Source organism: uncultured Bradyrhizobium sp., from assembly GCF_964252615.1.
Classification (GTDB): Bacteria; Pseudomonadota; Alphaproteobacteria; order Rhizobiales; family Xanthobacteraceae; genus Bradyrhizobium.
In genome coordinates, this window is sequence record NZ_CAXUNQ010000033.1 from 1 (window position 1) to 51,937 (window position 51,937).

A 51,937-nucleotide genomic window follows, 5' to 3' on the forward strand; every position below is an offset into this window, starting at 1 on the left:
GCCATACGCAAGCTTGCGCATCGCCCGTATCGTAAAACCGTCAGCTGGTTGTTGCTTCAGCAATTCCAGCCCCTCCTCCATGTGGCTAATGCCTTTTTTCAAATTCCGGTTCAGCGTCTCCGCGAAGCCAAGCTCGCTTAAGGCTCCCCCGTATGCCGCGCCGCCCTCTTCCCTCTTGCTCTCGGCGACGAAGTTATAATCGGCTATGGCGGCGGTGAGATGCCCCATCCGCCGATAGATGCTGCCCCGGATCGTGATTGCATTGGCGGGGTTGGGACCGGCTAAGACGATCGCCTCCTCCACATGCCGCAACGATACTGCGAGCATCTCCTGCGAGCGCATGAGACCCGCGATCGAATAATACTCGCTTGCCAGCGCGCCATGCGGCAACGGCTCCTTACCGGTGTTCTTGCGGATTTCGCAGACGGATCCCAAGGCAGCAAGACATCCAAGCTCGATATGGGCATGCAGCCCGTACCAGGCTCCAGCCGACCGCCACGCGCTCAGCGCACGGTCCCACAGAGGGGTGAACGCTGAGAAACGCGGGTCCGTGAACGGCGCGCCCGTGAGCTCACGGATAGCAAACCAAAGGATGGTTAAGCGTGCCTGCTGGGCGGTGGTGGTATCGGCCCGCTCAAGAAGAAGCTCGACCTTGTACGGATCCGGCGGGGGCAGATTTGGATCGTGCGGGTGCTTGAGAAATCGCAGCGACGGCATTCCAGCTTGCACGTCGTAAGGACGATGGCGCAGGGCCGCCAGCGCGCGAACCGTTTGGCGAAGCTTGGGCGGCATCTGAAAGGGCCGAAGCCACTTTGGACGGTCGTAGTAGCGCACAAGACTCTCGATCTGGCGCACGATCTCGCCTTCGGAAACCGGCCGTCGGTTGATATCCGGGAAAAACGGTTCGAGAACCTTTAGGAGACTGTCGAGCCTCGGCTCCGGCTCATGGCCCTCAAGAACGAATACGAAAGCAGGCTTGCCGAGCACTGCGGCTTCGAATAGCTCGGCCTCCAGATACGTCGTCGGAACGTCGCCGACCCCGTCAACCGAAACCTCCGAGCCATGGCGACCGGTGATCACCGCGACGAAGCATTCGGCCTCACGGACGCCGTCGAGGCAAAGCTGCACTTTTTCCAGCGCTGGCAGCGATGAGGCCGGCTCAAACGCCGGGAAATCCTCGGCCATCCAGACAGGCCGATAGGCATCCGCGCCGGCGCCCCTGATCTTGACGGCCTCTCCCACCAGCTCCCGAATGCGAAGCCGCGCGTCCCCCGAATCTTTGAGGGCGGATGAAAGGAAGATGTGACGTTTCATCTAAGCTTCCTAATCAAACCTGCCGGGTGAGGCACTCCTTCGGATGCTGCTTGGCACGTTGCCGCAGGTTCCAATCTTGGAACACGCCCGCCGAGCGATTTTTATTTACGCAAATTGGGATTGCGATACTATCCGCCGATAATTCGACCGCGACGCTGTAGATTTTCAGAACATTTTTTAAGACAGGAGATTTGCAATGACCACATTCACACACCGAGAAATCGACCTTCAGGTAGCCGAAAGCCGCGCCAAGGCGCTCGATCCAGCGGCGGAAGAATCGACACTCGGTTCGCAGCTGTCCGAATTGACGATGCACGGCGGACTGTATTCGCTCGGCGACCGGGTGATGATGGAAAAACGCCTTTCCGTAATGAAAAGCCTGGAAGTCGCCAAATCAGGGGCGTCGTCCGGCGTCCTGTCTGCCGCCCTTCTTGCAAAAGCAGCCGCCATTCCGACCTTCTATTTTTTCCATATCAAGTACCGGCCCTATAAACTTCACGCCGGCCTTGTCTCCTACCTTACCTATCCGAACATTCACCTGAAAAGTCCACTGCCACTGCCCGCGAACGATTACCGGCCACGCGGGAAGACATTTTCACAGGTCAATACGCCGAGCCCGGAAATTCCCGCAGCATTCACATTCGTCGGCCAATTCATCGATCATGACCTGACCTTAAACGCTGTTAATCTCTTCGACGACCAAGGCAAAACTGTTCCTGATGACGCCTCACCGCTTATCGACCTCGATAGCGTTTACGGCCCTCGCATCGATGATTTAAGCCCGACGCATGGCAACCGCGAAATCCCGATGGACAACGGGTATTTCAGGCTGCGCGCGATTGCGGGCGGCGGCTATGACGTTTGCCGCGAGGATGCCCACAAACCCAACCAGCACTTTCGCGCCTTGATCGGCGATAAGCGGAACGATGAAAACCAGATCATCTTGCAGATTCACATTCTGCTCATGCGGCTGCACAATGCTTTTCGTAGCCAGGGCCTGTCGATGCAGCAGGCGCAGGAGCAAACCATCCTTCACTGGCAGTCGGTCGTTGCTACCGAGTACCTTCCGTTGGTAGCCGATCCGGCAGCGATCGCGTCCGTGCTGCAAAAGCTGAAGACGGCGCCCGACACCCTCTTGCAGCGGCCCGGCCTCACCCCTGCCGGTCCAACCGTGCTGGGCATGCCGCATGAATTTGCGATCGGCTTCCGCTTCGGCCATAGCCAATTGCGGAGCCGTTATCATCTCAATCCTCAGCACGAGTTTCGGCTGTTCGACAATCTCTCGGACAACAAAAACGACCTGCTGGGCGGCAAATGCCTCACGCATGACCGGATCATCGACTGGCCTTATTTTCTCCAAGTGACGAATGGCAAGGCAGCGTTTCCTTCGAATCTGATCGATACGCAGGTTAATCAGGTTGTATTCGATCTTCCCGAGGGCACGATCCCGGATCAGGTCAACCTGGTCACTAACCTGCCCTTCCGCAATCTTCAGCGGAGCGACAGCGTGGAGCTATGCGCCGGCGAGGATCTCGCTGCGGAGTATAAGACGCAGTATCCCGCTGTCACTGCCCTGACCGATTCGCAAGTAGAGCCGGATGCAACCTACCGGCGGCTTTTCATGTTCGAGTCAAACGAGTTTCGCACGCCGCTGTGGTACTATTTGCTTCGTGAGGCCGAGGTTAACCGGACGGCCAACCCATCGGCGAAGGGGCACCTCGGCGCGCTCGGAAGCCACCTTGTCTCCGAAGTCATTCTGAGCGGAATTTGGTACGCCACCCCGTCGTACCTGCAAAACACCGCCTGGACGTCACGCATTCCAACCACTACAGGGGATAATCGCAAAGTGAAGCTGATCGACATTGCGAATTTCGTTGCGGCAACAAACGTTTCGCCACCCGCCTGCGCTGCCGGAAACGTCTGCTGAACTCCGGCAGGTGCCGAGATAGGAAGAACGCATGAGTCCAGCTTCAGGCAGTGTCTCTGCCGCGCAGCTCCCGGAAAACGATTCTGCGGCTGCGTTGCCAAGAGGCGCGGAGATTGTCCGCATCGGCCATCCCGCGCTTCGAAACGGCACCCGCAACGTGCCGCTCGATAAAATCGCGACGCCCGTCATTGATGAATTGATCGAACTGCTGCGCGCAACGCTCGAAGGGAAAGGGGTCGGACTCGCGGCGCCGCAAATCGCGGTTCCCTTGCGCCTTTTTGTCATCGAGGACACAGAAGAGCGCATTCAGAAAATAAGTAAAAAAGATCGCGAGAAGCGCGAACGGGTGCCGTTTCCGTTTGAGGCGGTCATCAATCCGATCTGGCGCGCGACATCCACTGAAATCACCATTTGGCCCGAGGGATGCCTGAGCATCCCGGGGTTCGTGGCCGAGGTGCCGCGTTACCGTGCCATCGAGGTCGAAGGATTCACGCGCGATGGAAAAGCCAAGACATGGAAGTTGACGGGTTGGCCAGCGCGAATTTTTCAGCACGAGATCGATCACCTCGACGGCCGTCTCTACATCGACTGTATGCAGCCACGGACACTTGTCTCCACCGAAGAATTCGGCCGGGGCGCACCCGGCGAATGGTTGCAACGCTTGGGTCTCGATTAGCCTAGCCCCCAAGCTGGAAAAGGCGTGTACCGGTAACGGCGGGGCGCCGGCAGAAGATCAGCGTGGCGACCGGGCAATCCGCCCTCGTGCCACCTTCACAAACCAACACCCTGAAACATCAACGCAATCGGTATGCGCAACACGCTGCAAACCTCCCAAAGGCGGCTCGCCGATATCCGGTTTTTCGCCAGCTCATATTTCTGAAGTTGTTGAAACGTGATCCCGACCGCCTTTGCCAACCTCTCCTGTGTGTAGCCCCTCACATTGCGATACAATCGGATACGGGCGCCGATCTGGCGGTCGATGTCTGTCGGAGATCTTAGGCGCATGGCATGGATTGCGTTGTAGGTGGTGGCTGATAAGCGTCGAGCGGCTCTTGGCACCAGAGCCGCTCGGCGAAGACGCGTTCCTCGGCCGATGATAGGCCCATATAAATCGCGGTGGTCGAGAGACGCGCGTGGCCCATCCAGCCTTGAATGACATGCAACGGCGTACGTATACGGCAATGTGCATGCCCGAAGGCATGGCGGAATCCTTTCGGGGAAGCTTGCGGCCCGACGATCCTGGCCGCGCGCATCACGGTTTTGACGCTTCGCCATGCGGTCATGCGGCAGATTGGCCAGAGCGGCTGCGCTCCCGCGTTCTCGTCGCACTGTAAGGACGCAAGCCCAAAGAAGCGCTCTAGCGCCGTCAGAAGATCGTCGGGAATTGGCACCTCGCGCACGAAGAACTTTCGACGTTTGAGCGTTACAATCGTAACGAAGCCATTTTCGATCTGAAAAGAGCGCGGCGTAAGCGCTAACACTTCCGAGACGCGTGCGCCGGTCCAAGCCAACACCTGTACGAATAGGGCGCGGTCGTTTGGCAGCGCGGCGGTGGCGGCAATGGCTCGCCTGCGTTCGCCGTCATTGAGAAACTTTCGCTGCGTGTCGCGCGCGTACAGCGAGCTCTTTCCCGCGCTCCAGTCGCTGTGCTGTGGTCGAGTGACGCTTTTCCTCATTGTGTAACACGTCAAGGGCCTTGGGATTTCAGTAACTTGGCAACTGCGTTGGGTCGTCATTAAGCCATCTGACGCTAGGGACAGCTTGCCAATCAAGGCAAAAAAGAGGGGCTGTTACACAATGAGGAATAATGTCACCCGCGAAAGTAAAACAAGTAAATCGCGCGGGCTGCGGCCATGCTACAATCACTGCTGCGACTTGGATCGCAAAACAGCGACTTGGACTCTTGGAACTTTCGAACTACCGCGCTTGGCGTGACTGCCGGCGGCGCCATGCTAGCCTTGGCAGCCTTTCCTGCCGCCGCGCAACAGGCCGCATTGCCTCAGGCGCTGACCGGCCCTCAGTGCAAGACCGCTATCGGCGTCACAATCGCGACGATGCAAAAGTTTAAGGGCAAACTGAGCGTGCCGCTCTTGACCAGTTTCAGGGAGTTTATGAAGGACTGTGATCTCAAGACGAAATTTGATCGCGTGCCCGGTACGGCGGATGACGAGGCTTGGGGAGAATTTCGTGTGATGCTTACCGCAATCCGGACCGCTGATCGCGGTAAGCCAGGTACTCTGGCCGCAAATTAGCACGGACTGAACCAAATCAGAGAGTAGCGCTTACCGTAGGAGCGGCGGGTTTCTTTGATCCCGCATTTTTCTGCTTCTTTTGCGCCGCGGCGATCGCCGTGTCCGCTTCGCTCGTCCCCTTCGTCTTAGATTGATCCAGCGATGCGTTACCGAGTGTCGCCTGTTCCTTTGATGCAGCTTCGCGTTTTACCGCGTTGAGTTTTTCCGGGTGGTCGTCCAAGTATTTCTTCACGGTTTTGGAATCACCTTTTACCGGATCGACCCCCTCTTCGCGCATCTGCTTGATCACCTTCTTGACCGAATCCGGGACCTTCGGGTCGTCCTCCTTGATCTTGCCGGAGCGGATCGCGCCGATGACCATGCTGACATCGCGCATGTCCTTGATCTTGTCGTCGCTGATCGCTTTGTCGCTCCTGATCGCATCGCGGATGGCGTTGCGCATTTCGGATGACCCGCCTTCGAAGAACGCCGCATGCGCGGGACTGATCCCGAGTTCCTTCGCAAAGCCGACCGCTCCGGCCACCGTGAGGGGCGTTTCGCGCGCATAGGCGGCCGACGACACCGTACCGCGCGAAGCGCCGCTGTCGCGCTCGTCACTGCCGGCATGGATCGCCGCATAGTGCCGCAAGCCCTGCTGACCGAGGCGGCCGGCGGCGCCAGCAAAGCTTGCATCCGTGCGGTTCGACGTCCGAAGCGTCTCAAGATCGCGCTGGGTTTGGGAAACGCCAAGGCCGAGCTCTTTGGCGAGGCCCTCGTATTTTGCCATGACGCCGAGGAAAGCCGAGTGCCAGCCTGCCGGATCGCCGGACGATGCCAGTTTTACTTCGGGAAATATCTTGGCAAGGAGCTGGGTGATGCGGGGATCGCTGCCCATGACGCCGAAATAGCCGCCAATCTTTCCGGCGACGTCGGTTTCATTGATGGGAGTATCCTTGTTCTTCATGACAAAATAGCTCTGGTCATCGAGACGACAACGGAAGCGCTCTTGGGAAGCGCGAATTGCGGCATAGCAATGGTTACGTGCGAAACGCCCGCTTCACAGGAGCGCGCCAAGGCGGCAAGATCCGGCCAGATGAAAATGCCCTGCGTTCGGTCGTTGGCGCTGCGGCTCTTTCGGATTTCTTGATCGACCGCTTCTTCGGCGCCCGCGATCAGCACCAGCGGATCGATATCCCGTTCGCCCCTTGCAAAGCGAAGGACGCGCATCCAGTTCATCGCTCCGACAATATCGAGCGAACGGTTGATCGCGCGAAGGACCGGGTCGTAATTTCCATTCATGACGGCACGCAAACTTTTGCGGGAAACATTGCGCATGGCATGGCGCAAGACGCCTGCATGATTGGTGGATGCAAGGACGACGTTTTTCCGTTCGGCGAGCGGGCCGACCGTGGGCAATGCCAGCGCAAACACCGCATCATAAAGCGCGCCCGCTGGATGCCGCGCAATCCGGGCGGAATCCATGGGCTTGGTATCAGAGTTGAGATCAGGAAATTCAATCGTCATAAAATGCAATCGCTTAAAATGGCCGGGCCTCGCAAAACGCGAGAGAAATATGAGCAACTTTACTGCTGCGAAGATGAAAAACTCTTAATCTGCAGCTAGTGCTTTGATTCTCCTAGATAACGCTCCGGCGCGATTGAGGTTGTACGGCCGGCAGAATCGCAAGCCGCCTTGTAGAAGGTAGTTCATAGTGCTATAGTACATAGAACGAACGGATTCTGCCTGCGCATCTTCAAGACTAAACCTTTCTCACGCTTTGCACGGCGAATGAAGATTTCGGACGCGATTCTGCGCGAGGCTGTCCGGCGCGCCGAGCGCGGTTTGGTGGATGCGGATTTAGGCGGCGGCGTCATCAAGCAACGGGTGGCGCGACCAGGACAAGGGAGGTCGGCCGGCTTTCGTGTGCTGCTTGCCTACCGCCCAAAGAGCCGCTCAGTGTTCCTGTTCGGCTTTGCCAAGAGCGCACGCGGTAATGTCGAGGACGACGAACTGGAGACCGCGCAAGAGATCGCCGGGCACTGGCTCGATGGGAACGGCAAGATGCTGGCGAAGGCGCTTGCCGAGGGTGTTCTTGAGGAGGTGGATGATGGCGAAGAAGAAAAAGACTAGCTCACTGACCAAGGCGCTGCTGGAAACGGCGGGTGATATGCGCAAGGCCGGGCTCATAGACCGCACCACGCATGAGAAGATCACGCTGCGGCATTTGGGGGTGGCGGGTAAATCCAAGCCGGCCCCGATTACAGCCGCACAGATCCGCGCGATGCGCGATCGCGCGAAGCTGAGCCAGGCGGTGTTTGCCAGCTACCTTAATCTCACGGTGGGTTATGTATCCCAGCTTGAACGCGGCACAAAGCAGCCGACGGGCGCGGCGCTCGCCCTCCTCAACGTCATCAAGCGCAAGGGCATCGAAGCCATTCTTTAACTCCACGGCGCGGCTACGGCTTGCGAAGCTTCCGCGGCCGAAACCGCGGCACGATAAAAGGCGAGCGGTTGGCGCGCCTGCGCCCGCCTTTTCGACGCGTTGTGGTGCGATTGCTGAGTTTCAGATGTTCGAGCGCCGCTTCACGCTCCGAAAGAAGCTTGGAAATGGCGCTGTCGATTTCATTTGGGGGAAGGCGGCGCAGGGCTATGGCGATCTTGCTGGCGTATTCTGCAACGAGCGCCGCACGTTGCGAGCGGTAATTCGAATGCGGCTGCGCTGTATCGCGCAGGATCAAACCGGGACGGCCCATCCATCCCGCTTTGGGCACCACGGCCATGATCGGCGGCGTGACCATCGCGCGAAGATTGACGGCGGATTGGCGCACCGTGCGATGCAGTGGTGTGCGGTCCTCGGCCGTCCGGCGCGATACTTCCCCTGCAGCCGGCGCGAAGCGGCATGACACAGAGCCCCTTGACGAGGGCGGCGCCATGGCAGGCCGCGCTTCGGCCACGGACGGCAGATCGTTGATCGACACGCCCTGCATTTTTTTGCGGATGGCCGCCGTGTCGGCCCCTTCGATGCGGCGCGCCAAGGAATGCACCTGGCCGGCGCGGTCGATGACGACGAATACCCGGAGGTCACCGCGCGCCAGGGTATATCCTGCCTTTGTTAACTCACGACGAAACGTGGCCGCATCATCAGCGCCGTTCCAGATCGCGGTCAGTTCGGCCGTTACAGCGTCAACCGCCCTGCCCGAGCGCTTGGCTTGGCGCTGTTCATAGTCTTTAGCCGAGCGGCGAGTTGGTCGCGGTTTTCCCGCTACCGTAAACGAACTTTCGATAGGGCGATGCCCGAATGCCCGCTCCAACTCGCGTGACGCCTGTTCATGCAGCCTGTAGTTCCACGACAGGTGAACCGCCGTGCCTGTCTCGGCATCAATGCGGCACCACACGACATGCACATGTTCGCGCTCTTTCTTGCGGTGCAGAACCACGATACGCGGCAAACCGTGGAGGCCCAACTTCTCCTCGAGCAAGTCCACGGCCTGCCGGATTTGCGTGTCGTTAAGCGGCGTTGCGACCTCCGGGCTGATCGAGGCGTGATAAAGCGGCTTTTGGGTGCGGGCGGCCATGCCGCGCGCCTCCATTTCGATCAAGGCGCCCTCGATATCCTGCGCCAGTGTCCTGCGGCACTCATACAAGCGTATGCGTTCGTTCTCATCACGTTTCAGGAGATGGGCTGCAAGCTGTCTGGCGCGGCCCCTTGCCTGCCCCTTGATGATCATCGAACCCGTCGCTTTCCGAGCGCGGCAAGCAACTGGGGCCGCAGGGCCCGCAGCGCGATGAGGCTTCGTGACAGATCCCGCTCAAGGACCGGCATCGTCTCGCCGGTCCTTGCATTCAGCATGCAGGCAAGGGCCCGCATCGTGCTGGCGATGCCACCCAGCCGGTCGAGGAGGCCGACCATAAGTGCGGCTTCGACCGAAGGCCGGCGTGCAGCGCGGAGCGGCTTGGCGCCGAGAAGAGCATGCCGCGCATAGGCCGAAAGCGTGATGCCAGCGCGTCTGGCCGCCTCGTCTAGCCCAAGGCGTTCGGACGCAGAGACGCGGATGGTGATGCGGTAGCGGCGCTGCCGCCCGCTGGTGGTGTCCATGCGATTCCGATTCCGCATCCGCACCAGCAAAAAACCGGGGATGCAACGGGGCTTCGCCCCTTGCCAAGCGCGCTGCGGCATTCACCTCGAATGTCCGACAGCGCATGGCTTGCCTGCAGTCATTCAAAATATCCGCGCCGGGCCACAAACGCTATCCTTGGGTTTGTCCTAAACAATTTTGGCGTTGGTAGGAAGGAAGGAACAACCCGAGCCGATAAACGCTAACGAGTTCCATTTATCCCGGCAAAAATCCGTTTGACTCGAAAAACCCGCCATGGCTTCTTACCCAAGTTGCAGCTGCTAATTTGCTCGCGCTGGGGATTTTCAAGATGAGATCTCTTTTCCTTGCAGTATTCTTTTCGTGCCTTGTCGCCACCGCAGCCTTTGCCCAAAGTGATCTAAGCTTTAGGCCGTTGGCCCCGGATACCGGGCTCGCGCAACGGCCTCCAAAAAAGCCCCCGCCTTCCGGTCCGATCGGGCCAAGCGATCCCAAATGCTGCACGCAATTCCAGCTGAACCAAGCTCTGGAAACACTGAAAGAACAGCAACGACAGGTAGATCAGACGAAAGAGACGATACGCCAACTAAACATTAAAATGAAAAAAGAGGGCCAATCCATTATATAGTTTGTCGCGACCATTTGCGGAGAGCTTTGCATGCAAAGACGCAAACTCGTTCCTTTGATTTTTTTGTTGCTGTCCTCCTGCGCCGCCGTTGATCAGTTTGGCGAAAGAATCTACGACGGAAACAAAAATTCTCAGCTCGCTCAAAATCAGGAAACGCTTGTCAATATTGTTCGAGCCAGTCGGCTCCAACCTTTGAATTTTGTCGCCATTTCGCAGGTCGCGGGGGGACAAACCGAGCAACTCAATACCGGTCTTCCAACTATTACTTTTGGCCCGTTGCAGACAGTCGCCCAGCACCAGTTTCAGGTTACAAACTCGCTTCAAAGCGGTGTTTCGGGCAGCTATCAGTCAAGCCCCCTTGTGTCGACGGCGTTCTCAACCGGCATGCTCTCACCAATCGACCTTCGAACGCTGGCGTTTCTCGTTGCGGCTTATCCTCGCGAACCAGTCTTCTTTTCAACAATTGATAGCATCTACGTCACGCGCGTAGGGACAGGCGAGACGATTCGCCTGGTAAACGACCCTTCAAGCGACAAGGAAAGCTGCAGGAGCTTAGTAAATCACTCGCAAGGCCGGTTGTTCTCTTCGGCGCAGGAGTGCAATTTTGCTCTGTTCGTGAATTTGCTCGGCAGGCTGTCCAACCTTGGGCTCTCAGCTGAGCTGGTGAAGGCAGCAAAGGCCGAGAAGCCTGCCCAGGCGGACAAGGGAGGCTCGCCGTCGAAGGGCGCCAAAAGCGCCGACAGTTCGGATAAATCGGCCGGAACCGAGGGACGGTTCTGTTTCGATTCTACGCGCTCGTTTGGCGTTACCTTTCAGCCACGTTGCGGCGACACAAAGAAACCTGCCAAGCTCACTACCGCGTTTGCAGACGTGGGCGCGGTGGAATTATCGGTAATCCTTCGATCGCCTATCAGTGTTTTCAATTATTACGGCGGACTCCTTACAACTCAGCCGGCTCTGTGGAGAGATTTCTACTTCACCAATCAGGCTCGGAACCTTATCGGCGAGGAACCTTTTTTGAACATCGCCCGTGATGCTTCCGTACCCTGCTTCGCGAAAATCGATTATTCAGGAGAGATTTTTTGCGCGCCGGTGGCGTCAAAGCACACGGCGTTGCTTTTGACGCTTCTGCTTCACCTTAGAAACCTCAACATCCAGCCGAGCGATCTGAATAGCGCGTTCACGGTGCGGTTGTCAGGCTGAGCAATTAGCGGTTATCGTCCCCGATCAATATGCCGCTCGCGATCGCGCTGCTGCAGGAAGGCCTCCAGCTCAATGCACCGATAGGCCTCCGCTTCGGCTTCTCTGCGCCGTTGCTCGATTTCCGCATCTACCACTTTGCGGTCTTGGTCTCCGCTCATTTCTAGCCCCCGTTCCTGCTCGTCGGTTTTCTTTGGTCCGTCTAGGATGGATTCCGCCATATCCGCCAGCTTGCCGATGGCGGCGAGCAAGCCACCGCCAACGGCATCGGCGACGTCGCGGCGTGGCCCGCGGGTCCGAGGGCCATCGCCACTTTCGCCGCCCTCCAGCGCGTCCAAGTCCTCCCGGTCGCGTTCGGAGGCCTCGAAAAACCGTTCGGCGCCTGGCCCATCGGGATACGGCCCGCGCCGCGGCCCTGGCCGGTCGAAGTCATTTGAATCGAAAAGGTAGGAGGGCCGGTCGCGCATGGCGTGAAATGGCGGAGGTCCGTCCCGTTCGGCGTTTCGTCTGATTTGCTCGACGAGGTCGGCGATCATGTGGTCGCGGATGGTGGCATTGATGTAGTCGCCGTCGTCCTCGGGATAGTCGTTAGCGGTCACGGCTTGGTTGAAGCGGCTGTGAAAGCGCTGCGCCGATGCATGTACGCCCGCCATCGCCGGATGCTCGGGAAATTCCGGCCGCTCGGGACCTTCAAGCTCGCGGTTGCGCGCCCTGCGTTCCTCGTTTTCCTCAAAGCGGCTTTTGCCTTGATCAATGACCGGGTAGTTGACGGTGATTTCGACGTTCTCGCCCTCGATCCGTCGCGTCGTCTGCTTTTCGGCGCTGGCGAAATCATGTCCGCGGCGGGTCAGCTCCATAGCGGCGGCGCCGACATGGATCTGGGGCTCCCGGTCGATGCCCTGGTCCTGCAAACTGCGGCTATCGACCCGCTCTTCGCGCCCCGCACGCTCCAGCGCGCTATTGGTTTCCTGCTCCCAAGCTTCGCGGAAGCGGCCTGTGCTGCCCGCCTCGCTCGTCATCATCACGCGCCTGCGAGTCTCGACGTCGCGGTCGCGGAAGATCATATGCGCGTGCGGATTGTCGGCATCGCCGGGGCCATCATGGATCGCAGCCATCCAGGACGCCCGCCCCTTTGTCATGCGCTCGCCGAAGGCTTCGAGCAGTTCCATATTTTGTTCGTGGGAAAGCTCTTTGGGTAAGGCGACGACAATTTGGTCGATCACGCGCGCGTTGCGCCGGTCCGCCTTTTCCTCGGCGCTTAGCCAAGCGATCAGTTCAGTCTGATAGATTGGCATGCGTCGGCCGAGGGTTTCGGTACAGCGGTCCTGCCCGGTGATGTAGCGCGCGAACCCGCCGGCGGCCCCCGGTGCGTCCACACTCCGTCCGATGAACTTGTGGTTCAGGCTATAAATCGCCATCCCATACCATCCGGCCATCTCCGCCACCTTGGGGGAGTAAAATACCGCCTCGGCAACTTCCCGTCGAGGCCATTTCATGGCAATTTCCGACTCTGCAAATCTGCGAGGGGGAAGGAAGGGTGTCGGTACACGGAACGGCGAGCTTTGCAACGCGGCATGAGTTGATTGGAAATGATCTCATCGTCCCGGGCGTCGATGACGAAGATTCCGGCAAGGGCATTTTTATCGGCTGGTGGCGCGAGCATTCGCGCGATTACCGGCGTATCGAATATGCCGGCGACCTGCATCAGCTCATCGTGGGCGGCACGGGCGGCGGCAAATTCACGACGGCGCTCGCGCCGATGCTGCTGGGCAGCTTCCTTGAAGACCAAACCGTCGTCGTGGTGGATCCCAAGGGCGAGATCGCACGGCTTGTTGGAACGGTCTTTCAGCAGCCCTTTGCCGCGGAAAAGAAAGTTATCCTCCTTGATCCATGGGATGACTGCGCCACTGCGCAGACAGCGGCGCTGAACGTGCTGGATGAAATCGGTGTAGATAACCCCCGCTGCGTCGATGACGCCCGCGCTCTGGCCGACGCCATGGTAATCCCTTCGGGCAATGAAAACACGCATTGGGACAATGCGGCGCGCAATTTCCTGACCGCGCTTATCCTCCTGGTCGGGCTCGATCCATCGGAGAAGGAACGACGCGACCTTACGCGCGTGCGCGATCTCATCACGATGCCATGGGAGATGCCCAAGACGTACAAGGGCCCTGCCCGCGCTACGCTTTCGTCGCTCATCTTCAAGCACCTTGAAAACAAGCTCGCTGGCGGCGCAATCAAGCGCGGGTTTTCAAGCATCCTCAACCGCGAGGATAAGGAGCGCTCCGGAATCATCAGCAGCATTGAGCGCGACACCGCCTGGATCGACAGCCCGCAGATGCACGCCTGTCTGACAAAATCGAGTTTCGATCTGAAAGACATCGCGCGCGGTTTCCACAAATACTTCATCGTCATCCCATTCGAATATATGGAGACCCATCGCGGTTGGTTGCGCTTAATGATTGTCGCTTTCGCCAAGGCGTTGCGTAATTATCCGGCGGCGGAATCCCATAACGACCATCGCCGGTGGCGTCACATCATCATCGATGAATTCGCGACCTTGGGCGAAATGTCCTTTGTGCGCAACGATGTCGCGATCGCCCGTGCTTTTAACGTGAAATATCATCTCGTCGTGCAGGATTTCGCGCAGTTGAAAGGCCTTTACGGCGATCGCTGGCACAGCTTCGTCAACAATTCATTCCAGCGCGTCTTTGCGGTGGGCGACCTCTTCACGGCCGAGCAGGTTTCAAAAATCGCAGGCAGCGCGACAGTTCACAGCGAAAGCCGCAGTTCGTCCGAGACAGAAAGTAGAAACGAAGGCGTCAGCCAAAGCAAAAGCAAGGGCGAAGGCCTGACCGCGCCTCCGCAGCCGGGCAGCTCCTTCAATCATGGCGAGAGCCTTTCGCTCACCCAAGGCGGCTCGACCGGCTGGTCGAAAAGCGTTTCATTCAATCCGGTGCAGCGGGCCCTCATTACGCCCGATGAGGTGCGGCGTCTGCCCGAGAATGAACAATTGCTGCTGTTTCGCGGCATGCAACCGATCCGCTGCCTGCGGCTTCCGTACTTTGATAGCTTTTTCGATGTGAGCTACGACGCCCAAAAGGGTTGGGCCCTTCCCTATTCGCTCAAGGAAACGCTCGATACGGCCGGAAACTCCCCAGCAGATGTGGATGCCGCGAAATTCGGCGATGGGATTGCAATCTTTCGTATTCATCCGAGTTGGTTCCCTCTGTATCCCGAACCCGCCCCGCCACTTGCCGCGCCTGTCGAGGAGGGGTTCGTCATAACGCGGGAGGACATTGCGCTGGCTGCAGGGTTCAGCGCAGTGGTCTTCGTCGCTCTTTTTATGGCCCTCGACGTGGCGGCATCTTTCTGGCCCAACCCGGCCTGGATGGGGAAGCCGATTCTTTTTCAACGGTCGGCGCAGAATGCGGACAGTCCCCCAAAAATCGGGCTGCCGAAACGTAGTTCCGTTGCCGAGTTCGCGGCATCTTCGGAGTTCGAAGCGACCGCCGTCGATGCGGCCCCGGTGCCCGAATCGGCGGACACACCTCCCAAATTTTCAGTTTTCCGCAATTGTTCCCCCCAAAGGCTCCATACTGTTCTCCCAAACGGCCGTATCACGTGAGAAGCCGGCTTCAGTCGCAAAGCGGTCGGTGAGCCTGAACGCGGACTTCTCGGAGGTGCTGCGCAAGCTCGATCTTCCCGCGCTTGCCAGCACTGAGGCTCCCGACCTTGCCGGTCCAGCGCCCGCCATGGACATGCAACCGAAAACCGCTGAGGCCACAGAAACCGCGGCAAACCGTGTAGCTCCGGCCGCCTCCGAACCAGATGCTGAATCGGCAAGCGCGACTGCGCTCCTAACTCCCCGATATGGTTTTGGCCGATCGCCGCTCTCCGGTCTTTTGCCCTTGCCGAAAGCAAAACCTTTTCCGGCTATACGGGCGTCAGACAACGATCGCGCCTCATCGCAGTGACGACACGATTAGGTAAAGCAAGGGCGCTTAGAAATACCGACAACGCGACGCACCGTCTGGTCTCGGAGGAATGTTTGAATACCAGAGTACTCAAAATCAAATAACCGCCCCATGAGTTCCTATAATTTGTTTGTTTGAAACAAACATCGCGGGTTGAAGCGCCCGCCGTGTGTTTGGCTATATCCCGCCCTCAAAAATAACCAAGGGAGGGATCATGAAACGGAATAATGAAGCGGGCGGTGCATGTCCGCCGGGCAGATGGGCGACCAGCCGAACCGTTAAACGCTACGCCGACACCCTTAGTCAGCGGGGCGCGCTCGGACTGGCCAAGCGGCTCGAACACTACTGGCACCAGCGGGGCTTTCCGGCGGCGCGCTTCTGGACCGAACCGGTCAACGAGCGCTTTTCTAAAGTCGGCACCTATGAAATCTACCGTGTCGTCTGTAACCTGGTAAATGGATGGCCGCCTCGTTATGCGCGGTGAACACGTGGCGAATGGATTGGCCGGCCTGCCCGTCAACTACCGGGGTAGGGCCTTGGACAGGCTGGCCTCGTAATAAGCGTGCGCTCCGCATCACCCATTCATGCGGCGGCCTCCACCTCGACCTGCTTCTGCAGGCCGGTAACGAAATCCGCCGCGCGCTGAGCGTGGCTGGCTGCGGTGAAGATCGCGCGATTGTCGTTTTTTAGGACCTGCAGCCAGTTTGCGATGTAGCTGGCATGATCCTCGCGTATCTCAGGCGTTAGCTGAAGTTCGGTACAGAGGAAGGCCGCGCCGAGTTCTGCGACCAATTCTTCCATAGCGTAGCCTTCATCGCCCCAGCGCTTTCGCTCAAAGCTGCGGTTGAGGCGTGTGGGATGCATGGTCCAATGCGTACACTCATGGGCAAGCGTGGCGTAATAGCTTTCCGCGTCGCGGAAGGTGTCGAGGCATGGCATATGCACCGTGTCGGTGCGCTGCACATAGCAGGCGCGATTCCCGCCGTGAACAATGGTCGCCCCGGTGGCGCGGAAGAATGATTCCGCATGGACAATGGCTTCCACCGTTTCGCGGGGGGCTTCAGGGCGGTCATAGTAGCCTGCTGCTAGGCCGTCGATCTGCTCGACATTGAAGACGATGTAGCCCTTGAGGAAGTGGATTTCGGTCGGCTCCTCCTTCCCTTCTTCCATGCGTCGGATGCTGTCGGCGTAGACGGTAAGGCTGCCGTGTTCGCCCTTGCGGACGCAGCTGCCGAGGTCAAGCGCCTGCTTGAACGTCATCCAACATGGCGCGCTGTAGCCTTTGGCCAGCGCTTCCATCCACAGCGCAATGACGTTGACACCGCGATATGGCACGCCGTTATAGCGGCGCGGCAGCGAAATGCGCCCTTGCAAATGGTCGGCATTCCACGGCTGGTGCCACGGGCGGACCCCCTCCTCCAGTTGCCGGACGATTTTGTCGGTGATGGTTTGATAGATGTCCCTGCGCATAACTTCCCCTTACGCGCTGATGTAGCCAAGGCGCTGCGCTTCGGCGGCGTAGCGGCGCAGCGTGTCGGTGGCGTAGAAAAAACGGTCGCGCTCGACGCGAAGGCCGCCGGGGCCAGTGACGCTCTCGATTTCAGAGATGCGAACGCTGCCGACCTCGGGGAATCCCAAGCCGAGATCGCAGAGACCAAAGGCGAGATCGGGGTCGTCCGGATCGAGTTCGCTCAGAAGCCAGGTGGCTCCACCCCACGGCGCAAACAATTTGACGACCGGTTTAACGTCCTCGGTGTTTCCGTCCGCCCTGATGTGCGCGGCGTTGGTCTTGCCATTGGCGAGCAGTTGCTCGATATCTTTGGCGGTTAGTAACGGCATTTTTTCCTCCCGGTTCGGGTGCAGCTGCTGCTGCACCCCTGCCCGTCGGCGAGACCGGGGAGGCAAGCGCATAGGAGGCTCCGCGCGAGAGCGCCGAGGGTCCGCACGAGGGGCCCCGTTCATCTAAAAAATATAAATTCGGGGATGCGTGCGGAGGCGGCGGCCGAAGCGTGGATGCCTTGCGCGCGCCAGGGGCGGAGCCCCTTAGCCGTTTCACTCGTCTTCTACGCGCGTTCCGGAGCTTTTGGTTTGGAAATGCGCGCGAGAAGCCTCAGAACGGCATAACGCGCAATCCACGGAACGGTCGGGCCGAGGTCGGTCGTTGAAACTGGAAAGCGCTTAGGCGGCCACATCGCCCGAGGCCTTGGTCCCACGTTCAGCAGCCGCTTTATCGTTTTGCGCAAGAGACAATCGCGCGGCGATGGCTCCAACCGATGCGCCCAAAAGGATTTGCAGTTCGCGCACGTCGCCAAGCCAACTCGCCACCGCCATGGCGGTGTCGGCATCCAGCCCACCGCTTTCAATTCTCGCGACGAGCGCCTTTTTGTCGCTGACCTTTATCAAGAGCTGCTGCGCTTGCGACCCGAGCTGAGCGATGATGGCATCGCAGTCCGAGCCGGCATATGCGGCAAGTTCGGCCAGAAGAGTTTCCATCTCCACCCGGTAACGCTGCTCTTGACGGAAGCGTCGTGCCGCCTGTACGGCCTCCGCCAGCATTGCTTTGCTGACCTTATCCGGCGGGAAGGCGAAGAGATAGAAGGTCGCATACAATTCATCGACCAGCGCGGAAACGCTGTTCAGGATGGCGCGTGCACAGTTCCGTACACGTTCCCGATCCGCCTCGCGCTCGGCCCGGTCCATCGCTCGGGTATCGGCGTCAATTTTCCGGGTTTCGGCGACGAGCTTCCGGATCGCGGCGCGATCCCTCAAGATCTTGACGATCGCCACGATGAGCGTGAGGACCAAGGTCGTGACTGCCAAGCCGCCGACATCCTTTTCAAGAAGCCAAGTCCACCACGCGGATGCAATAGTCACAGGGCCCCTCTCCTCTTCACGCGGGCGTGGCAACGTTTCAGAAATAATGGCGGAGCATCGGGCGCAGTTCTAGCGACCGGGACGTGTATTCCGAGATGATTGAACCGACGAGAGGAACTGGAACCCTCAATCGAAACGGCTTTTTTGCTTCCCAGACCAAACCGGAATTCGATGTGGAATTGACTTAGTTCTACGGCCTCCGGAATGCGGCCGGCCAAGCTTAAAATATTTTATCTTCGCTTGGCGCGTGCGCTTGACATCAAGGTACAACCTGAGAGATAAGTTTGACGGTAGTACATTTGATTTCTACTCGCATAAGATGTGGATTACGGGTCATGGGTCTGCGGTCAGCACTGCGGACGCGGGTTTCCGTCTCGGTTTCCGACCGTGAATTATCGGAATTCACCCGCGCCATAACCGAGCTACAAATCGCCGAATCTGCGCTGGGCCGTCCCGACAATCAGGCTCTGTTGCGCAGCCTTGTATCGGGGATTTTTCGCGAAATCGGACCCGCGATCGATGCGAACAAAAATCTCGGGACGCCGAATGGCTTTTCAAAAACAGCCGACTATTGCGTCATCACGGGCATGCGGTTTCACGAACTGCCGTATGCGCCCGCACAGGATGTAAGGGGCGCGTTCATTGTCGGCCTTTCCTCGTACTGGGGAAATCCGTCGCTCGGCAATTACCACCAGCCCAACGCCAGCTTTGCGTACCGGCATATCAAAGCCAGGCCGATCGAAGCCGGCGAGCCGGAATCGCTGCTCAACAGCACGCGCGACGGCTTCCCGCATACGGACTCGGCGTTCAAGCCAACGCCCGAACCGCTGTTCGCCCTGTTTACCGTTCGCGCCGCGCAAGACGGCGGGGATACGCTGGTCTGGGACGTGCGTCAGCTGGTCCGCTGGATTGCGGCGCAGCCGAACGGAGCGACCGCGCTCGCTATCATGCGGGAGCGAAGGCTTCCCTTTGTGGGCTCGATCCTAACGGCCGACCAGGTCCTTCACGAGACCATCATGCTGGATGGGAGCGGTGAAAAGCTACGGTACAAGCGGGACGCCATCGAGGACGGCGCGAAAGCGCTGGGACGCGGCATGTCTTCCGATGAACGCCTTGTGATGGACATGATCGATGCGGCGGCGGAGTGCCCGGATTTGACGGTGCGTTTTGCGCTCGGCGACGGCGACGCGGTGATACTGGATAATCAGCGAACCCTTCATTCCCGAACGCCCTTCACCGACGAAAACCGCCACTTGCTCAAAACAACAATGGTGCATTGAGACCAAACGCGGCTCGTACCTGCGCAGCCGTGGCATGCGGACATCATAGATTGCGAGTGGCTTGAATGACGACGTTCTTCGGGCTGATCGAAGTCACGCCCGCGGCCTATGCAGGCTGTTTTGCCGCCATCTTCATATCGTCAGCCACGCACCGCGTGACGGGGCAGGCGTTTGGATTAATTTGTGCGCCGCTCATCGCCTTGGCGGCTCCCTCTCATATCCCGGCCCTCATACTGCTCTGCGGCCTGCCGGTGATGATCTACAGCTTCAAAGGCGATTGGAGCGAGATCCGTTGGGGCGAGATCTCCTATGCATTCATGGGCCGGGTGATCGGCGCATTGCTCGCCGCTACGCTTATCGCCGTGATCGCGGACAAGAAATTCATTAGCGTTTGCGTTGGCATCGCCGTCTTGCTGGGCGTGGCAATCAGCCTGACACGCTTCACGGTCGCCATCAATAAAGCCTCGCTGTTCACCGCGGGGTTTCTGTCGGGCGCCATGGCGACGCTGACATCGGTCGGCGCTCCGCCGATGGGTCTCCTCTACCAGCGTGAATCCTTCGGACATGTTCGAGCCACACTGAACGCCTTTTTTCTGTTCGGTGCGCTGGCTTCGGTCGGAGCACTTTTGCTCTACGGCCTTATCAAGGCTTCGGATGTCGGCCTCACCTTGGCGCTGGTGCCCGCCATCTGGCTGGGCACCCGCGTTGGTGACCGGGCCCTCAAGCGGATGACGATCCAGTCGCTGCGGCCGTTTACCTTGAGCATTTCGACCTTTGCCGCCATCGTGCTCCTTAAAAGAACGTTGTGGTGAAAGGTGCATGCACGGGCAGGCGCTCCTGTGGCATGAACATGGAGTCGCGGTTGTAGCCCTTTCAACAAGGGCGCAAGCTATGGAACGACGCAATAACCCGCGGCAAGCTTCCCAAAATCATTTGGCGGCCTACGCCGGTTTTCTCAGATATTCGGTGGAGATGAGGTTGATTGTCGCTTAAATGCCGGGGATTTCGTCGACTTCGGAGACGCCGCCAACCTCGATAATGAAAAACAGCACACGCAGTTCTCCCTGGGTCAGCTGGAATTCCTGTTCCAAACGATCTGTGCGCGATGGATCGAAGCCGACCCGTACTAGCCTCACTCCACGCAGCGGACAGGTCGTAAGGCCTCGCTACCGTGTGACTTTTTCGGCTGAAGGATGCACGTTTGGCGTGGGTGTGTTTAGCGCTGTTTCCACTGACGCCGCAACGGAACGAGAATATCTTCGGCCAGACGTTTGCGGTCAAGACGGACGGCCGCGCGCGGCTTGCAGACGTGGATGGGCGGGTGGTTTTCGTTACCCCAACCCATCGTGCCGGAATTTGGGCTGGCATCCTGCTCACCCTGCGTCCGCCAAGCCATATAGTCGGAAGCGTCAATCCGCGCGGCAATGGCTAAATGCGTCAGACGCTGAGTTTGATCGATATGGTCCAAGAGCCATGACGCATACGCAAGGCCAGCCATAAGGCGAGCCAGCACTTTTTCCTCGATAAGCGCAGGAAATCCCATGCCATTCCGCCGGTCATGATCCGTATCGTTCAGCGCCAGCCGCAGCAAAATTCTGCCCTGCTCGTCAAGCTGGATGCGGTTGCTGTTATTCTGGGACAGGATTAGTGCAGCGTGATCGAGGCCGGTGTCGACGCCATCGCGGCGATCAAAGATGCGGGTATCGCCGAACAATGCCGCTTGATGCAATACATCCGCCAGTTCTGAGGCCTCGATTTCGGCGGGACGCAGCAAGGCTTGGAAGGGGCCGCCAGCTAATGCAAGGTTGAGCATGGGCGCACGGGAAACGTTGCGCTCTAGTCGTGGCAGCAACGCGAGCGCGGTCTCGACGAGCGCTTTCGGATCGACTGGTCCCGCCATGTTGGTGATAGCATAATCATGTAGCGCGCGGATCACGCCGTCGCGCAAATCATCGCTCGTCGCGAAGCTGCCACGAAACAAGCCCCCTTCCCAGCTTTGCACCTCATCAATGAACGCTGCTTGTTCGGGTTCAGGCGTAACACCCGTCTGTACAAACGCGATAACTGGCTTGCGCCCCTTAGCGTCGCGGTACTCTTCATGCGTGGCGGAGAGGCCCGAAGCCTGGGCCGGTCCATAGCGTTCACCCAAGACCAGCAGCATAAGGTCGGACTCACGAAGGCCCTGCAGGCAGGCAACTTGGGCGGAGTGCGACCGCGCACCAAAGCTCTCAGCCATGACGGGTTCGTGGCGTAAAGTGGCAACCGCTGCCTTGCAGGCAGCGCGAAGTGACTCGAATCCGGAAATCAAAGAGCTGATAAAAACCTTCATGGAAGTCACTTAAGGCGCCGCGCGCTGGACTCAAGGCCCTGAGATTTGATTCGTTAGAGGAGCACAGGAACTGTGTCCGGCGCTGAAATTCGACGCGAACCAATAGATTTAAGCGGCTGCCGTTTCGACAGTTGGACGCTCCTGACCGCGTTTGCCATTTATTAGGTTGAGAAGCTGGGCCGCTGCCCGCGCGTCGCATAGCGCGCGATGATGGTCTTCAAGGCTGATCTCATAGGCTTGGCAAAGGTTACCCAGGCTGTAGGACTTGTGACCTGGATGGCTGCGCCTCATTCCGGCGCAGGTACAGAGCTTGGGGTAGCGAAAGCGGCGTCCAAGCCGATCAAATTCCGCAGCGATGAAACCGTAATCAAAGTTGACGCTGTGCGCAACAAAAATGGCATCCTCGCCCATAAACGCACGGAACGAGTCGGCGATTTCCGCGAACAGCGGCGCGTCCCGTACCATGGCATTGGTGATGCCGGTCAACTGCGTGATGCGGTGCGGGATGAGACGCTGCGGGTTGATAAGGGAATGCCATTCGTCGATGACGCGGTGATTGCGCATTTTAACGGCGCCGATCTCGGTGATGCGGTCGCCATTGCCCCAGCTGCCCGTGGTTTCGATGTCCACGACGACATATTCCTGTTCGGGATCGAAGCGATAGGCAACGCGCGCAATCTCGGCGTTGATGCCGGCGTTTTTCAATTGGCGTAGGCGAGTCAGCTGGTTGCGGCGCACCGCATCGCCCTCGGCCTTCACTTCAAGAAACAACAGTTCCGAATGACGCACGAGCATGAGGTCGGGAAAGCCGTCATGCATTCCGACGTAATCCTGGCACATTGCTGCCGTCACGGTAGCGATGGCGTTGGGATTTGCGGTCTGGAGCAGCGCGCGCAGTGCTTCAGCGTTCACGCGATCCCAGCCAAAAACGCCATTTGGTGTCCCCCACTTTGCCGCGATGGTACGAAGGATCAGCGGCAGCCCCGCGCCGGTACGCAACGCGTTAAGCTTCGATGCGATTTGCGCGTCGAAGCGCCGTTTGAAGCTGCGGTCTTTGAGGCATTGCGGCACCCAGTCAAACCCGCTGTGCAACTGGCCCGATTCAAACAGCTCGTCCCAGAACAGCAACCCAAATAAACTGCGCCACAGGCAATTTTCCGAGTAAAATACGCGCCAGCCGTCGCGGCGCATGACGCCCGCGACACCGGCCTCGGGGTTAGCGCGACGGATATCATCAACCGTGAGGGTGCGTCCCGACCGCAGCAATTCCGTACATGCGCCGGTGCGCTGACCGCCGAATTTGCGGGCATGGAAATCGGTAGCGAACAGATATTCATCGTCGCTCGCGGGATCGTCGATCATGTGGCGCAAAAGTTCTTCCGCGCTCGCCTTGTCGCCTCCAGTGTAGAGCAGTCGCACGAGCCGTTCGTTGCATTCCGCCGAGGAGCCGGCGCGGTACAACCTGTCGGCCGTAGCTTTGTCACCCCGCTTTTCGAAGAACTGTCCAACCAAGTAGGCGGCGCGGTCGCGAAGGTCGCCGACGTGCTCGCTGGCGGCGCGTGGGCCGTCGAGCACGTCATCAACGGCGCGGGTAAAGACGGCAGCCGATTTCGTTTCGAGACGGTTTAGGATCTGACTGTAATGAAAACAGGCGTAGGCTTCCTCGCCATCGCTGAAGCGGGCGCTGAAGGAAGTCAGCTTGTTAGTGCGGATAATCCCGAGGTCGCGAAGCGTGAAATTTTTGAGATCGCGCTCGGTTTTGCCGAAATAGAGGTAAAGGAGAAAATGAATAGGGGCGAGATTGTCGAGCGCGACATAGTCGGTGCCGCCGCAACGATCAAGCGCGGCCGCGAACGGTATCGTATCGACGAAGTGATCGACCAGCCTCGGCTTGGACCAAGTGCTTCTGACCGCGACCGCGTCAATCGCTTTGCCGGCTTGTAGCAGCGAGTTCTTCGACAGGGTCGAAAGGAAAGCGGCGTAATCGTCGTCGCGCAAGGCGCGCGCCAAACCCGATACCCTCAACTCGTCCAAGGCTGACGCTACGTTGCCGATTTCACCATACTTAAACGCCGAGGGCCGAAAGACGTAGCCGCGGCGATTGATCATGCGTATCAGGAGACACTGGGCGTCCCTCGAAAACCCGCGAAACAGGGCAATAAATGCGTGATGCTGGGGGCCAAGAACCGGCTCGTAGGTGCGCTCGACGAAGCCGAGCATTTCCGTGAAATGGTCGAGATAATAATAGACGGGCAGAACGGGCAGCTTCATCCGTATGTGCCCTTCCACGCTTTTTTCTGAGCGGCGTAGCGCGGCTCAGCCTCGGCCTTTTTCCAATGGCGGTAGAAGACCTCGGCACTCTCCGCTTTCGCGGGATCGCCGGTGCCGCGCTCTTTCAGCGCATAGCCCTTGTACTTGTCGTACTTGCGCCCGCCCTTGTAGTTGGCGTAGCGGCGTGCGCGGGTGTAGCCCATTTGCAGAAATTTCCGTGCCATGTCGGCGCCGACAAAATCCTCGGCGTCGAGATACGCCTTGAACATCCGAAAGATTGCGCTGGCGCTACGTCTCGCAATCGCGGGTGTCTTGAAGCGCCAGTGCGGGACAAGCTCGCTCTTGTACGGCTCACAGATCAGAACGCCTTGCTCGCCCTTGCCGACGCGGTACCGCTTGGGCCGCGCGCGGTAGTTGATGCCGCACTTCCAAGGATAGCTTGTCTTATCGAGCGACAGATATGACGGTGTGGCACGCGCGGGCATTAGCGTTTCCAACGCGGACGGCAACCGCGAAGGGCACTCACGGTAAATATGCGGCAAATTAGCATGTTCCATGTTTGTTCTAGGTAGGCGACTTGTCAAGCCGGATTGAGTGGGGAGTGCATCGCCGCATAGTTCTCCTGTCACGGCATGTTTCTATAGCACTCAACCCTTAGGTGTTTTTTCTACAAGATGCTGGCAAGCTATTGAACGAGCGATGTTTTTGCTTGCTTGACTCTTTTCCTTTTAAGAGAACAAAATAAGAACATTCAGTTTATCCGGAGACGTCAAGGATGGCCTCGGCCAGCCCGCACATGCCTATTGCCGAATTGCGCCGCTGGTTGGAGCGGACGGAACGGCATGGCCGCGCCCTGAGTGCTGTCGTGCCCTTCGGAGTGGCGGCGATTGATGGCGCGCTCCCTCACGGCGGAATCGCGCGCGGGAATGTGCACGAGGTGATCGAAGGCGGACCAGCCAGCGAACATGCCGCTGTCGCCACGCTGTTCGCGGCCGGTATCGTCGCCCGCATCCCGGGGCCGGTGCTGTGGTGCTTGCGCACGCGCGATCTCTTCGCGCCCGCGCTCGCCCGTATCGGGCTTCATCCGGACCGCGTGATCTATTGCGAGACCTACAAGGATCGCGACGTGCTGCCGGCGATGGAAGACGGGCTGCGCTGTATCGGCCTCGCCGGTGTGGTGGGCGAAGTCACCAAGCTGTCGCTCACCGCGTCGCGCCGCCTTCAGCTTGTTGCCGGCGAAACCGGCGTCACCGCGCTCGTGCTACGCCGCTGGCGCACGCTCGACGAACACAAGCTGGCCGGCGAGCCCACGGCCGCGATGACGCGCTGGCGGGTGGCGCCCGCCGCGTCCGGTCCCGGCGTCTTTGATCATCTTCAGCGACAGCGCTGGAACGTGGAATTGCTGCGCGTCAAAGGCGGCGAACCTCATAGCTGGATCGTGGAGGCTTGCGATGCGCAGGGTCGTCTCGCTCTTCCTGCCGCGCTGGCCGACCGACCGGCTGCGGCGGAAGAACCCAAGTTTGCCGACGCGGGATAGGCCGCTGGTCACGGCTACGATGGAAAAGCAGCGGCGGGTCATCGCTTCAGTCGATGGCGCCGCCGCACGCGCCGGGCTTGCGCCCGGCATGACGGTAACGCATGCGCAATCCCTGATACCGGACCTAACCGTGGTTGATGCCGCGCCCGAGGAGGACGCGGCCGCGCTGCGCAAGGTCGCGATCTGGTGCATGCGCTATTCGCCGCTCGTTGTCCCTGACCCGCCCGACGGCATCTTCATCGACGTGGCGGGTGCGGCGCATCTGTTTCAGGGCGAAGAAGCGTTGATCCAAGATTTGCTGTCCCGCATACAGGCCCAAGACATCGCGGCCAAGGCGGCGCTGGCCGATACGCCGGGCTGCGCCTGGGCCATGGCGCGCTTTGGCAACAGCCTCGTTGTGTCACCGGGGCGTGCCTCCGAAGCTATGGCGAGCCTGCCAGTGGCGTCCCTGCGGCTTCATGCAAAGACTATCGAGGCGCTACATGAGGTCGGGATCGAGCGCGTGGCGCATATCGCGAGCAAGCCGCGCGCCGGCCTGCAGCTTCGTTTTGGCGGTGATGTGCTGCTGCGCTTCGATCAGGCGCTAGGGAGCATTATCGAACCTTTGAGCTCCCTTCTGCCAGAGGAAGTGCCGAGCAAGCTCCTGCGCTTCGTCGATCCCCTCGCCGATCCCGACGATCTAAAACGCGTCATCGCCAAGCTATGTGCCATGCTCTGCCCGGAGCTGGAACACCGCGGCGTGGGCGCGCGACGGCTGGATCTCGTCTTTCTGCGGGTCGATAATATCGCCCAAGCCGTGCGCGTTGCGCTCGCGCGTCCCTATCGCGAGCCAAAGCATCTTGCGCGGCTGCTGGAAGAACGGCTGGTGCTGGTCGATCCGGGCTTCGGCATCGAGCAGGCGACGCTCACCGCGTCGTGGATCGAAGCCTTGAGCGAGCGGCAGACCATCGGCCGCCATCTGGCAACGGATGGCAGCGACGTGGATGTCGGCCAGCTGGTCGATACGCTCGGCGTCCGCCTCGGCTCCAAGGCCGTATTTCGCCTGGCTCCCGTCGAAAGCGACCTGCCGGAGCGCTCGGTCAAGCGCCTGCCGGCGCTGCACCCACCGCAAGGCCAGGACTGGCCCAAGACCCTGCCGCGTCCGGCGCGCCTGTTCTCGCCCCCCGAGCGCGTGGTGGCGATCGCCGCCCTGCCCGATCACCCGCCGCGCCTGTTCGTCTGGCAAAACCGGCAGCACCGCATAACGCGCGCCGATGGGCCGGAGCGCATTCACGGCGAATGGTGGCGCTCGGACGCCGAGACCGAATTGGTCCGCGATTACTACCGCGTCGAAACGGCGGATGGCGCGCGCTACTGGCTGTGTCGGGATGGTCCCGCAGGCACGGGCGGGCAATGGTGGCTGCACGGCTTAGGTGAAGCATGAGCTATGCCGAATTGCAGGTCACGACGCATTTCTCCTTTCTGCGCGGCGCGTCTTCGCCGGAGGAGTTGTTTGTCGCCGCCGCCATGCTCGGCATCCCTGCCCTCGGCATCACCGACCGCAATTCGCTGGCCGGCATGGTGCGCGCCCATGAAGCCGCCAAGGTGACCGGCGTACGGCTTATCGTGGGCTGCCGCCTTGATCTCGCATGCGGCACTTCGCTCCTGGTCTACCCGATGGACCGTGCCGGTTATGGCCGCCTCTGTCGGCTGCTCTCGAGAGGCAAGGCGCGCACCGGCAAAGGCAAGTGCAGCCTCGATTGGCCCGATGTCGAGCAATGGAACGAAGGCCTGATCGCGGTCCTGATCTCGGACCAGCTTAAGGCCGATCTGGAAGGCGAGTTGCGCCGCCTCAAGGCGATCTTCGGCGACCGGGCCTATTGCTCATTGGCCCGGCGTTTTCTGCCCAATGAAGCCGAGCGCCTGGCGCGCATCGATGCGCTGGCTTGGCGCGCCAAGGTGCCCACGGTCGTCACCAATGACGTCCTCTATCATTGCCCCTCGCGCCGTATGTTGCAGGATGTGGTGACCTGTATTCGCTTGCATACCACAATCGACAATGCGGGGTTTCAAAAGGAACGGCACTCGGACCGCTTCCCTAAGCCCCCTCACGAGATGGAGCGGCTGTTTCCAGATTATCAGCCAGCGATCGCACGCACGCTGGAAATCGCCGCGCGCTGTCGCTTCTCGCTCGATGAGCTGACCTACAGCTATCCCACTGAAACCCTTGAAGACGGGCTGACAGCGCTAGATCGTTTGGAGAAGTTGACTTGGGAAGGTGCTGCGAACCGCTATCCCGACGGCCTGCCCGATGCCGTCGCCACGCAAATCCGCCACGAACTCAGTCTGATCGAGCGGTTAGATTACGCCCCCTATTTTCTCACCGTGGAATCCATCGTCCGTTTTGCGCGATCCAAAGGCATTCTCTGCCAAGGCCGTGGCTCGGCCGCAAACTCGGCCGTCTGCTATGTCCTCGGCGTCACGCGATCGATCCTGTCCGCCAGGGCCTTCTATTCGAGCGCTTCATTAGCGAAGAACGCCGGGAGCCGCCCGATATCGATGTCGATTTCGAGCATGAGCGGCGCGAGGAAGTGATCCAATGGATTTACGAGACCTATGGCCGCACGCGTTCGGCACTTACGGCCGTGGTCTCTCGCTATCGCTCGCGCGGCGCGGTGCGCGAGGTCGGCAAGGCGCTCGGTCTGCCGGAAGACGTGACCGGCGCGCTAGCAGGATTGATCTGGGGCTGGAGTACGGAAGGCGTTGCGGAGAAGGACGCCAAAGAGCTCAACCTCAATCTCAATGACCGCCGCCTCAAGCTTACGCTTGCCCTCGCCAAGGAATTGATAGGCACGCCGCGGCATCTCTCGCAGCATCCCGGCGGCTTTGTCCTCACCCTCGACCGTCTCGATGAAATGGTTCCAATCGAACCTGCCGCCATGGACAACCGCCAAGTGATCGAATGGGACAAGGACGATATCGATGCGCTGAAATTCATGAAAGTCGATGTGCTGGGCCTTGGCATGCTGGGCTGCATGCGACGGGCCTTCGGTCTCTTGGAAAAGGCTAAGGGTCAGTCGCTCAACCTTGCGACCATCCCCGCTGAGGATCCCGCGACCTACGCGATGATCCAGAAGGCCGACACCATGGGCACCTTCCAGATTGAATCCCGCGCGCAGATGTCGATGCTGCCGCGCCTCAAGCCCAAAACTTTCTATGATCTCGTGATTGAAGTGGCGATCGTGCGGCCCGGTCCGATCCAGGGCGACATGGTGCACCCCTATATCCGCCGTCGTGAAGGCAAGGAAGCCGTCACTTTTCCGACTGAAGCCCTCCGCAAAGTGCTGGGCAAGACGCTCGGCGTGCCGCTGTTCCAGGAACAGGCGATGCAAGTGGCAATGGTCGCGGCCGGCTTCTCGCCGACCGAAGCCGACCAACTCCGCCGCGCCATGGCGACGTTCAAGTTTACCGGCGGGGTAAATAAGTTTCAGAACAAGCTCATCAGCGGCATGCTGGACAACGGCTATACGCAGGAATTTGCCGAGCGCACGTTTCGCCAATTAGAGGGCTTCGGCAGCTACGGCTTTCCGGAATCCCACGCGGCCAGCTTCGCGCTGATCGCCTACGCCTCAAGCTGGATGAAATGCCATCATCCCGATGTTTTCCTTGCCGCGATCCTCAATGCGCAGCCCATGGGCTTCTATGCTCCGGCGCAGTTGGTACGCGACGCCCGCGAACACGGCGTGGAGGTGCGGCCCGTCGACATCAACCTTTCGCAATGGGACTGCTCGCTTGAGGTAGCGGACGGCCCCTACCAGGCCGTGCGCCTTGGCTTCTGTATGGTGCGCAGCCTCAATCAGAAGGATGCCGAGCAATTGGTCGACCGGCGTACCTTCGGGCGCATCGCCGCTACGCGCCTGTTGAGCGAATTCACCACGATAGAAGAGGTCTGGCGCCGAGCCGAAGTTCCGGTTGCGACCTTGAAACACATTGCCGCCGCCGACGGCTTTGCCGGGCTCGGACTCTCCCGCCGCGATGCGAGTTGGGCCATCAAGGCGCTGCGCGACGAAGCGCTTCCGCTCTTTGCCGCGGCTGATGACCGTGCCGGCGTGCTTCGGCCGGAAGCGGTTGAGCCCCCCGTCACGCTTGCCCCCATGACGCAAGGCCGGGAGGTCGTCGAAGATTACCGCGCCCTCGGTCTCAGTCTGCGCGGGCATCCGGCGCGTTTCCTACGGGAGGGGTTGGCAAGTAAAGGCTACGCCCCCTGTATCAATCTGCGCACGGCGCGAAACGGCAGCCGCCTTGCCATCGCTGGCGTTGTCCTGGTGCGGCAAATGCCGGGGTCGGCCAAGGGCGTCATGTTCATCACGCTCGAAGATGAAAGCGCCAACGCCAATCTAATCGTCTGGCCATCGGTGTTCGCGAAGTTCCGGCGCACGATCCTCAGTGGTAGCATGTTTGGAGTGCGCGGGCGCGTGCAGGATGCCAGCGACGTCATCCATCTGATCGTCGAAGAGGTTACCGACCTAACTGCAGACCTCAGGGCTGTTGCGGGCCTCAATGCCCCCTTCCCGCTTGCCTCCGGACGCGGCGACGAAGCCAAGGGCGGCGGCAGCGGACCGGATAACCGCGATCCTAAACCGCAGATCGTAAGGCCACGGGATATGTACGTGCCTGACCTGCATATCGATACGCTGAAGATCAAGGCGCGGAATTTTCGATAAGACCTTCAAACGTTTGCGGCGGCGCAGTTGGGTTGCGGGTTGATGATGGAATAGATTCAATGTTTAAAGCACGGCCGTACCGCGTGAAATTAGAGTTCCAAGCCAATACTGTAATTTCGGTCACGCAATCCGTCGAAATCCCATTCGTAAACTGTCACTGGTCCTATAGCGGGTTGGTTCTGCCCAAGGAAGAACGCAAATGCGTTCGGCCCCGCAATGAAAAGATGCACGCGGCGCGGCCCCACACCTGTTGAACGGATCGAGGCTGTCAACGTTTCAGCAAGTTGGTGGGCATGGCTTCCTGATTTGATACTTTGGTTCGAAGCACCGCCTGTCGGCGTCACCACAAGAAGTTCGCCGATGCTGGGAAGCGATTCGACATAAGACCGTACGGCCTTCGAGGTGTCGTGAGTCAGTCCGACAGAGACGGCAATATCAGCGCCACTACCGAAAACTGGCTCGCTCGCAATGCACAGTTTGGGCCAAGAAGGGTCAAGGTCTTTATCTCGTTCAGACCAGATATGTCGCCCGCCCGCGCGTTGCTCGATCTCGATCTTCTTCCCTGACTTAGCATTCAGAATAACACCGACACCAAAGGCGAGGGAAACATGCGTATCAAGTACCAGCCGTAAATCATCCTGCCCGCGCGAAGCGTTGATAATGAAATCGCGCAATTCTGGAAAGAGCTTGGCCTTCCACGCAAACGGATCACGAATGTACCGGCCATCGAAGTGCGGCACGAGATTAATGGCTTTGTCGGTTCTCGCCTCAAGGTCGTCGATCGGATGCATAAACGAGCGCACGCCTAACGTGGTTGGCCCACCGCTTTTTTTGTCGAGGAGCTTCTCGTCGTTGCAAAGATCGCGAAATGACTCCTTGTCGAATTCGTTACGCTCTTGGGCGTGAAGTTTCATGATCAGGTCGTCATAGGGAAATCCGGCCTGCGAAAGAGGCACTTGCTTCATTCCGACCAGCGCAAAACGGTCGTTGAGCCGTTCCCGAAAATCGTTTCCGGATTCAAGTCGCTGTGTGATCGCCAAGGTTCGAGCGACATGCACAAGTTCATCATGGCTGATCCCCAGGTGTCCGGCCCAAGCGTCGCGGACTTTTCCCATCATGCTGGCTGATGTTTTTCCGTCGAACAGAAGCTTCAGATCGATAGCGTGGGTTTGATTTAAGATGAGCCGTGCCAACGGATCAGCCGCCATAAGCCGCCAGTTAGTTACCAAACGAAATCGCGCACCTTGGCCCTGTGGAGCGTGAGCCGCTTGAGCGTCGCGAGCCCGCTTGAGCAGCGAGACTGTTTGCGCATTTGAAAACGCCGGGTCGATAAGTTCCAGATGGCCGAATTCGCCTGGACGAGCGTGCCATTTGCACTGCAAAAAATCCCGAACAAGCTTGTGGCCATAGTGGTCTTGTGGACCCATTCCGCGCATGTATTCGACGGTTACGTCATCAAAGCCACGCGGTCCGCGCTCGAAGCTAACCTTCGCCACGGCCCCGTTAGGATCAAGCAATAGGGCAGCATGCAGCCAGAACATGCGGGCCTGAAAATCATCTCCTTGGCTGCGTACCGCAACGGCTTGCGTCATGTTGGTCAACTCGTCGGGAAGTAACGACCCATTATCTGGCGCCAAATGGCGAGTGCCTCGCCTTGCTTGCCCTGCTGCGAAAGGCGCACCGCGCGAGCTGCCTCCGTCTCGGCGCGGCGCAACGACACGACAGCCTTCTGTACAAGGTCTGGCGTCATTTGGTCCGAGACCGGCGGCCCGAGGCCCGCCGGGTCTTTCCATTCGCGCGTGATCCCGTCCAAGGCGGCGGCAAAAAAACGCCGGACCTCGCCGGGATAGTTCGTGAACGGACCGTCAACAAGCTCCTGCGCCATCACCTCAATGAGAAAAGACGGCTTGATCGGCTTATCCGCAGAACGGTTCCAACGCTTAAGCATCTTAACCAGCGGAACCCATTTTCCGCTCAACGACTTGTTTTTGCCTGTCGATTTCTCTGCATGAATTTCGGGATCCGTCTTGATCCATTTGCCAAGATTACGGTCCGGAATTTCATAGCAGTCGGCAAGTTCGATGGCTGGAACCGCATCAATGGACAAGACCTTGCCTTCTTTGTCCTCAGTATTTCTTTCGAACTCGGTGGTTGCACAGCGGCGCCCCGGCTCAACGGCGTCTTTGCCGAACTCGCCTGTTAGGCGCGCAACGAATGCGTCAAGGACCTCGCTCGGCGGCTTCTGACGCCAGTGCTGATCGTTGGGACCGAGAACGAAAAATACGTCAACGTCCTTAAGCGGTTTCGTTTTGGTGTGCCTGTCATACGATCCAGTCAGAAAATCACGGCTGATATCGAATCCGCCTCGGATGCAATCACGTACGGACGTATGCTTGCGAATGGTGTCCTTGCGTTCGCTCTCACTGAGTTCGAGACGCTGCCGGAATTTCTCAAACGCTTCTTCGACAGAGATCATTTGTAATACTGCATTGATGCCATAATGTCGGGCGTGGAAACGATCGTACCCGCCTCTCGACCCACCAAACCGCTGAGCGACTTGTAAGAAGAATAGGACATGAAGCTCGGCAATGGGGATCCTGGAAGCGGTTGAAGCAAAATACGATAGACGCACCCGGCGGGCGGCGACGTGGTCTTTGCGAACGACCCTTCCAAGAACTCGCGGTCGACCCACATTTCGTCGGCGCCGTTGCCATCGTAACGGATGGGGAAATCCCACCGTCCAAGCGCGGAGTCGCTGCCGGGTTTGTAAAACTCGATGACAATTTTTTCGAGATGGCCGCGTTCAAGCATTTCGCGTGCGCCAGCGTCGACCCAATTTGTCCAAGCATCCAGAAGCACTGTGGGGTTGAGGCCGTAATACGAAATCAGATACTTCAACACGTTTCGCATTTTATCCGAAACGTATTTGGCAGTGTGGGTTCGCGAATAGGTGCTAGTGAAGGTAGCGCTCATGACTGTCCGAGGACTCCCCAATTAATGGCAAGCGTGTTCGCGGTGGCCTTCATGGTCTCCTCTTCATCAGCCGGAGGCTTCTTGACGTCGTGGACAGTAATACGTGGTGCGCGTTGTTTTAGCGTACCGTTCATCCAGGGTACGTCGGACGCCTCCGTCGGGGCGGTGATCTTCCAACCGGCGCCCCCAGTTGGATTCCACGTCAACGAGTCGATGTCGGTGCCGAGTTCAAGCGCCTCCTCATTGTAACGGCAATAGATAACGAGCCGGTCGCCGTTGCCTTTCACGGTGATGGGAACGTTTGCCGGATGCTCGTCAGCAATCAGCGATTCCATAATGCTCGCCGCTGCCGTAAGCGTGCTAGCATCGGGTGTATCTGGACCGGAAATCAAGGCTATGATCGCCTTCCATGTTTCGGCTGCCGAGCGCACGGGCACGGAAGCGATTTCACGTTTAACTTTCACGAGAATGCCTCCTGCATCTTTTCGACGGCACGTGCCTGCTTCAGGGCGTGCATAACCTGCTCGGCTTTCAGCTTGTTCAAATCCTGCGCTGTTTCGATGCTTGAGGCTGCTGCGGTGATCATCGCCTTGCGCAAACGACGGCCGTCAAGGCCATCCGAAGCTTTAACAAACTCGACCACATGGGTATTGAGACCGGCAATCTTGGGCCACTTCTCCGAAAGGATTGAGATCGCATCGGCGATGATTTGCTTCCGAGCCTCCGCGTTCGGCAAGCCGATGTCTTCAACGATATCAGCACGAGAAAGTAGCGCGCGATCTACGGCCTTCGGATAATTGGTCGTGGCAATTAGCAGCGTATTGCGATGTTTGCGGGAAAGCAGATCGATGCCTGCAAGCGCGGCGTCAGTGGCGCGGTGCGCATCGATGGGGTTCGTTTCGAGGCTCATGCGCTGCCGGTCGGCGGCGAGCGTTTCAACTTCGTCCAGCAGAACTATCGTTGGAGCGTGCGTGGCGTACTCGGGAATGATCTGTTCGAAAAGCTTGGAAACGTCCTTTTGGCTTTTGCCGTGCGACGAACTTCCCAGCGCATGCGGATCGATCTGAATGAACTTCGCCTTCTTGGGCTTCAGCGCCTCGGCGACCTGATTCGCCAGGCCGCGCGCCAGTGTGGTCTTACCCGTGCCTGGCGGCCCCGACAGCACGATCAGGCCGTGAACCGGCATTCGGTCGAACGTGAAGTACTGGCGAAGTTGAAACGACAAGAGCGCCTGCGCGACGAGACGGGTTTTCAGTGCTGAATCGATTTTGATTGCCTGCCATGCGGTCAAAAATTCCGCGTTAGGCAAAGTAGCTTGGTCGCTAATCGCGTCCATTTTTCCTCCAGCCGCAAAGTTCCAGTGCGAATTGCCCCTGGCCCTCGCTCTGCCCGTACCAGCTCTGATAAATGATGATGCCGCTGGGACCCCACAAGATACGCCTATAGAACCCAGAAGAAACCACTAAATATAGCGCATCTTGCACGCTGGCTTATGCAATTTAGAACAAAAAAAGAACACACGCAAGGTCCCTTAAGCTGAGGCGTGCCCTTGCAAGTGTTATCCACTGCAATTGTCCCTGTCCTGACGATTAGCGGATCAGCACCTTTCGCAGCCCATGCAGTCTCGTCGACACCTTCGTTTTCGGCGGAACCTGTCGACCGCGCAGCTGTCTTGCAGGCGCAGCAATGTCTACATGAATTGCGACCGCGCGTGTTCGAGTCGACGGACGAACGTATCAGCAATCTTGTTCAACTCCACGAAAACACCAATCTCCCGTCGAGGGTATGCCTGCGACGAACTTGCCGATAACCAGTTCTGACTGCTGATAGCTAATGCGTCGTCATCCCAGCATAGCGCCTTGGCGTGAAGCCGCGGCTGGAAGATCGGCCGGATGCGTACGCCCTGACGTTCAAACTCGCGCGTCAGTTCCGCGGCGTCCGTGCCAGATAGCGGCCCAGTGGCACGTCCGTAGAACAACGCTGCTTCGATTTTCTTTTCCTGCGCCGCAGTCACCGCTGGCACGATTGCCATTGGAAGTCCGGCGACACCGATGCGGTGACTGGTAATAAGGATGCGCTTACGTGCCCGATCGCGCGCTTCCAGGGGAAGTGAGGCATGGTCTGATGAAAGCAAAATACGTACCTTTGCCTTTCGCCCTGTTAACGACTTAGTGTGTACAATGCGCCGTGCGAGAACGGTGAGTTCGTCGGCCAGCGAGTGCCAGACGCCCCGCGATCCGAGCGACATCGTCGCAAGATGGTTGACCACACGACCAGCGAGCCGCGGATCTCTTAACCGAACTGTTGCCTCAAAGCTGTCGAATTCTGTCGAGAGCCAATTGCAAGAGCCGACGAGAGCGCTCCATGCTCCGCTCCCATCATCGCTCGCGATGATTTTTGCGTGAGAATCTGTGGTTAGACTGTGTATCTTGACGAGATCCGAACGCCCCGATTGCTGAACAGCTTGCCGGAGAAGAGACGCTGCCTCGCGAGACGCGGAGTTCTCTGTCGCATCATCCGACTGTCCCCAAAGTATGTCGACGCGAACGTTACGGGCCGCGGCAGCCAGTATAGGTTTCAGGAAATCATCCTGCCGATCTGACAAAAAGGTGGAATGTACGACGACCCGCTCTCTTGCACGCGAAAATGCCTCTAGGAAGATTGCCTTATGTTCCTTTTCGCCGACAATCAAATCGTTATGATCGAAAACCGCATCAATTACCGGCTCGCTCCAGTCAGTCGCCTGCACCATTGTAGGCTCGGCTCCGCCAGTTGTTTTGACGTGCGGCGTTGCGGCGGCCGCGGCGGCTTGAAGAATGGCCCGACGCAGTGGCTCCTCGGCGCGCGATGATATGTCGTCGATAACGCCGCCCAAGACGCGCACTACAGCGAAGCCCTCTATCGGCAGATGGGGCGAGGAGTCTGAGCCGACGATGACTTCATTTTCTCCTTCAAGCGCACTGTAAATTTGGCTGAGGTCTTCGGCATCTTTGCGCGGATCAGGGCTTAAAAAGACCAATGCATCGGCATCCGTGGACTTTGAAATCCGCTGGCGCGCTCGAATGGAAAATTCACTGCCGCGAAATGCCTGCCCAGTAACTCGTTCGAAGGCAAAGCTCATGGTCCTCGATCGGATCGTCGTCAGTCCTTTCAATTCGCCTAGCCTTATCTGCTCCTTTCCCGCAGTAGTCGCTCGAAAAATTGTTGCTCGTGGGTCGTCGAGGATTTCAACCCACCCCGCCCGCATCAATCGAATGAACGCCTCTACAACAATGCGCCGGTGAAGATTGGAGCGCTTGGAAAGATCCGCCGTAGTAGCGGGAGCGCGCGATACAGCTTCTAGCATCAGATGCTCGATAACGCTCCAGCGCCGCCCCTTCTCTACGTGGAAACGGCGCCGACTCCGCCTCATCGGCACGGCAACTTCGATCACGCTCATGGCTTTTTCCGCAAGGTTGACCATGGCACGATGCTCGCGTCGCCATTTCGCTCGGCGTCGTTTAGCGCGACAAGAAACTTCTTAAGAAACTCGATGTCGGCGCCAGACGACTTGTCGATACCGGACGCTTTTTCCGAATAACTCATGACATGGCGGTAGAAGCTGAGACTGCCGATAACAATCATCCGCCATTTTGCGCGGCTGAGCAGAACGTTCATTCGGCGGCTGTCGTCGAGGAACCCTAGCGCACCCTTGACGGTCGCTTTCTCATTGTTCCTCACGAGCGAAATCAGGATCGCGTCGGCTTGGTCACCCTGGAAAGAGTCGACGGTTCCGCAATAATCGTCTTCTCCTAAAGCAGGCTGAAATCCAGAGAGATGCTTTAACGAACCGGGTTTCTCCGATCTGATGTTTTGTCGCAGCCGTTTGACCTGTTCGTTGTAAGGTGACAGCACAGCAAGCGAGGGGCGTGATCGGCCCACCGCGCGCAATAGACGAAGAACCTGCAGAGCCGCGGTAACTTCGTCCGGATTCGTCCAAGGAGGCAGCCGGTCGCCGCCGCGATAACCGATTGTCTCGCGGCTGTACGGCATATCGATGAAAATCACCGGACGTTCGGGCAGACGACTATCTAAGAACCGAAACGGCGGGGTTCCATCGCGATACTTTTTCTCGACCTTTTCGTTGGTCTTTAATGTGCCTTCGTAGAAGCAATCCGATACGATTTTCGCAATCGCCGGATGCATCCGGTGCTGTTCATTGAGCTTGTGGAAGATAGGGCGGCGCGCTTTGCCCTTCTCAACGACTGCGGCGGTTTCCGCTCTCACAAGCGTTTCAAATAATGATAGAGCGGAAAGCGTGTCGGCGCACAGACGACCGAAATCCGCATTGTCTACGTCGATCACATTGAAAACATCCTCTATGCCTGGTTCTCGCTGATAGCGGGCGATGTGCGGCTCGGCAGCGCGCAGCGCTTTTTTTACCGATTCGGCGCTGGACAAAAGCTTGATCATGGTATCGGCGCCATATGGCGCAAGTTGCTGGTGATCGCCTATCATTAGGCGGCGATGCGATAGCAACAGCGGCGAGAGTAGTTCGCTGCCCGTCGCCTTGCCAGCCTCCTCAACAATCGTCCAATCGAACAGGCTCGATTCTTCTATCAATTGCTCGACAGCGGCAGAATTGGTGGTGGCGAACACGAGATTGGCTGAGCGCAGAATCATGGCCTCAAAGGCTCGGGCCTCTGCGGCCATCGCTCGCGTCGCATTGGGTTTCGCTTTCGCCCGCCGCACCGCGGCTAAATCGCGTATCTTTTCTCGCACGCTCGGGTCGGCATCCTCAACCAGATCGCTCTTTGCGAGGGCGTCGAGCCAGTAATCGGCTTGGCGATCGATTTCGAGATCAGTGTCGCTGATGTCGTCATCAGCCGGCCTTGCTCGTACCTTTACCGGCTCCACGTCCTTTGGCAGCATCTCGATCACCTCTTTCATTAAGTGATCGATCGCTGCATTGCTCTGCGCGGATAGAAGCAGCCGCGTCGTCGGCTCGTCCGTGAAGCGCCGTCGCACAATCTCCGATACGAGGTAGGTCTTGCCCACGCCGGGAGGCCCTTGCAACAGAAAGAAGGGTATGGTCGAGAGAATCCCGCTCAATGCCTCCTGCTTCGACCTGTCCAAGCTCTTAAAATCGTTGTCTTGCTTGATCGGATCGTGACTGTCTTCGATTCGTCCGCGAGGGTCGGTAAGCATTCGCAACATTTCCGAATGCTCGCGTAACGCGCGGAGAGCCTTGAGCCTTCTCCGCAGCTGCGTGAGCTTCCCTTTCATTTCGCCGGGGATTAGAAAGGCCTCATCGCGTATGCGCGTGGCGAACGAACCTTCGAACTTGAATATCTCGCCTTGCCCTCCCCTTTCCGCGCCAACGTACCGCCAATGATTCTCCGCATCACGTTCACCCAGCGAGCCCGTCTGGGCGAGTGTCCAGCCGTCGCTGCCCCTGTCGCTTGCCTCACCTTTGTCCAGCAACTCGGACAAGCGCACTGCCGGAGAAGCCCGAAAGAGAAGCGCTTTAGATAGCGCATCTCTCTCTTCGTCATATCGAGAGATTGCCACGATGCCGTGGCTCCCGCCTTCGGAAGGGCGACCTGTTTTGACGGAGATGGGGAAAATGTCGGCGACGGCGTATGCCATTTCGAGCGCCGTAAGCAAGGCGAATGCTTCATACTTTCGATCGAGATCAGTCTTTCGATTTTCGGAGGTTCGGAGGGCATCGATATGCGGCTGCCAATCGGCCACCCGGCCTCGCCGGCGGGCAAAGCTTTGCTCTTGCGCCCTCCCCGCCGGCAGGATGTCAAGCATTTCAGGCACTAATACTTCTGACTCGACGATCGTGCGGGGTCTAGCTAGTTCAGCGGTTTCACAGACGGCGAACTCGAAAGTCGGGACATCAGTAGTTCCAGGCGCGCGATAGGGAGAGAGCCAGTAGGTCATCTGATTACCAAGGAGGGCCACCTTCGCACCACTTCGGCCGTCCTTGACCAGGGTCAGGTAAGGTTCGCCTGCTAGATCATCCTTCACGAAGGCCACTAACCCCTCGACGTCGGTTGCTTCGATCTGGTTGCCGGTCGCGTGCCTGATGTCCTTGGTGAGAGGCGAGCGCGGATCGAGACGAAACGCAGCCGCAAGCTTGAGTTCACCACCTGCGGCCTGGGCCTGGATCGTCTCGATGACGTCAGAGATTTCGCGGCAAATGCGGTCACCGTCCAGCCGTTCAACGGGAATGGCACCAGTCAGTTTTCGTAAGATTCGTACCTCAGAGATGGATAGGTGGTCAGCGACCTCGGAGAGCAACAAACGCAGATCCACCACTCGTCCCGGCGACACATCTAGAAGTTCCGCGATCATCAGTCCGAGATTTCGCCAGTCCTGGCCGAAAGATGCGGCCTGAGACTCGGCTCCTCCAGCACCAGCGCGCGGGACGTCCTCGACGGTGGCGAGCCGCATAGACCACTCAAAACCAGTCAACCGGAAATCGGGATGTTCTCCGAATGAGCCAATAATCGACCAAGGATCGAGATTTCGATGTATAATTCCCTGCGAGTGCAGAAGCTCGAGCGCTCGGGCGATCCGCAAGAAGTTCTCCCAGAGCAGTCTGCGGTTCCGCGGCAATCTTGGTGCGGAAAGAACGAGAGGCTTCGAGGTTGCTTTGCGGAAGGTCTCGAGTGGATCGCCGCGGGCCGGGTCTAGAACAATATAAAAAGCATCCTTGTCTGATCCGGCAGTTATCATAGGAACAAATAGATCGTCTGCCTTCGGCACCGCAGCAAGGCGTTGAAGCTGGCGTATCTCGCTCCGCCAGATGTCTTTCATATCGGCATCAGAACCGCCGCGCTCTCGGCTCCAACTCTTTATTAAAACGGAAAAACCTTCAGGATTTCGCGCCCGGCACAAGGAAGGTTTTCCTCGAGCCGGATCGTCCGCAACGAGATCGTTAGGCTCTATTCTGTACCCTTTGAGGAACGATGCTGTCCTCTCTGCCCGGCTAGGGGCCATGGTCTGCTCCAGCTCCGTATCTATAATTGCGCGTCATACGCGCTCGATGTGCGAGAGGCTACCCGTCGATGTGATATCCCCTGCTTTCGCAGAGGCAAGATAGTGTGAATCCCCAAGCTGAGAGCTTACGGCCTGTTTGCTTGGCAAGTCCTTTTACGCAGGACGCGAGCGGTATTTTAATACCGTATCGGGGGATTGGGCTATGCGATCTCTACCGATTTCGTTCTGATCAATTCAAATGTCAAACGCGATACGCCTTGAGGACCCCTAGGTGGTGTGGACACTTATCGCATCCATAAGACGATGGCTGCGAGAGTGACGACGGCGCGGTAATTTCGGGCGGTCTTTTCGAAGCGGGTCGCGACGCGGCGGAACTGCTTGAGCTTTGAGAAGCAACATTCGACGAGATGACGCTGGGCATAGAGATGCTTGTCGAGCGGATATTTGAGCGCACGTGACGGGTTGTTGGGGATGACGGCGAGCGCCCCCTTGGCGGCGATGGCCTGGCGCAAATGATCGGCGTCATAGGCCGTATCGGCCATGACGACCTCGGCGGGTAATCCCTCGATCAATGCGGCGGCTTGCGGTGCATCGCCCTTCTGGCCTGCGGTCAGCGTGAACCGTACGGGACATCCCAAGCCGCGAACGGCCATATGTATCTTGGTGCTCAGGCCACCGCGCGAGCGGCCGATCGCCTGATCTTCAGACCCCCTTTTTTCGCCCCGGCAGCGTGCTGATGCGCCCGGACGATGGTGGAATCGACGATCAGATATTCGAAGTCAGGATCATCGGACATCGCCTCGAAGATCCGCCACCAGACACCCTTGATGCTCCATCTACTGAAGCGCCGGAACACGCTGTTCCAATCTCCAAACGCCTCCGGAAGATCACGCCAGGGAGAGCCCGTACGTACGATCCACAGCACACCTTCCACGAACATCCGGTTGTCCCGCCCGGTCGAACCCTTCTGGTCGGGTCGACCGATAATCAGCGGCGCCATTCGCTCCCACGCCGCATCACTCAAAACCAAACGGTTCTTCACACCCAAGACTGCCTCCCCAAAAGCAGCTTTGAATCTGATTTGCCCCTAAAAGGGAATCCTTAGAGTCCACACCACCTAGAGCGGTTCACGAATTTATTGAATCGGGAGGGATTCCGGTTGTGCGGCGAATATGATTCAAGATGCTGGCTGGATCGGAGGCCAGCATCCGATGGTCAGACCTCTTTCCAACGACCTGCGCAAGCGGGTAGTCGCTGCAGTATTGAAGGGCGAGAGTTGCCGGGCGGCGGCCTTGCGGTTTGGCGTTGCCGTCTCCTCGGTGGTGAAGTGGTCGCAGCGTTATCGGGCGACGGGATCGGTCAAGCCAGGCAAGATGGGCGGTCACCGCAAGTCCGTGCTGGAACCGCATGGCGACTTCATCAAGGAGCGGATCAGGCAGACCCCGCATTTGACGCTGCACGCCCTGAAGGACGAATTGGTGGCGCGCGGGGTCGATGTCTCGCACAATGCGGTGTGGCTGTTCATGCGGCGCGAAGGGCTGCGGTTCAAAAAAAACTCTGTTCGCACTTGAGCAAGGCCGCCTTGATGTGGCCCGCCGCCGGCGGCGCTGGCGATCGTGGCAGGCCGGCCTTGATCCGCGACGGCTGGTCTTCATCGACGAAACCTGGATCAAGACCAATATGGCTCCGCTGCGTGGGTGGGCGCCGAAAGGAGCCCGCCTTCGCGGCTTCGCCCCGCACGGCCGCTGGCGCACGATGACCTTCCTCGGCGCGCTGCGCCACGACCGCCTCGCCGCTCCCTGCCTGTTCGACGGGCCGATCAACGGGGAGTGCTTCCGCGCCTATGTCGAGCAGATCTTGCTGGCGTCGCTGAAGCCCGGTGACATCGTTATCATGGACAATCTCGGCAGCCATAAGTCGGTCGCGCTACGACGCATCATCAGGGCCGCCGGTGCAAGACTGTGGTATCTGCCGCCTTACTCGCCCGATCTCAATCCGATCGAGCAGACCTTCGCCAAGATCAAGCACTGGATGCGCACCGCCCAAAAACGCACCATCGATGACATCAGCAGCCACCTCGGCGACCTCATCCAGACCATCAAGCCCGACGAATGCAAAAACTACTTCACCAACGCCGGATACGCTTCAATCAAAACGTGAAACGCTCTAGGCGACGACTCTTCGGTACGATCAGCCACTCCAAGTGATGACGCGTTGAAAAGATGGCTGCCAAGTTTTTGCGAAGTGGGTGCCTGCTCTAGTTCCGCCCCTCACCCGAGCGCGTCGGAATCCCGCCAATCCTCATTTGCTCAAGAAAACCGCGAAATTCCTGAGGAGATTCAACAAAAAGAGTTCGATAAGCCTTGAGGAAGGGGAGCCAAACGTCGCGGCACTTTCCATCAGCTTCGTCCACGACCAGCGCGCCACGGGCGCGGCTGGCACGACGCTCTTTCGCCCGCGCTTATCCGATAACTGGTCAGCCGATCCAACACCGCTTCGCGGCAAAAGGACGCCGAAATACCTGTTCGCCGACAGGTTGCTCTGTGGTAAAAGGAAGTTAGAAGGTCTGCGATTGGTTTCTCGAGGGGAGGATCCGATGAACGATGATACTGAGCGAAAAAACAAGGCTGCCGAGAGCACCAGAGCGGCAGGATCCCGACCGGAAGTTCATCCGGAAATAGCCCCCGAGGGCCGCCCGGACGTCAAGCGCGGACCGATTGTCGAGGTCGCGCCGCAGGTCAGGCCGGACGTCAGGCACGGGCCGATCGTCGAGGTGGCGCCCAACGTCAGGCCGGATACCAGGCATGGACCGATCATCGAGGTTGCACCGGAAGTCCGGCCCGACGTGAGGAAGTCTGCCGAGGCCATTGTCGAAGTCGCACCGGGGGTCCGGCCCGATGTCCGCCATGGGCCGATCGTCGAGGTCGCTCCGCGCATCCGACCCGACGTGCGGCAACAGCCTGAAACCATCGTCGAAGTCGCGCCCGACGCGAGGCCTGACGTGCGGCACGGCCCGATCGTCGAAGTCGCGCCGCGCACCCGGCCCGATGTTCGAGAGCACCCCGATATGATCGTTGAAGTGGCTCCCGATGTTCGTCCTGACGTCAGAAATTACCCCGGCGGGATCGTCGAAGTTGCGCCCGATGTCAAGCGGGACCCGGGCAAGATCGTCGAGGTCGCCCCGGATGTTCGCCCGGACATCAAGAGAGATCCCGGCAAGATTGTCGAAGTCGCGCCCGACGTTCGTCCTGATCACAAAAAAGATCCGGGCAAGATCGTCGAGGTAGCGCCCGAGACCAAGCCGGAAGTGCATCCCGAAATCAGGCCGGAAACCCGGCCGGAATACAGGCCGGAGATCAGGCCGGAAATCGCGCCCGATGCGCGACCTGACGTTCGTCCCGAAGTCCGGCCGGAAATCCGTCCCGAAATCGCACCGCAGAACAAGCCGAATCGCGACAAATAGGCGGTTCGATAAAGCCGGGACAAGCCACGAGCCTTTCGGAGAGTCAGCCGACTGATGCCGTCCACCAAACCGATCGCTCTGGTGAGCATGCCGACGCTGTCCGGGCGCTTTCCGTCGTTTCAGCTCGGATTGCTCAAGCCGTTTCTGGAGCAGCAGGGGTTTTCAGCCCAGCCGTTTTCGCTTTTCATGTATTTCGGCACGCATGTCGGCTGGCAGATGAACGAAGTGCTTGCCGAGGTCTGGCCGAGCCTGGTCGGCGAATGGATCTGGACCAAGGCCGCGTTCGGCGAGCACGAAGAAGACCCGGAATATTTCGAGGTCTTCGAGCGCAATTTCCGCACCATCTGCAAACTCGCCGGCTGCTCGCTCGACGATCTGCGCCGGCTTCGCGATGACGCTGCGCCGCGCTTCATCGACTTCTGCGTCGACAGCGTCGACTGGAGCCGCTTCGGAATGGTCGGCTTTTCGCTGGTGTTTCAGCAACTGCTCGCCAGCATCGCGTTGGCCCGCGCGCTGAAAGCGCGCCATCCGTCGCTTCCGATCATTTTCGGCGGCGCAGCCCTGGAAGACGACATTGCCGAGGAAGTGATCCGCGGTTGCCCGCAAGTCGATTACGTGTTTTGCGGCGACGCCGAGATTTCACTGCCGAAGATCGTCCGGGGCATTCTCGACGAACAACCGGTGGGCGGGTTTCCAGGCTTGATGTCGCGCGAAGGCGGACAGGTGGTATTCGGCGGACGCGCCGCCAACCTGCGCGATCTCAACGTCACGCCGGTGCCCGAGTTCGACGAATACTTCTATGCCCGTACCGAAAGCAGGTATGCGCAATACAGTCCGCATGGCGAGGTGCTGCTGCCAATCGAAACCGCGCGCGGCTGCTGGTGGGGCGTCAAGCATCACTGCACCTTTTGCGGCTTGAATCGGGCCGGCATGGAATTCCGCGCCAAGGAGCCGCAGCAAGTCATGGACATGCTGGAACAGCTCTCACGGCGCTACGGGCGCCTGGACTTCAACGCAATCGACAACATCATGGCGCCGGAATACACCGAGCAGCTGTTCGGGCGGCTTGCCGAAGCGAAAAGCGACATCCGTCTGCATTACGAGATCCGTCCGCACTTCAAGCGCGATCAATTGGCCAGGATGCGCAGCGGCGGACTGGTTTCGGTGCAGCCCGGCATCGAGAGCTTTTCAACGCATGTCCTGAAGCTGATGAAGAAGCACTCGACCGGGATGCGCAATCTGGAACTGATGAAGTGGTGCACCTATTACGGCATCAACAATCTCTATAACATTCTGGTCGGCTTCGCAGGCGAGACGGCGGACGATTACCGCCTGCAATGCGACGTCATTGAAAAGATCCCGCATCTGCAGCCGCCTTACGCAATCGCGAAGGCGCGCGCCGATCGCGGCTCCCCGATGTTCACCGATCCGGACAAGCACGGCGTCGGCCGGTTGCGTCCGGCCGACTGCTATCGCTACATTTTCCCGCGCGGACGCTTCAATCCGGAGCGGATTTCGTATTATTTCGACCATGACGGGCCGGGCATGCTGCCCGAGCACGAATATGACGACATTTTCCGCGCGGTAGGAGGTTGGCAGGATCGCTGGCGCCAAGGCGAAAGGCCGACGCTGCAATATCGAAAGTCCTGCGCCTCGATCTTCATCGAAGATGCGCGCAACGGTTCACCTCGGCAGTTCGACTACTCCGACGGCCATGCCGCGCTCTACGAGTTCTGCATGGATGCAAAAACCGAGCACGCGATCAAAACCGAGTTTGGCGAAACCGATTGGCTGGCCCCGGCTCTGGCGGAATTTCGCCAGCGCGACCTCATGATCGAACTGGACGGCCAATACCTTAGTCTCGCTCTGCCAAAGAATGCCTACGTCTGATGCGGCGCGACCGCATTGGCGGAGTTTCCTGATGGAATCCTGGTCGGAAACTCTGGCGCGTCTGCCGGCCGCGTTTCACAAGGACCGCGACGAACTCCTCGGTTTGATGCGCAGGCAAGCGATCCTTTATCAATCGCCGACGCAGCCGATCCTGTCGCGCGACGGATCGACCGCGCGCTGGATGCTGAATTCGCTGCAGGTCACGCTGACGCCGCGCGGCGCCGAGCTTGCCGGCCGCTGCGTCCTCGAACTGTTGCGGCGTTTCGAGGGCCGGCAGATCGCGACCCTGGGCTTGACCGCAGTACCGATCCTGAACTCCGTCATCATGCAGTCGGACGGCCGTTATCACGGGCTGCTGGTCCGTCAGCAGCGCAAGAAGCATGGTTCACTCAAGCTGATCGAAGGTCCGATCGACCCCGACGAGCCCACCATTGTAATCGACGACTCGATCGCCTCCGGGACGTCGATGCAGCTTGCCTGCGATACGCTGCGCCAGGCGGGCATCCGGGTCGAGGGCGGAATCTTCCTGGTCAGGTTCGGCTGGTATGGCGGCTTTGCCAGAATGCAGGAGCAGGGCTACCACGTCGAGGCGGTGACCGACATCTGGAGCGACTTCATCTATCACATGGAGGACGAGCCGAAGCCGATCGGCAATCCGACAAAGATTTTTCCGAAATTTCAATGGAGCGAGGCGCGCGCGCCCGAGCAGTTGCATCCGGCGGCGCTGGCGCGCATCGCGATGCGCGAATACCTCACTTCGGGCAAGCTGCCGCGGCCGCCGCAGGCGCTCGACCTGGACTATCCGGCGGGGGGCGGCGCATGGGTTAGTCTGCGCTCCGTTAAGAATATTCATGTCCGCCATGCGCGCGACGGGTATTGGAATTTCCCCGGCGAGCAAGGCTGGCCCAGTTCCGAGGCGGTATTGTGGGCGGCGCTTAAGACCGCCGAAACTTTGCCAAAAGATGAGGCGCTTGCGCTGCTCGACGACAGCGCGGTCGCCGTCACCTTCTTCGACGCAATGGAAGCATGTCCGGTCGGCGCGCTCGATAACGACCGTTACGGAATTGTGGTGCGCAGCCTGGAACGGCCGGGCTGGATGGGCGGTGCGCTGCCTCGCATGCCCGGTATCCTGAACGAGTGGGACCAGTATCAGCACGCGCGCATGACCAATGCCGGGCTGGTTTCCTTCGAGCCGCATGTGATCCTTCGCCATGACGTCGTCAAGGCAGTGGAGCCAGGGGTGGCCTGGCAGCCGACCGGCGTTCCCCGCTCCGGCGCGTCCCATCCTCTGACGCGGGCTGAATGCGGCGGCTTGGTGGCCGCGCGCGGCCGCGATCTCGCCATCGCGAGGCTGTTCGGCGTCGCTCCGCGCACGGCTCCGCTCCGCGACGATCTGCTGCCCGCCGATACCGATCAGCTCTACGTCAGCGTCTATCTGGCCGGACGGCTGCGCGGATGTTTCGGGGCCGTACTGGGCCGGCTCGACGAGGATATAACGACGTTGGTGGAAGCCGCGCTTGACGATGCGCGCTTTGAAACTCCGGCGGGCGCGACGTCACCGAAGACGGTTTCCGTCACCGTAGCACTGCTGCACGACCGCCTCGACCTCGGCCTCCACTCCGTCGAAGATATTGTTCGACGCATTCGCTACGGCCAGCACGCGCTGATGGTTCAGCAGGACGCCAGGTTTGCGCTGTTCCTGCCATCGGTCGCAAGCCGTTACAATCTCGATGCGGTTTCGTTTGTCGAGGAGCTCTTGCGCAAGGCCGAGATTACCGAACCGCCGTATCGATGGATCCGGTTCGAGTGCACGACCTGGCTTGCGGATCAAACCGGCGAGCGGCTTGTCGAAGGCAGTTTTGCGCCGGAAGCGCCGCCGGCCGGACTGTGCGAACTGGTGGAGCGGCTCGGCACCCTCGCAATCGCCTATTTGCTGCGGCACCAGCGTCCCGACGGCACGTTCTTTACCCGCTACGAGCCGTTGCAGGATCAACTCTACCAGGCCGTCGACCTGCCGCGGCTTGCCCATGGCGCCTGGGTGCTGGCGCGGGCATCCAGGACCTGCGACCGATCGGCCGGCGATGCCGCCATCCGCACTGCCGTGTTCCTGCTGCACACTGTGGAAGAAACCGCCGACGGATTATGGCTCACCCACATGGGCAATGATCGCTCGGTCGCGGAAAGCGCCCTGCTCGTCCTTGCGCTGTGCGAGGCTCCGGACGAGACGCTGCGGAAACAGTGGGTGCCGCGGCTCGCGGCGGCACTGTGGTCGCGCATCGATGCGCACGGCCGCGTGCACACGCACGCCGATGAGGCCATCGCATCCGACGCGTACCAGGATTACTTCCCCGGACAGGTAATGCTGGCGCTCGCCACGGCAGCGCGGCTCGGCCTGACCCCGCTGGACGACGCCAAGTTCGAGCTGGCATTTCGCTATTACCGGCACCGGTTTCGTGCCCAGCCGCGCTTCGGGCAGGTGTCGTGGCTGGCACAGGCTTGCTACGCCGGGTGGCAGGTCAAACCCGATCCGCGCTTTGCCGATCTGGCTTTTGAAGCGGCCGACTGGATCTGCGGTTTCCAACAGGAAAAGTCCGGCGCATTCCTGAACGATCATCAATCCGATACGCCGGGCTATACGACGGCGCTGTATCTGGAAGGCATCGGAGCCGCAGCCAGCCTCGCCAGGTCGACGGGAGATGAACTGCGTCATCGCGGCTACCTTGAATCGTGCCGGCGCGGACTTCAATTCCTGGACGGTTTGATTATCCAATCGCGCGACAGCTCCCTGCTGCCCAATCCCTCAATGGCGGTCGGCGGGCTGCGCCGAAGCGGGCGCGCCAGCGAAGTGTGCATCGATTTCGTCCAGCACTATCTTGCCGCCCTGATCGAAATCGGCGGAGCCGCCAGGGCCGGATAGACCTTCACCAACGCACATAAACGTTATTCACTTCCTGGTTGAATTGCGGCAACCGTTAATGCACACTCCGCGAGCGCGGTCACCCCGCCCAATATAAGGCCGATCCAATTGCATGTGGGCGGCTCTCATTCATTGCGTTCACGACCCCGCTTAAAGCAAAACAGGGAGGAATAAATGGCATCTTCCGGCTCCGGCACGATCCGTCCGCTCTATGGCGTTATTATTCGCGACAAATGCAAATCGACCGACCTCGAAACCCTGAACGCCTATAAAGTCGTCGGTCACGATATGCTCAAGGATCATAAGGACAAGGACCTCGAGGACGCGCTCAAGGAGCTCGACAAAGCGATCGCCAACCACGGCAAAAAATAAGCATTTCAACGACCGGTCCGGGCACCGTCCGCGCATATCGGGACGGGTGCGCCAATTGAACGAACGCCGCTGACGCGCCGCCATAACCGCGGCGAACCGATCCTGTCGGCGGCAATGGCTCAACCCGCAAGGAGGCGGAAGATGGCTCAATCTGGCACCAGCATGCTGCTTTACGGCGTAATGATCCGTGACAAGATCAAGTCTGCAAGTCTTGAAACGCTGATGGCCTATCGCACCGTCGGGCACGATCTTGCGAAAGGCAAGGACGGCCATGATGGCGATTTGCATGGCGCACTCGCGGACCTCGACAAGGCGATCGCGGCAAAGCAGAAATAGACGCTTTGGGCCCTGCGCGACGGAGCCGGCGCACCGTCGCGCATGCAATCAGGTGCGCGCCGGGAGCATCACGCTAGGCGGCAGAGGATGTCAGAATCGATGCTCGACGATGGCCCGAGCCGGAGGTTGTCGCTTCGTGACCAGATCGACTGCGTGCCGGTCTATGTGGTGTGGGAAATCACCCTCGCCTGCAATCTCAAATGCGTGCACTGCGGTTCGCGCGCCGGGCACCGCCGCGCCAGGGAACTCAGCACCAGCGAAGCCATCGATGTCGTTCGTCAGCTCGCGGAACTCGGCACCCGCGAAATCTCGATTATCGGCGGCGAAGCCTTTGTCCGCAAGGACTGGCTGGCAATCGTGCGGGCGATCCACGACCACGGCATGGACTGCACGATGCAAACCGGCGGTTACAAGCTGTCGCGGGACATGATCGAAGCCGCGGCCGGCGCCGGCCTGCTGGGCCTTGGCGTTTCGGTCGACGGTCTGCAGCCGCTGCACGACCGCCTGCGTGGCGTGCCCGGCTCCTACCTGGAAGCGTTGCGCGTCCTCAACGATTGCCGCGGCGTCGGCCTGATCGCCAGCGTGAACACGCAGATCACTTCGACGGTGATGCCCGAACTGCCGGAGCTGATGGACATCATTATCGACACCGGCGCCAGATACTGGCAGGTCCAACTCACGGTCGCGATGGGCAACGCGGTCGACAACGATCAAATCCTACTGCAACCTTATGAGCTCACGACGCTGATGCCGCTGCTGGCAGATCTTCATCTCAAGGGGCGCGAGCGAAACCTGTTGCTGTTGCCCGGCAATAATATCGGCTATTTCGGCCCCTATGACGTGCTGTGGCGCGGTCCGGACCGGGGATATTATGGCGGCTGCCCCGCCGGTCAGAACGCGATCGGGTTGGAAGCAGATGGAACGCTGAAAGGTTGCCCGTCACTTGCCACGGACCGCTATGGCGCCGGAGACGTTCGGGACACGCCGATCGCGGAGCTGTGGGCCACCCATCCCGCCCTTCAGTTCAACCGTAACCGCGGCGTCGAAGATCTGTGGGGCTTTTGCAGCAGCTGCTACTATGCCGAGGCTTGCCGCGGCGGCTGTACGTGGACGGCGGATTCGCTGCTCGGCCGGCGCGGCAACAATCCCTATTGCCATCACCGCGTGCTGACGCTCGCCGAGCGCGGCCGCCGCGAGCGCATCGTGAAGATCGAAGACGCCCCCTCATTGCCGTTTGCTACCGGACGCTTCTCGCTGGTCGAAGAACCGATTCCGGCTGCGGACCCGCGCGCATGAGCGACCTTCCCGCCTCGCCGCCGCAGGGCAGCACCGCGCCGGTGCTGGTGCTCTGCCGTCAGTGCCTCTTCTATGTTTTCGAAGCCACCACCACCTGCCCGCATTGTGGCCGCGACTCCCGCGAGATCGGAGCCCGATATCGGGACGGCGGCTATCTTGCGATCGAGACGATGCAGCGCATCGATCGTGCCGTTGAACGGCACGGCAAATAGCGGGCAAGCAATCGGTAACCAAGCCCGGGGTCGCAGGCTGATCGGTACAATTTGAACAATCGCTTCAACCCGCAAACAAAAGCTTTTTGACATGGTGGCTCCTGACAGGGAGAACACCCATGAGCGAAGTTGAATTCGACCGGTTGCTGGACGCCGTCAGGACCGCCATCGCGCCGGTTCCGGCGCTCGGTTTTTCCGATCTCCCGATGGTCTTCGATGCACCGCCGCTGGCTGCGAACGACAATCATCTGGCCTGGCCCCTGCTCCCCTTTCCAGAGGGATGGTGCGCGTCCTGCTGATTCGGGCGCGGCGGGTGTCCATCTTGTTCAGGGGGATCACTTTCGACGCCGGTGCCGATCTTTTACGTGGGACAAGCCAGGACTGTTAGGAGATTGTTAACCGCAACTGAGGAGCATGGCGGCTTAGTGGAAGCGACAGGAGATCTGAAATGTGGAATATCCTGATTCCGGTTACGTTCGCCCTGCTCCTCGCGTGTACTTTAAGCACCCTCTGGGGCATGCAGAACCTGATCGACAGCCCGTACGACACCTAAGCGCCCGCCGTCGATCGAGCTTCTCATCAGGCGGCGATTGAATATCGTCCAGTAAACCTTTGATGTGACTGCTGGAGGCCACGACCAGAATTGAACTGGTGTACACGGTTTTGCAGACCGTTGCGTAACCACTCCGCCACGTGGCCTCATGAAGGCGGATCAATACAGAGCATCAATCACTTAGGCAACCGTCCTGATCCGGAGGCCCAAAAAGTTCTGAAACTCGGATTCCGTCGCGTTTCTGAAACTGCCAGGCCCGGTCTGTTCTCTTTTTCCAATTTTACGAACCCCGAGGCGGAAAAGCGGGGAACCGCATCATCATCCGGAACCCTGCGTCCGGTGACTTGTCAGGACCCGACCGCCGACCCTACCCTCCTCCTTCCATGAGCACCAAGTCCCGCGAGCATCTCTTCGCCAGCACCATCCGCGCATCCGCAGACCAGGCTGCCTCGGCGCGCAAAGAAGCTGACAGGCTCGCCTGTGAAGCCTGGAATTACCGCATGCTGGGCTACAAGGGACCGGCCCAACCCTCTCCCATGGTCGGCGACGCCCTGAACGCTGGATACCGTT

At 59.4% G+C, this 51,937-nt stretch carries 43 protein-coding genes, 1 tRNA gene and 2 pseudogenes; 23 read left to right on the top strand and 23 right to left on the bottom strand.

Annotated elements, in window-relative coordinates:
* A partial coding sequence (locus ACFE72_RS16125) for a DUF4062 domain-containing protein (protein WP_375414121.1) occupies positions 1-1,314 on the bottom strand: 1,314 nt, incomplete at its 3' end.
* Positions 1,315-1,510: 196 nt separating this feature from the next.
* Between ACFE72_RS16125 and ACFE72_RS16130 the strand changes: the two genes are divergently transcribed.
* Both ACFE72_RS16130 and def read left to right on the top strand, forming a co-directional pair.
* Positions 1,511-3,241: a hypothetical protein gene (locus tag ACFE72_RS16130; protein ID WP_375414122.1), complete on the top strand. Its 1,731-nt coding sequence runs from the start codon at positions 1,511-1,513 to the stop codon at positions 3,239-3,241.
* Between the two features lie 31 nt (positions 3,242-3,272).
* Positions 3,273-3,917, top strand: coding sequence for a peptide deformylase (gene def / locus ACFE72_RS16135; protein ID WP_375414123.1), 645 nt, complete (start codon positions 3,273-3,275; stop codon positions 3,915-3,917).
* Between the two features lie 95 nt (positions 3,918-4,012).
* Here the strand turns inward: def and ACFE72_RS16140 are convergent, their stop codons facing one another.
* Together ACFE72_RS16140 and ACFE72_RS16145 are read right to left on the bottom strand one after the other, a co-directional pair.
* Entirely contained in the window at positions 4,013-4,246 is a 234-nt protein-coding gene (locus ACFE72_RS16140; protein WP_375414124.1) for a helix-turn-helix domain-containing protein, read from the bottom strand.
* Positions 4,237-4,917: a tyrosine-type recombinase/integrase gene (locus ACFE72_RS16145; RefSeq protein WP_375414125.1), complete on the bottom strand. Its 681-nt coding sequence runs from the start codon at positions 4,915-4,917 to the stop codon at positions 4,237-4,239. Before ACFE72_RS16145 ends, ACFE72_RS16140 begins: the two co-directional genes overlap by 10 nt.
* Positions 4,918-5,094: 177 nt before the next feature.
* Between ACFE72_RS16145 and ACFE72_RS16150 the strand changes: the two genes are divergently transcribed.
* Positions 5,095-5,493, top strand: coding sequence for a hypothetical protein (locus ACFE72_RS16150; protein WP_375414126.1), 399 nt, complete (start codon positions 5,095-5,097; stop codon positions 5,491-5,493).
* A gap of 16 nt (positions 5,494-5,509) precedes the next feature.
* Here the strand turns inward: ACFE72_RS16150 and ACFE72_RS16155 are convergent, their stop codons facing one another.
* Both ACFE72_RS16155 and ACFE72_RS16160 read right to left on the bottom strand, forming a co-directional pair.
* A complete protein-coding gene (locus tag ACFE72_RS16155) occupies positions 5,510-6,436 on the bottom strand; it encodes a hypothetical protein (RefSeq protein WP_375414127.1) in 927 nt (308 codons plus the stop codon).
* The gene (locus ACFE72_RS16160; protein ID WP_375414128.1) at positions 6,433-7,053 is read right to left on the bottom strand and encodes a hypothetical protein; all 621 of its coding nucleotides are present in this window, start codon (positions 7,051-7,053) and stop codon (positions 6,433-6,435) included. Before ACFE72_RS16160 ends, ACFE72_RS16155 begins: the two co-directional genes overlap by 4 nt.
* 207 nt (positions 7,054-7,260) lie before the next feature.
* On the opposite strand from ACFE72_RS16160, the gene ACFE72_RS16165 reads away from it, so the two are divergent.
* Positions 7,261-7,602 (top strand): type II toxin-antitoxin system RelE/ParE family toxin, encoded by a 342-nt coding sequence (locus ACFE72_RS16165; RefSeq protein ID WP_375414129.1) that lies wholly within the window; start codon positions 7,261-7,263, stop codon positions 7,600-7,602.
* A complete protein-coding gene (locus ACFE72_RS16170; protein WP_375414130.1) occupies positions 7,580-7,915 on the top strand; it encodes a helix-turn-helix domain-containing protein in 336 nt (111 codons plus the stop codon). Before ACFE72_RS16165 ends, ACFE72_RS16170 begins: the two co-directional genes overlap by 23 nt.
* A 13-nt stretch (positions 7,916-7,928) precedes the next feature.
* Here the strand turns inward: ACFE72_RS16170 and ACFE72_RS16175 are convergent, their stop codons facing one another.
* Both ACFE72_RS16175 and ACFE72_RS16180 read right to left on the bottom strand, forming a co-directional pair.
* On the bottom strand, positions 7,929-9,200 hold the full coding sequence (locus tag ACFE72_RS16175) for a relaxase/mobilization nuclease domain-containing protein (protein ID WP_375414131.1): 1,272 nt from the start codon (positions 9,198-9,200) through the stop codon (positions 7,929-7,931).
* Positions 9,197-9,568 (bottom strand): hypothetical protein, encoded by a 372-nt coding sequence (locus tag ACFE72_RS16180; protein WP_375414132.1) that lies wholly within the window; start codon positions 9,566-9,568, stop codon positions 9,197-9,199. Before ACFE72_RS16180 ends, ACFE72_RS16175 begins: the two co-directional genes overlap by 4 nt.
* Positions 9,569-10,224: 656 nt before the next feature.
* On the opposite strand from ACFE72_RS16180, the gene ACFE72_RS16185 reads away from it, so the two are divergent.
* Entirely contained in the window at positions 10,225-11,397 is a 1,173-nt protein-coding gene (locus ACFE72_RS16185) for a hypothetical protein (RefSeq protein ID WP_375414133.1), read from the top strand.
* Between the two features lie 11 nt (positions 11,398-11,408).
* On the opposite strand, the gene ACFE72_RS16190 is transcribed toward ACFE72_RS16185, so the two are convergent.
* Positions 11,409-12,890 (bottom strand): MobA/MobL family protein, encoded by a 1,482-nt coding sequence (locus ACFE72_RS16190; RefSeq protein WP_375414134.1) that lies wholly within the window; start codon positions 12,888-12,890, stop codon positions 11,409-11,411.
* A 41-nt stretch (positions 12,891-12,931) separates the two neighbouring features.
* On the opposite strand from ACFE72_RS16190, the gene ACFE72_RS16195 reads away from it, so the two are divergent.
* Both ACFE72_RS16195 and ACFE72_RS16200 read left to right on the top strand, forming a co-directional pair.
* Entirely contained in the window at positions 12,932-15,022 is a 2,091-nt protein-coding gene (locus tag ACFE72_RS16195) for a type IV secretory system conjugative DNA transfer family protein (RefSeq protein ID WP_375414135.1), read from the top strand.
* Between the two features lie 563 nt (positions 15,023-15,585).
* Positions 15,586-15,855, top strand: a complete 270-nt coding sequence (locus ACFE72_RS16200) for a hypothetical protein (protein ID WP_375414136.1) — start codon at positions 15,586-15,588, stop codon at positions 15,853-15,855.
* A gap of 98 nt (positions 15,856-15,953) precedes the next feature.
* On the opposite strand, the gene ACFE72_RS16205 is transcribed toward ACFE72_RS16200, so the two are convergent.
* From ACFE72_RS16205 to ACFE72_RS16215, 3 genes are all read right to left on the bottom strand, one after another.
* Complete coding sequence (locus ACFE72_RS16205) at positions 15,954-16,841, bottom strand: ArdC family protein (RefSeq protein ID WP_375414137.1); 888 nt, start codon at positions 16,839-16,841, stop codon at positions 15,954-15,956.
* 9 nt (positions 16,842-16,850) lie between these two features.
* Positions 16,851-17,210 carry a DUF2958 domain-containing protein gene (locus ACFE72_RS16210; protein WP_375414163.1) on the bottom strand — a complete coding sequence of 120 codons (360 nt, stop codon included), beginning with the start codon at positions 17,208-17,210 and terminating at the stop codon, positions 16,851-16,853.
* A 339-nt stretch (positions 17,211-17,549) separates the two neighbouring features.
* A complete protein-coding gene (locus tag ACFE72_RS16215) occupies positions 17,550-18,245 on the bottom strand; it encodes a hypothetical protein (protein WP_375414138.1) in 696 nt (231 codons plus the stop codon).
* Positions 18,246-18,832: 587 nt separating this feature from the next.
* Between ACFE72_RS16215 and ACFE72_RS16220 the strand changes: the two genes are divergently transcribed.
* Together ACFE72_RS16220 and ACFE72_RS16225 are read left to right on the top strand one after the other, a co-directional pair.
* Positions 18,833-19,525 (top strand): TauD/TfdA family dioxygenase, encoded by a 693-nt coding sequence (locus tag ACFE72_RS16220; RefSeq protein WP_375414139.1) that lies wholly within the window; start codon positions 18,833-18,835, stop codon positions 19,523-19,525.
* A gap of 65 nt (positions 19,526-19,590) precedes the next feature.
* Positions 19,591-20,337, top strand: coding sequence for a TSUP family transporter (locus tag ACFE72_RS16225; protein ID WP_375414140.1), 747 nt, complete (start codon positions 19,591-19,593; stop codon positions 20,335-20,337).
* Positions 20,338-20,741: 404 nt separating this feature from the next.
* Here the strand turns inward: ACFE72_RS16225 and ACFE72_RS16230 are convergent, their stop codons facing one another.
* The 3 genes from ACFE72_RS16230 to ACFE72_RS16240 form a co-directional block, all read right to left on the bottom strand.
* Positions 20,742-21,854, bottom strand: a complete 1,113-nt coding sequence (locus tag ACFE72_RS16230) for a DUF4062 domain-containing protein (RefSeq protein WP_375414141.1) — start codon at positions 21,852-21,854, stop codon at positions 20,742-20,744.
* 108 nt (positions 21,855-21,962) lie between these two features.
* Complete coding sequence (locus ACFE72_RS16235; protein WP_375414142.1) at positions 21,963-24,125, bottom strand: exonuclease domain-containing protein; 2,163 nt, start codon at positions 24,123-24,125, stop codon at positions 21,963-21,965.
* Entirely contained in the window at positions 24,122-24,610 is a 489-nt protein-coding gene (locus ACFE72_RS16240; RefSeq protein WP_375414143.1) for a DUF4385 domain-containing protein, read from the bottom strand. Before ACFE72_RS16240 ends, ACFE72_RS16235 begins: the two co-directional genes overlap by 4 nt.
* A 290-nt stretch (positions 24,611-24,900) precedes the next feature.
* On the opposite strand from ACFE72_RS16240, the gene ACFE72_RS16245 reads away from it, so the two are divergent.
* The 3 genes and pseudogenes from ACFE72_RS16245 (at position 24,901) to ACFE72_RS16255 (ending at position 30,365) form a co-directional block, all read left to right on the top strand.
* Positions 24,901-25,662: an ImuA family protein gene (locus ACFE72_RS16245; protein WP_375414144.1), complete on the top strand. Its 762-nt coding sequence runs from the start codon at positions 24,901-24,903 to the stop codon at positions 25,660-25,662.
* A complete protein-coding gene (locus tag ACFE72_RS16250; RefSeq protein WP_375414145.1) occupies positions 25,577-27,085 on the top strand; it encodes a DUF6504 family protein in 1,509 nt (502 codons plus the stop codon). Before ACFE72_RS16245 ends, ACFE72_RS16250 begins: the two co-directional genes overlap by 86 nt.
* Positions 27,082-30,365, top strand: a pseudogene (locus tag ACFE72_RS16255) (error-prone DNA polymerase). Before ACFE72_RS16250 ends, ACFE72_RS16255 begins: the two are co-directional and overlap by 4 nt.
* Before the next feature lie 89 nt (positions 30,366-30,454).
* Here ACFE72_RS16255 and ACFE72_RS16260 read toward each other — a convergent pair.
* The 8 genes from ACFE72_RS16260 to ACFE72_RS16295 all read right to left on the bottom strand — a co-directional run bounded on the left by ACFE72_RS16260 (position 30,455) and on the right by ACFE72_RS16295 (position 41,376).
* Positions 30,455-31,957, bottom strand: coding sequence for an SAVED domain-containing protein (locus ACFE72_RS16260; protein ID WP_375414146.1), 1,503 nt, complete (start codon positions 31,955-31,957; stop codon positions 30,455-30,457).
* Between the two features lie 5 nt (positions 31,958-31,962).
* Positions 31,963-32,841 (bottom strand): CBASS oligonucleotide cyclase, encoded by an 879-nt coding sequence (locus tag ACFE72_RS16265; protein WP_375414147.1) that lies wholly within the window; start codon positions 32,839-32,841, stop codon positions 31,963-31,965.
* Positions 32,838-33,338: a hypothetical protein gene (locus ACFE72_RS16270; protein ID WP_375414148.1), complete on the bottom strand. Its 501-nt coding sequence runs from the start codon at positions 33,336-33,338 to the stop codon at positions 32,838-32,840. Before ACFE72_RS16270 ends, ACFE72_RS16265 begins: the two co-directional genes overlap by 4 nt.
* On the bottom strand, positions 33,335-33,802 hold the full coding sequence (locus ACFE72_RS16275) for a hypothetical protein (RefSeq protein WP_375414149.1): 468 nt from the start codon (positions 33,800-33,802) through the stop codon (positions 33,335-33,337). Before ACFE72_RS16275 ends, ACFE72_RS16270 begins: the two co-directional genes overlap by 4 nt.
* Positions 33,799-34,674, bottom strand: coding sequence for an AAA family ATPase (locus ACFE72_RS16280; protein ID WP_375414150.1), 876 nt, complete (start codon positions 34,672-34,674; stop codon positions 33,799-33,801). The genes ACFE72_RS16275 and ACFE72_RS16280 overlap by 4 nt, the downstream gene beginning before the upstream one ends.
* 354 nt (positions 34,675-35,028) lie before the next feature.
* Complete coding sequence (locus tag ACFE72_RS16285; protein WP_375414151.1) at positions 35,029-36,777, bottom strand: phospholipase D-like domain-containing protein; 1,749 nt, start codon at positions 36,775-36,777, stop codon at positions 35,029-35,031.
* The gene (locus ACFE72_RS16290; RefSeq protein ID WP_375414152.1) at positions 36,774-40,145 is read right to left on the bottom strand and encodes an AAA domain-containing protein; all 3,372 of its coding nucleotides are present in this window, start codon (positions 40,143-40,145) and stop codon (positions 36,774-36,776) included. The genes ACFE72_RS16285 and ACFE72_RS16290 overlap by 4 nt, the downstream gene beginning before the upstream one ends.
* A gap of 467 nt (positions 40,146-40,612) precedes the next feature.
* A protein-coding gene (locus tag ACFE72_RS16295; protein WP_375414153.1) for an IS5 family transposase occupies positions 40,613-41,376 on the bottom strand; the annotation gives its coding sequence in 2 pieces (ribosomal slippage) (positions 40,613-41,038 and positions 41,041-41,376; 762 coding nt in all).
* A 163-nt stretch (positions 41,377-41,539) separates the two neighbouring features.
* On the opposite strand from ACFE72_RS16295, the gene ACFE72_RS16300 reads away from it, so the two are divergent.
* The 9 genes from ACFE72_RS16300 to ACFE72_RS16340 all read left to right on the top strand — a co-directional run bounded on the left by ACFE72_RS16300 (position 41,540) and on the right by ACFE72_RS16340 (position 51,113).
* Positions 41,540-42,488, top strand: a protein-coding gene (locus ACFE72_RS16300; RefSeq protein WP_375414154.1) for an IS630 family transposase whose coding sequence is annotated in 2 segments (ribosomal slippage) — positions 41,540-41,875 and positions 41,877-42,488 — 948 coding nt in all. Because the reading frame shifts where the segments join, the coding sequence is not laid out codon by codon here.
* Between the two features lie 436 nt (positions 42,489-42,924).
* On the top strand, positions 42,925-43,791 hold the full coding sequence (locus ACFE72_RS16305; protein WP_375414155.1) for a hypothetical protein: 867 nt from the start codon (positions 42,925-42,927) through the stop codon (positions 43,789-43,791).
* A gap of 54 nt (positions 43,792-43,845) precedes the next feature.
* A complete protein-coding gene (locus ACFE72_RS16310) occupies positions 43,846-45,681 on the top strand; it encodes a RiPP maturation radical SAM C-methyltransferase (RefSeq protein WP_375414156.1) in 1,836 nt (611 codons plus the stop codon).
* Positions 45,682-45,712: 31 nt separating this feature from the next.
* Positions 45,713-48,598, top strand: coding sequence for an AMMECR1 domain-containing protein (locus ACFE72_RS16315; RefSeq protein ID WP_375414157.1), 2,886 nt, complete (start codon positions 45,713-45,715; stop codon positions 48,596-48,598).
* Positions 48,599-48,772: 174 nt separating this feature from the next.
* The gene (locus ACFE72_RS16320; RefSeq protein ID WP_375414158.1) at positions 48,773-48,970 is read left to right on the top strand and encodes a hypothetical protein; all 198 of its coding nucleotides are present in this window, start codon (positions 48,773-48,775) and stop codon (positions 48,968-48,970) included.
* Positions 48,971-49,111: 141 nt separating this feature from the next.
* Positions 49,112-49,306, top strand: a complete 195-nt coding sequence (locus ACFE72_RS16325) for a hypothetical protein (protein WP_375414159.1) — start codon at positions 49,112-49,114, stop codon at positions 49,304-49,306.
* Positions 49,307-49,405: 99 nt separating this feature from the next.
* Positions 49,406-50,602 (top strand): radical SAM protein, encoded by a 1,197-nt coding sequence (locus tag ACFE72_RS16330; RefSeq protein ID WP_375414160.1) that lies wholly within the window; start codon positions 49,406-49,408, stop codon positions 50,600-50,602.
* Positions 50,599-50,814 (top strand): hypothetical protein, encoded by a 216-nt coding sequence (locus ACFE72_RS16335; protein WP_375414161.1) that lies wholly within the window; start codon positions 50,599-50,601, stop codon positions 50,812-50,814. Before ACFE72_RS16330 ends, ACFE72_RS16335 begins: the two co-directional genes overlap by 4 nt.
* Before the next feature lie 119 nt (positions 50,815-50,933).
* Positions 50,934-51,113 (top strand): hypothetical protein, encoded by a 180-nt coding sequence (locus ACFE72_RS16340; protein ID WP_375414162.1) that lies wholly within the window; start codon positions 50,934-50,936, stop codon positions 51,111-51,113.
* A 326-nt stretch (positions 51,114-51,439) separates the two neighbouring features.
* On the opposite strand, the gene ACFE72_RS16345 is transcribed toward ACFE72_RS16340, so the two are convergent.
* Positions 51,440-51,513 (bottom strand) — tRNA-Cys (locus ACFE72_RS16345).
* A 237-nt stretch (positions 51,514-51,750) separates the two neighbouring features.
* Between ACFE72_RS16345 and ACFE72_RS16350 the strand changes: the two are divergent.
* Positions 51,751-51,937: pseudogene (locus ACFE72_RS16350) on the top strand (hypothetical protein); the annotation flags it as partial.

Coding starts and splice junctions, on each gene's coding strand:
- ACFE72_RS16340 (WP_375414162.1), top strand. CDS start 50,934: ATGAGCGAAGTTGAATTCGACCGGTTGCTGGACGCCGTCAGGACCGCC.
- ACFE72_RS16225 (WP_375414140.1), top strand. CDS start 19,591: ATGACGACGTTCTTCGGGCTGATCGAAGTCACGCCCGCGGCCTATGCA.
- ACFE72_RS16240 (WP_375414143.1), bottom strand. CDS start 24,610: ATGCCCGCGCGTGCCACACCGTCATATCTGTCGCTCGATAAGACAAGC.
- ACFE72_RS16310 (WP_375414156.1), top strand. CDS start 43,846: ATGCCGTCCACCAAACCGATCGCTCTGGTGAGCATGCCGACGCTGTCC.
- ACFE72_RS16155 (WP_375414127.1), bottom strand. CDS start 6,436: ATGAAGAACAAGGATACTCCCATCAATGAAACCGACGTCGCCGGAAAG.
- ACFE72_RS16325 (WP_375414159.1), top strand. CDS start 49,112: ATGGCTCAATCTGGCACCAGCATGCTGCTTTACGGCGTAATGATCCGT.
- ACFE72_RS16150 (WP_375414126.1), top strand. CDS start 5,095: ATGCTACAATCACTGCTGCGACTTGGATCGCAAAACAGCGACTTGGAC.
- ACFE72_RS16235 (WP_375414142.1), bottom strand. CDS start 24,125: ATGAAGCTGCCCGTTCTGCCCGTCTATTATTATCTCGACCATTTCACG.
- ACFE72_RS16270 (WP_375414148.1), bottom strand. CDS start 33,338: ATGAGCGCTACCTTCACTAGCACCTATTCGCGAACCCACACTGCCAAA.
- def (WP_375414123.1), top strand. CDS start 3,273: ATGAGTCCAGCTTCAGGCAGTGTCTCTGCCGCGCAGCTCCCGGAAAAC.
- ACFE72_RS16210 (WP_375414163.1), bottom strand. CDS start 17,210: ATGCCGTTACTAACCGCCAAAGATATCGAGCAACTGCTCGCCAATGGC.
- ACFE72_RS16145 (WP_375414125.1), bottom strand. CDS start 4,917: ATGAGGAAAAGCGTCACTCGACCACAGCACAGCGACTGGAGCGCGGGA.
- ACFE72_RS16140 (WP_375414124.1), bottom strand. CDS start 4,246: ATGCGCCTAAGATCTCCGACAGACATCGACCGCCAGATCGGCGCCCGT.
- ACFE72_RS16245 (WP_375414144.1), top strand. CDS start 24,901: ATGGCCTCGGCCAGCCCGCACATGCCTATTGCCGAATTGCGCCGCTGG.
- ACFE72_RS16250 (WP_375414145.1), top strand. CDS start 25,577: ATGCGCAGGGTCGTCTCGCTCTTCCTGCCGCGCTGGCCGACCGACCGG.
- ACFE72_RS16265 (WP_375414147.1), bottom strand. CDS start 32,841: ATGATCTCTGTCGAAGAAGCGTTTGAGAAATTCCGGCAGCGTCTCGAA.
- ACFE72_RS16200 (WP_375414136.1), top strand. CDS start 15,586: ATGAAACGGAATAATGAAGCGGGCGGTGCATGTCCGCCGGGCAGATGG.
- ACFE72_RS16305 (WP_375414155.1), top strand. CDS start 42,925: ATGAACGATGATACTGAGCGAAAAAACAAGGCTGCCGAGAGCACCAGA.
- ACFE72_RS16185 (WP_375414133.1), top strand. CDS start 10,225: ATGCAAAGACGCAAACTCGTTCCTTTGATTTTTTTGTTGCTGTCCTCC.
- ACFE72_RS16290 (WP_375414152.1), bottom strand. CDS start 40,145: ATGAAAGACATCTGGCGGAGCGAGATACGCCAGCTTCAACGCCTTGCT.
- ACFE72_RS16190 (WP_375414134.1), bottom strand. CDS start 12,890: ATGAAATGGCCTCGACGGGAAGTTGCCGAGGCGGTATTTTACTCCCCC.
- ACFE72_RS16175 (WP_375414131.1), bottom strand. CDS start 9,200: ATGATCATCAAGGGGCAGGCAAGGGGCCGCGCCAGACAGCTTGCAGCC.
- ACFE72_RS16180 (WP_375414132.1), bottom strand. CDS start 9,568: ATGGACACCACCAGCGGGCGGCAGCGCCGCTACCGCATCACCATCCGC.
- ACFE72_RS16330 (WP_375414160.1), top strand. CDS start 49,406: ATGCTCGACGATGGCCCGAGCCGGAGGTTGTCGCTTCGTGACCAGATC.
- ACFE72_RS16220 (WP_375414139.1), top strand. CDS start 18,833: ATGCGGTTTCACGAACTGCCGTATGCGCCCGCACAGGATGTAAGGGGC.
- ACFE72_RS16260 (WP_375414146.1), bottom strand. CDS start 31,957: ATGACGCAAGCCGTTGCGGTACGCAGCCAAGGAGATGATTTTCAGGCC.
- ACFE72_RS16320 (WP_375414158.1), top strand. CDS start 48,773: ATGGCATCTTCCGGCTCCGGCACGATCCGTCCGCTCTATGGCGTTATT.
- ACFE72_RS16315 (WP_375414157.1), top strand. CDS start 45,713: ATGGAATCCTGGTCGGAAACTCTGGCGCGTCTGCCGGCCGCGTTTCAC.
- ACFE72_RS16335 (WP_375414161.1), top strand. CDS start 50,599: ATGAGCGACCTTCCCGCCTCGCCGCCGCAGGGCAGCACCGCGCCGGTG.
- ACFE72_RS16170 (WP_375414130.1), top strand. CDS start 7,580: ATGGCGAAGAAGAAAAAGACTAGCTCACTGACCAAGGCGCTGCTGGAA.
- ACFE72_RS16205 (WP_375414137.1), bottom strand. CDS start 16,841: ATGCGCAGGGACATCTATCAAACCATCACCGACAAAATCGTCCGGCAA.
- ACFE72_RS16230 (WP_375414141.1), bottom strand. CDS start 21,854: ATGAAGGTTTTTATCAGCTCTTTGATTTCCGGATTCGAGTCACTTCGC.
- ACFE72_RS16165 (WP_375414129.1), top strand. CDS start 7,261: ATGAAGATTTCGGACGCGATTCTGCGCGAGGCTGTCCGGCGCGCCGAG.
- ACFE72_RS16285 (WP_375414151.1), bottom strand. CDS start 36,777: ATGAGCGTGATCGAAGTTGCCGTGCCGATGAGGCGGAGTCGGCGCCGT.
- ACFE72_RS16130 (WP_375414122.1), top strand. CDS start 1,511: ATGACCACATTCACACACCGAGAAATCGACCTTCAGGTAGCCGAAAGC.
- ACFE72_RS16280 (WP_375414150.1), bottom strand. CDS start 34,674: ATGGACGCGATTAGCGACCAAGCTACTTTGCCTAACGCGGAATTTTTG.